The following is a 42126-nucleotide window of genomic DNA, read 5'->3' on the forward strand; positions in this document are numbered from 1 at the left end:
GGGGTGCGCTGGTGCTGCGCACCGGCGGAAACGGCGGCCGCGCGCGCGTGCCCGTTCTCACCGACCATGACGTGCTCGCCGGAGCGGCACCCTCCGGGACGCTCCCGGAGAGCGACGAGGAGGCCGTGCTGACCGAGCCGGGCGACGTCGTCGTACCGGTGCTCGGGGGTGGTTCGGTGGCGCGCGTGATCGACGAGGCGACGGGGGGCGCCGCCCTGGGGCGCAGTCTCGTGCTGCTGCGCCCCGATCCCACGGCGCTCGACCCCTGGTTCCTCGCCGGCTTCCTGCGCGGTACGGCCAACCACCGCCAGGCCAGCAGCTACGCGTCCACGGCCACCCGCCTGGACGTGCGCCGCCTGCAGCTGCCCCGGCTCCCGCTCGACGAACAACGGCGCTACGGCGCGCGTTTCCGCGCACTCGACGAGTTCGAACGCACGCTGCGCCACGCGAGCCGGCTCGGCGAGCAGCTCGTGCGCGGGATGTACGACGGGCTCACGGACGGTACCGTCGCGCCGGATTGACCGCGATGCCCGGACAACGGTTCGGTACAACACAGGCCGGTTGTCCGCGCCGGGCCATATGCTCGAAGCGACCATCGCACGAGTGGTGTCGTCCGCCCGGCCGAGCGCATCGGGCGGGCTCGTACACCCATGTCAGGCATCAGGAGCAGTCATGCAAGGCCACGGCTACGCACGGCCGGTGAAGCAGCCGCCCCACACCGGGTGGCTGGTCTTCATGCGGGTGCTGTTCGTGGCGATCGGGATCTTCAGCCTCGGCTTCCTGACCTGGGCGATGCTGCTGCGGCTGGCCGCCGTCACGCGCAAGCCGCTGGACTGGGGCCTGTTCGTGGCGGTGCTGGCGGCCGACTTCCTCGCCATCGTGCTGCTGGGCAGCGAGCCCGGCGACGAGGTCCACACCTCGGGCGGCTACCTGGGGATGTTCCTGATCCTCGGCGTCCTGCCAGTCGCGCTCGTGTACTACCTGGTCGCGGAGATCCGGCACTTCCAGAAGCTCCAGAAGGCGTACGAGGCGAGCCGGGCGCTGTCCGGGTACGGCTATCCGCAGCCTGCGTCGCCGTTCTCGGCGACGATCGGGGCGCAGACCCCGGCGCCCGCGCCGTCCCCGCTCGCCACGCCCCCGATGGCGCACACGCCCGTCCCGCGGCCCCCGTTGACGACTCCGCCGCCCCAGCGTCCGGCGCCCGCCCGGATCGAGCAGGTGCGTGCCGAACTGGACGAGCTGAGCGACTACCTGCGCAAGCACGACGGCCACCAGGACGGCCGTGACGAGGGCAGGCAGGACGCCGGCCACGAGGGCGGACGGTGACCGTGGCGACAGGACGTGTCGTCGCCGGCCGGTACGAACTGTCCACGCTCATCGGGCAGGGCGGCATGGGCCAGGTCTGGACGGCGTACGACCAGCGGCTCGACCGGCGCGTGGCGGTGAAGCTGCTGCGCCCCGACAAGGTGGCCGGGCAGGAGGCGGACGAGCTGCGCCGCCGCTTCGTGCGCGAGTGCCGGGTCACCGCGCAGGTGGACCACCCGGGCCTGGTCACCGTGCACGACGCGGGCAGCGAGGGCGAGGAGCTGTTCCTCGTCATGCAGTACGTCGACGGCGCCGACCTCTCCGACCACCTCGCCGAGCACGACCCGTACCCGTGGCAGTGGGCGGTCGCGGTGGCCGCGCAGCTGTGCGCCGTGCTGAGCGCCGTGCACGCCGTGCCGATCGTGCACCGCGACCTCAAGCCGCGGAACGTGATGGTGAAGCAGGACGGCACGGTCACGGTGCTCGACCTGGGCGTGGCCTCGGTCATGGACACCGACACCACCCGCCTCACCCACACCGGCTCGCCGATCGGCTCACCCGCCTACATGGCGCCCGAGCAGGCGATGGGAGGTGCGGTCGGCCCGTACACCGACCTGTACGCGCTCGGTGTGCTGATGCACGAACTGCTCAGCGGAGACGTGCCGTTCGCCGGATCCACGGCGCTCGGCGTGCTGCACCGGCACCTGTACGAGCCCCCGCTGCCCGTGCGCCGTATCCGCCCCGAGGTCCCCGAGGCGCTCGAAGCGCTGGTCCTGCGCCTGCTCGCCAAGGACCCGCAGCACCGGCCGGCCTCCGCACAGGAGGTGTACGAGCACCTGGCGCTGCTCCTGCCCGCGCGCGGGATGCCCACCGGGGCGCCTCTGGACCCCACGCGCCCGTTCCTGCGCCCGCACGCCCCGTGGCCGGACCGCGCGCGGACGCCCGCGCCCCAGCCCGCCCCCGTGACACCGGTGCCGAACACGGCCGAGAAGCCCGACGTCGCCGCCGCCGTCGACGAGGTCAAGCGGCTCCTCGGAGAGGGCCGCATCACCCAGGCCGTCGACATACTCGGTGCGATCCTGCCCACCGCGGCCGAACAGCACGGCGAGCACTCCCCGGTCGTGCGCACCCTGCGCAAGCAGTACGCGGCCACCCTCATGGACGACGGCCAGTACCGGCGCGCACTGCCCGAACTGCGCCGCCTCGGCGACGAGCGCGCCGCCGAGGCCGGCCAGGCCGACCCGCAGTCCCTGCGCTTCCGCTACGAGGCCGCCCAGTGCCTGGAGCAGCTCGGCGAACCGGCGGCGGCGCTCGCCGAGTACCGCGCGCTGCTGCCGTACTACGAGAACCAGTACGTCTCCGGCGACCCGCAGCTCGCCCACGACGTGCGGCGCCGCATCGGCCACCTGCTGCTCGCACTCGGCGACCGCCCGGCCGCCCACGACACGCTCGCGCGGCTGCTGATGGATGTCGAACGCTTCCAGGGCCCGGGACACCCGCTGGCCGCGGAGATCCGCCGCACCCTGCAGTGGCTGGGACAGGTGCGCGGCTAGATTTTGCCGTTCCCCGGGGGAATCTTGTGATCTTCGGGAGACTGCGTTTCCCGAAAGCAGGGGCGGCGCCGTATAGGTTGCGCTTCGTTTTTCGCCAGGCACGTACGAGCAGGGGTGGGGTTTCATGGCCGGCCATCGGCAGTCGAAGAAGCGCAGGTACGTCACGTGGGCGGCGGTCGGAGCGGCGGTCGTCGCCGGTGCCGGCATCGCCGCCCAGACCTCCATGGCCGCCACCACCTGGCCCGCGCAGAAGACGTTCACCGGCCGCGCCTTCGACACCTGCACCGCGCCCTCCGAAGCCACGATGAAGGCCTGGCACACCGGCTTCTACGGCGCCGCCGCCGTCTACGTGGGCGGCAAGAACCGCGGCTGCAGTCAGCCCAACCTCACGTCCAAGTGGGTCACGGACGTCACCGCCATGGGCTGGAAGCTCATCCCCCTCTACGTCGGCGCCCAGCCGTCCTGCGGGTCCGGCGGCTCCGAGAAGATCAGCGCCGCCACCGCCGCGTCCGTCGGCAAGTCCGAGGCGGACGACGCGGTGGCCAAGGCCTCGGCGCTCGGCATCAAGGCCGGCAGCCCGATCTACCTGGACATGGAGGCGTACGACACCACGAACACGTCGTGCAACACCGCCGTGCTGACGTACGTCCGCGCCTTCGACAAGGAACTGCACGCCAAGACGTACCGCGCCGGCTACTACGGCTTCACCAGCTCCAGCGCCAAGGCGATCGCCACCGCCACCGACAAGACGGACCTGCCGGGCAACCTCTGGTACGCGCTGTGGGACAAGCAGAACACCACCACAGCGGACTGGCCGTGGGGCTCCACCCAGTTCACGAACCACAGCCGCGCCCACCAGTACATGGTCAACAGCAAGGAGTCGCACGGCGGCGTCACGCTCACCGTCGACCGTGACGCGTGGGACGCGCCGGTGGCCATCACCGGCTGACGAGGGGACCGCCGGTGCGCGCGGCGGTGCCTGAAGTCGTGGTGAATCGTTGGTCGAATGGGTTGGCCAGAGCTGGACCTCTGCCTACCATCGATCACCGCAAGACTTTGTGCACCGTCGCACAATCTCCTCGGGAGGTTTCCTTGCACCGCCGCCGTCGCACCGCGCTCGTCCTCTCCGCCGCGATCGCCGCCGCGGCCCCCCTCCTTGCCGCCTGCGGGAACGATGTGCACCCCGGTGCGGCGGCCGTCGTGGGAGGGCAGCGGATCACCGTCGCCCAGCTGGAGAACCGGGTCAACGAGGTACGCAAGGCGCAGCGGGCCGCGGTGCCGGACGAGACCCAGTACCAGCAGGTCCTCTCCTCCACCAGCAGCCTCACCCGCGACACCCTGCACAACATGGTCCTCGACCGGGTGCTGCACCGCGCCGCGCAGGACGCGGGGATCACGGTCACCCGCAACGACGTCGTGCAGATGCGCACCGGCCTGGAGCAGCAGGCCGGCGGCGCCAAGGGGCTGGAGACGGCCTGGCTGCAGAAGTACGGCATCGCGCCCGAGCGCCTCGACGACAACCTCCGCCTCCAGCTCGAGGCACAGAAGCTCGCCGCGAAGCTCGGCACCGACACCTCCCAGCCCGCTTTCTGGAAGGCCCTGTCCAACGCCTCCGAGGAACTCCACGTCGACCTCAACCCGCGCTACGGCTCCTGGGACGTGCAGAAGAGCAGCCGGGTGGACGCCAAGACGCCGTGGGTGCGGGAGGTCACGGCGGGAGAGCAGCAGCAGACGGCGTAGCGGGCGGTTTCCCGGTTTCCGGGGGTGCCGTAACGGTACGGCAGGCTGCCTGTGGACGACCGTCGGTCATACGATCACACGACACCCCTGCCCCTGTGGACAACCGATCCCGTCCCTCTTCACCGTGGGTTAGGTTCGGATCGTGAACGCAACCAGCCCCGAAGCCGCCCCCGGCCGCATCGTCCTGCTCACCACCAGCCACCGTGTCGCGCCCGGCCTGCTGTCCTGGCCCGCCTGGCAGGCGCTGCGCACCGCCGACGCGGTGCTGTGTGCGGACGGTGCGCACCCGCAGCTGCCATATCTGCGGGAAGCCGGGATATCCGTGGCGGACGCGTCCCCCACCGCCCAGGAGCTGGTCGACGCCTGCGCCGGCGGGCGGACGGTGGTGGTCGTGGCCACCGGCGAGGGAGAGCCCGCCCTCACCGACGGCCTGGCCCGCCTGGCCGGCTCCGGCCGGGTGCGGATGCCGGAGCTGGAGCTGCTGCCCGCCTCCTACGACCTGCCCGGCGCCCGCCTCCTCGACCTCGTCCAGGTCATGGACCGCATCCGCGCCGAATGCCCCTGGTCGTCCCGGCAGACCCACAAGGGCCTGGCGAAGTACGGCATCGAGGAGGCGTACGAACTGGTCGAGGCGATCGAGGCCGGCGACCGCGAGGAACTGCGGGAGGAGCTGGGCGACGTCCTGCTCCAGGTCGTCTTCCACTCCCGCATCGCCGAGGAGGACGCGGACGCGCCGTTCTCGATCGACGACGTGGCCGGCGGCATCGTCGCCAAGCTGATCCACCGCCACCCGCACGTCTTCGGCGACGAGAAGGCCGAGACCCCGGAGGACGTCAAGGAGCACTGGCTGCGCACCAAGGCCGTGGAGAAGCGGCGCACCTCGGTCACCGAGGGCGTCCCCCTCGGCCAGCCCGGCCTCGCCCTCACCGCCAAACTCGCCTCCCGCGCCCACACGGCAGGTCTGGACGTCCCCCTGCCGCAGGGGGAGGGCATCGGCTACGAGCTGCTGGCCATGGCGGTACGGGCCGAGGCACAGGGCGTGGACCCGGAGGCGGCGCTGCGGGCGGCGGCGCGGGTGTACCGGGACGCGATCAAGGAGACGGAAGACCAGGGGAAGAGGGATGCGGAGGACGGAGGCGAAGGACTGGCGGTGAGCTGACTGCTTACAGGGCGTCAGAGCCCGTACACCTCAGTACCGTTGACCTGAACGTGGTGGTGAGGTGTGGGGGCGTGCGTGAGGCTGGAGTCGGAGCTGGCGAGCGTTGGGGCCGAGGTCCTCGTGGCGAGGCGGGACCCGGTGGAGTGGGCCCGGGTGCGGAAGGCGTTCGCGGCCTGGTTCAAGGGCAACGGCGCTCCCGGCTACGAGACCGAACTCCGCGTCGACCCGTGGCCGGCGGCAGGTCTCACGGAGCTGGAGCAGAAGGTCTGGTTCACGCGCGTGCGCATGACGCTCGACCATGCACCCTCCAGAGATGTCGCGGCCGATCAACTGCGCCGCCTGATAACGGAGTTCGCCCTCACCCAGGATGCGGGACGAGACCCGGACCCCGGCCCGCAGTCGGAGCAGGCCCCGCCCCTTTCCGCAGACCACGTCGACTTCCGGCGCGGCACCTTCCACGACCGGGTCGTGGGGGTGCAGCACAACCACTACGGCGCCGTTCCCGCACCGGCGCAGTGGCGGCCCGTCGGTCAGGTGGGGCCGCGGGAGTTCGGCGTACACCCGACCGGGCCCGTGCCGGGGCTGCCCGACGTACCGCCGTATGTGCCGCGCGACTGCGACGAGGACCTGCGCGCCAAGCTCGCCCGCACCAGCCTGGTGCTGATCCTGGGCGAGCCGTACGCGGGCAAGTCGTACACCGCCTGGCACGGTGTGCGCGCACTGGAGGACCATCGTCTGTACGCTCCGGACCCGGGCGAGGACCTGCGTCCGCTGGTGGCCACACTGCGGAGCGAACCCGGCAGGTACGTCGTCTGGCTGGACGAGCTGACCGACCACCTCGGCCCGGGCCGGCTGGACCTTCGGCTGCTGGGGCGGCTCAACGAACAAGGTGCCGTCGTGCTCGGGACGATGCGCCCCGCCGAGTACTACAGGCGCCGCGCCGGGAGCGCCCCCGGCGACCGTGTCGTCGCCGCGGCGCGCACGGTGGAGCTGGCGCGCGAGTGGAGTGAGGACGAGCTGGCACGGCTGTCGGCGCACGACGACCCACGTGCCTACCCGGCGTACATGTGGAGCGGCAGAGAGGGGGCGGCCTCGTACTTCGCGGTCGGGCATCTGCTGTTCGACGAGTGGCGCCGGGTGGGCACACAACTGGAGCATCCGGGCGGGCAGTTACTGGTGCGGGCGGCGGTCGATCTCGCCCGGTGCGGGGTCACGGGCGCGGTACCGGCCGAGCTGCTCAGGAGCGTTCAGGAGCAGTACGGGGCGCAGGAGGGGGAGTCCTTCGAGGACGCGCTCGCCTGGGCGACGGCGCCGATGTTCGGGGTCTCGGGGCTGATCGTGGCGGGCGAAGGGGAAGGCACCTGGCGGGCGTACGGGGCACTGGTCGCGGAGGCGCTGCGGTCGGGGGACCTGGAGCCGGTGCCGGACACGGTGTGGTGGACGCTGCTGGACGCGGCGGAGAACGGGGCACCGCTGGACCGCGGCGTGATTCTCGGGGCGGCCCGCGCGGCGCTGCGCCCGCGTGTCGAGGCGGGGGACGCGGAGGTGCTGTTCAGCCTTGCCCTCCGCACCGAGGGCGAGGAGGGCACGTCCCTGCTGCACCGGGCGGCCGACGCGGGACACGCGCAGGCGGCGGGAGAGGTGGCGAGGCATTTCCTGCTGATCGACGGGGACGAGCAGGCCGCACTCCCGTATCTGGAGGTTGCCGCGGAGAGCGGGGACTCCTGGGCCGCGCTCCAGCTCGGCCGGATCCACCGCGACCACGCCGAGCGCTGGCTGCGTACGGCCGCGGAGGCGGGAGAGGGCGCGGCGGCACACGAGCTGGGCGACATGCTGGTGGGGCCCGGACGCGAGGACGAGGCGCTGCGCTGGTACCGCAAGGCCGCCGCAGCGGGCCACCGTGAGGTGGCGGGGAGCCTCGGCAACCTCCTGTACTACTGGCACGATCAGGAGGCGGAGGACTGGCTCCGGTACGCCGCCGCATGGGGTGACGTCCGCGCCGTGAACAGCCTCGGCGTCTATCTCGACGCCGAGAAGGACGCCGACGACACCGAGAAGGAACTCCTCTACCGGCAGGCCGCCGAGGGCGGAGACCCGTCCGCGGCGGTCAACCTCGGCCTAACGCTGGAGAACCTCGGCCGGGACGAGGAGGCGCTGTCGTGGTACCTCAAGGGTCATGAACGGGGAGCCGCGTACGCCGAGCTGCACATGGCCGAGCTGCTGAGGAAGCAGGGGAAGGACACGGAGGCCGAGGAGTGGTTCCGCAAGGCGGCCGCCCTGGACCCGGAAGGCGTCCCCGCATCGCTCCCGGAACCACCCGGCCACACCTCCACCAGCGATCTGGATATCGTCCAGGAGTGACCAGCCGGCCCAGCCACCCCCACCCCCCGACCGCCCCCGACCTCTTCACCTGGGAGTTCGCCAGCAACCCCTACCCCGCCTACGCCTGGCTCCGCGGGCACGCCCCCGTGCACCGGACCCGGCTGCCCAGCGGGGTCGAGGCCTGGTTGGTCACGCGGTATGCCGATGCCAAGCAGGCCCTCGCCGACCAGCGGCTGAGCAAGAACCCGGCGCATCACGACGAGCCCGCGCATGCCAAGGGGAAGACCGGCATCCCGGGCGAGCGCAAGGCCGAGCTGATGACGCACCTGCTGAACATCGACCCGCCGGACCACACCCGCCTGCGCCGGCTGGTCAGCAAGGCGTTCACGCCCCGCAGGGTCGCCGAGTTCGCGCCCCGGGTGCAGGAGCTGACCGACCACCTCATCGACCAGTTCGCGAAGCAGGGCTCGGCCGACCTCATCCACGAGTTCGCGTTCCCGCTCCCCATCTACGCCATCTGCGATCTGCTCGGCGTCCCGCGCGAGGACCAGGACGACTTCCGGGACTGGGCGGGGATGATGATCCGGCACGGGGGAGGGCCGCGGGGCGGGGTCGCGCGGTCGGTGAAGAAGATGCGGGGCTATCTCGCCGAGCTCATCCACAAGAAGCGCGAGGCCCTGCCCGACGACCCCACCCCCGGCGAGGACCTGATCTCCGGCCTCATCCGCGCCTCCGACCACGGTGAGCACCTCACCGAGAACGAGGCCGCGGCGATGGCCTTCATCCTGCTGTTCGCCGGGTTCGAGACGACCGTGAACCTGATCGGCAACGGCACCTACGCCCTGCTCACCCACCCCGAGCAGCGCCACAGCCTGCAGCGGTCCCTGGCCGCGGGGGAGCGGGACCTCCTGGAGACCGGGGTCGAGGAACTCCTGCGCTACGACGGCCCGGTGGAGCTGGCCACCTGGCGGTTCGCCACCCGGCCGCTCACCATCGGCGGGCAGGACATCGCCGCCGGGGACCCGGTGCTCGTCGTCCTCGCCGCCGCCGACCGGGATCCGGAGCGGTTCGCCGACCCGGACGTCCTGGACCTGTCCCGCCGGGACAACCAGCACCTCGGCTACGGCCACGGCATCCACTACTGCCTCGGTGCCCCGCTCGCCCGTCTGGAGGGCCAGGCCGCGCTCGCCACCCTCCTCACCCGCCTCCCCGACCTGCGGCTCGGGGCGGACCCGGCCGAGCTGCGCTGGCGCGGCGGGCTCATCATGCGCGGCCTGCGCACCCTCCCCGTGGAGTTCACGCCCGCCCCCTGAGCGCGGCTCGAACAGGCCGGACACGGGCAGACGTTCGCACAGCCGAACATGACAGGCACTTTCTTCTGTGATCTTCACGTGATCTGCGCGGCATTAACTTGTGACAAGTGATCGTCTGCCGATACGTTCACTCATCAGCGTGGCCCCCGAGTTCCATCGGCCACGCCGGCCCCGCTGTCGCACGAAAGGCTTCCGCATGCTCTCCGGGAACGGTCGTCACCGTCGCCCCCGTCAGGCTCCGGCCCTCCTCGTCGCGGCCGGCGTGACCGGCTCCGCCATCGCCATCCCGCTGCTCGGCGCGGCGAGCGCCAACGCGGCCGACGGCACCACATGGGACAAGGTGGCCGAGTGCGAGAGCGGCGGCTCCTGGAGCGCCGACACCGGCAACGGTTACTACGGCGGCCTGCAGATATCCCAGGACGACTGGGACAAGTACGGCGGCACGAAGTACGCCTCCACCGCCGACCAGGCCAGCCGTTCGCAGCAGATCGCCGTCGCCGAGAGGATCCTCGACGACCAGGGCACCACCCCCTGGGCCACCTGCGCCCTGCTCTCCGGCATGACCTCGAAGTCCGACTCCGTGGACGTCGACACGGGCGTCTCGGACTCGGGCTCGGACTCCGACTCGGGCTCGGCGCACTCCGGGAACTCCTCCAAGTCCTCGGACTCGTCCAAGTCGGACGGCAGTTCCGATTCCGACGAGAATTCCGACTCTTCCGACCTGTCGGATTCATCCTCCTCGTCACCCTCATCCGACTCCTCCTCGGATGCGAAGGGCAGGCCGTCCCCGAGCGCTGACCAGGACGCCGACTCCAAGGGCTCCGGCAAGAGCACAGACACTCCCAAGTCCGACAAATCCGCATCGCCCGACTCCGGAGACGTTCAGGGGGACGAGTCCGTCACCACGGATCCCGCAACGGAGGGCTCGGACAATTCGTGGCAGACCAGCGGCTCTTCGAGCCTGGTCGACACCGGCGCCCTCGGCAGTGGCGGACGTCACCGTGGTGCAAGTGCGGACGAAAGCGCGACAAACGGTCAGAACGACACCCCGTCGGGTCGCCATGCCGGCCGCGACGCGGGCACCTACACCGTCCGCGAGGGTGACACCCTCTGCTCCATCGCCGACTCCCTTGACCTCGACGGCGGATGGCACGCGCTCTATGCCGGGAACAAGAAGGCCATCGGCGCCGACCCGAACCACATCAGTGCCGGTCAGACCCTGAAAGTCGGTGCCGAAGAGGGCGATAAGTAGCGGGAGTTGACGCCCCGCTTCGCTCCCTAATGTCCCTTTTGGTGAAAGTGTGGGATGAGTCTCAGAAGCCCTGATCGTCTTTGAAATTCCGCCCATCGCCTGTCTACGGTCAAGGCCGCTCGTCACCACGAGCCCCGGCATCCGCAACGCCGAGTCCTGCCAGCGGCCGCCCGGGAACAGTCGTCGCGTCATGCGCCGTAGGCAGGAGCGGGGGACCCAAGGTAAGTGCCGGGACCGGCAGTTGATGTCGGTACCGGCTTGGGGTGAAGCCGCGTCCCGTAAGGGCCGCGGCCGGGCAACTCAACCGGCCCGAACCCGACAGCTCACCTCGCAGGCGTCGGTGAGGGGATCGATCCATGCTGTTCTCCGGCAAGGGCACGCACCGTCGTCCGTTCAAGGCCACCCGTGTCATCGCGCTCGCCGGTGTCACCGGCGCCGCCATCGCCGCCCCGCTGATGGCGGCCGGCAACGCCTCCGCCGCCACCGCCTCCGAGTGGGACAAGGTCGCCCAGTGCGAGTCCGGCGGCAACTGGTCGATCAACACCGGCAACGGCTACTACGGCGGCCTGCAGTTCTCCGCCTCCACCTGGGCCGCCTACGGCGGTACCGCCTACGCCGCCCGCGCCGACCTGGCCACCAAGCAGCAGCAGATCACCGTCGCCGAGAAGGTCCTCGCCTCCCAGGGCAAGGGCGCCTGGCCGGTCTGCGGCACGGGCCTGTCGAGCACCCCGTACAGCGGCACCGCGGCGGCCCCGTCGAGCAGCAGCGCCTCGAAGACCACCACGACCACCACCCGCGCCACCGAGCAGCAGGCCGCCTCCCGGTCCGCCGAGCGCCAGACCGTCACCACCCCGACCGGCAAGAAGGTCAAGAAGGGCGACGGCGAGTACAAGGTGGTCAAGGGCGACACCCTCGGCACGATCGCCGAGAAGCACAAGGTCAAGGGCGGCTGGCAGAAGCTGTTCGAGCTGAACAAGGGCATCGTCGAGGACGCCGACCTCATCTACCCGGGCCAGCAGCTGCACCTGAAGTGACACCTGGCTCCCACCGGAACCACAGCGCTCTCACAAGGCCTGCCCCCACTCTGAAGGCCTCGTGAGGGTCTTCCCCCCGTCCCCACGGGCTCCCCGTCCCGGCGCGTGTTCCCCCGTACGCGCCGGGGCGGGGTTGTTTGTGCCCCCACCCTGTGTCCCCGCCTCGCTCCCCGCCCCGTTTCCCCTCTGTCTCCCCGCCTGTTTCCCCACTCTTCGGCCGGGCCTCATCCACAAGCCTCTTTGTTCCGAGCGTGAACAATAGGTACGGTCTCCCTGTCCCTCTCCGTCCACGGGTCGGTCGGTCGGTGGCCGACGCCCCCAGGACGGTTAGGCTCTAGGCGCAAGGCACACAAGCCCCGCACAACCAGCGTCACATCCACGAAGGAGATGCTCGTGCCGTCCATCGACGTCGTCGTAGCCCGGGAAATCCTGGACTCCCGAGGCAACCCCACGGTCGAGGTCGAGGTCGGCCTCGACGACGGCAGCACGGGTCGTGCCGCCGTCCCGTCCGGCGCCTCCACCGGCGCCTTCGAGGCCATCGAGCTGCGCGACGGTGACCCGAACCGCTACCAGGGCAAGGGTGTCGAGAAGGCCGTCCTCGCCGTCATCGAGCAGATCGGCCCGGAGCTGGTCGGCTACGACGCCACCGAGCAGCGCCTGATCGACCAGGCCATGTTCGACCTGGACGCCACCGACAACAAGGGCTCCCTCGGCGCCAACGCCATCCTCGGCGTCTCCCTCGCCGTCGCCCACGCCGCCTCCGAGGCCAGCGACCTCCCGCTCTTCCGCTACCTGGGCGGCCCGAACGCGCACCTGCTGCCGGTGCCGATGATGAACATCCTGAACGGCGGCTCGCACGCCGACTCCAACGTGGACATCCAGGAGTTCATGATCGCCCCGATCGGCGCGGAGTCCTTCTCCGAGGCCCTGCGCTGGGGCACCGAGGTCTACCACACCCTCAAGAAGGTCCTGAAGGGCAAGGGCCTGTCCACCGGCCTCGGCGACGAGGGCGGCTTCGCCCCGAACCTCGGCTCCAACCGCGAGGCCCTCGACCTCATCCTCGAGGCCATCAAGCAGGCCGGCTACGTCCCCGGTGAGCAGATCGCGCTCGCGCTCGACGTCGCCGCGTCCGAGTTCTACAAGGACGGCAAGTACGAGTTCGAGGGCAAGTCCCGCTCGGCCGCCGAGATGACCGAGTACTACGAGGAGCTCGTGGCGGCCTACCCGCTCGTCTCCATCGAGGACCCGCTGTTCGAGGACGACTGGGCCGGCTGGAAGGTCATCACCGACAAGCTCGGCGACAAGGTCCAGCTGGTCGGCGACGACCTGTTCGTCACCAACCCGGAGCGCCTGGCCCGCGGCATCGAGGAGGGCACCGCCAACGCCCTGCTCGTGAAGGTGAACCAGATCGGTTCGCTGACCGAGACCCTGGACGCCGTCGAGCTGGCCCAGCGCAACGGCTTCAAGTGCATGATGTCCCACCGCTCCGGCGAGACCGAGGACGTCACCATCGCCGACCTGGCCGTCGCCACCAACTGCGGCCAGATCAAGACCGGCGCCCCGGCCCGCTCCGAGCGCGTCGCCAAGTACAACCAGCTGCTGCGTATCGAGGAGATCCTCGACGACGCCGCGGTGTACGCCGGCCGCTCGGCCTTCCCCCGTTTCAAGGGCTGACCCCTCTCGGGCCAATCCTCAGCCAGTCGTACGTACGTCCCCGTACTCGGTCCCGTACCGTGTGCGGGGACGTACGCGCGTGTGAAGGGGAGGCGGGGACATGGCCGTGAAGGACCGGGACCGGTTCTCCACCGCGACCAGGCTCAAGCTGCTCGGCGAGCAGACGGCGGCCCGCGTCTACCGCTCCCAGACCAAGCGGCAGGCCCGCCGCTCCCGCCTCACCGGCCGCGCGGCGCTGCTGGCGCTCGTGCTGTGCTCGCTGATCGTCGCGCTCGCCTATCCGATGCGGCAGTACGTTTCCCAGCGCGCCGAGATCGCCGACCAGCAGCGGCAGCAGGAGCAGGCCCGGGGGCGCGTGGAACAGCTGCGCGACCTCAAGGCGCGCTGGCAGGACGACGCCTATGCCGAGCAGCAGATCCGGCGCAGGCTGCACTATGTGATGCCCGGCGAGACCGGGTACGTCGTGATCGACCCGGGCACGGCCAAGCAGTCCCGCGCCGACCTCAGGGCCGCCCACCGGCCCTGGTACGCGAACGTCTGGGACGGGGTCGACAAGTCCGACGCCTCCGACCAGTGAACCGACAGAAAGACAGCTGAACACAGTCATGGAAACGCCTCCGCCGCCCACTCCGCGTACCGAGCCGACCGACGCGGACGTCGAGGCCTTCAAGCAGCAGCTCGGGCGTCCGCCGCGCGGGCTGAGGGCGATCGCGCACCGGTGCCCGTGCGGGCAGCCGGACGTCGTGGAGACCGCCCCGCGGCTGCCGGACGGCACGCCCTTCCCGACGACGTACTACCTGACGTGCCCGCGCGCCGCCTCGGCGATCGGCACGCTGGAGGCGGACGGCGTCATGAAGGAGATGACGGAGCGGCTGCAGAACGACCCCGAGCTGGCCGCCGCGTACCGGGCCGCGCACGAGGACTACATCCGGCGCCGGGACGAGATCGAGGTCCTGGCGGGCTTCCCGAGCGCGGGCGGCATGCCCGACCGGGTGAAGTGCCTGCACGTCCTCGTGGCCCACTCGCTGGCCGCCGGCCCGGGCGTGAACCCGCTCGGCGACGAGGCGATCGCCATGCTCCCGGAGTGGTGGCGCAAGGGGCCGTGCGTGCAGCCGCTGGAGGCGCCCGACCCGGCGGACGAGCACCCGGGCGAGGAGGGCGCGGTCCTCGACCCCGCCGAGGCCCGCAGCGGCTTCTTCGCCGGCAAGCCGCTGGTCGCCGAGGGTTTCTCGCGGGTCGCGGCCGTCGACTGCGGTACGAACTCGATCCGGTTGCTCGTGGCCGACGTCAATCCGGCCACCGGCGAGCTGCTGGAGCTGGACCGGCGCATGACGATCGTGCGGCTCGGCCAGGACGTGGACCGCACCGGCCGGCTGGCGCCCGAGGCGCTGGAGCGCACCTTCGCGGCCTGCCGCGAGTACGCGGACGTCATCCGTGAACTCGGCGCCGCCAAGGTGCGGTTCGTCGCCACCTCCGCCTCCCGGGACGCGGAGAACCGGGACGACTTCGTGCGCGGTGTCGTCGGCATCCTCGGTGTCGAGCCCGAGGTCATCAGCGGCGACCAGGAGGCCGAGTTCTCCTTCACCGGCGCCACGAAGGAACTGAGGGGCCGCGAGGACCTCGCCAAGCCCTACCTGGTGGTCGACATCGGCGGCGGCTCCACCGAGTTCGTCGTGGGCGAGGACCACGTACGGGCCGCGCGGTCCGTCGACGTCGGCTGCGTGCGGATGACCGAGCGGCATCTGGTGCAGGACGGCAAGGTGAGCGACCCGCCAACCGCGGAGCAGATCGCCGCGATGCGGGCCGACATCGAGGCCGCCCTGGACCTGGCCGAGGAGTCGGTCCCGCTGCGCGAGGCGCGCACCCTGGTCGGCCTGGCCGGCTCGGTGACCACCGTGTCCGCGATCGCCCAGGACCTGCCCGAGTACGACTCCGCGCGCATCCACCACTCCCGTATCTCCCGCGACCGGGTCCGCGAGATCACCGAGTGGCTGCTGCGCTCCACGCATGCCGAGCGCGCCGCGATCCCGTCCATGCACCCGGGCCGGGTCGACGTCATCGGCGCGGGCGCCCTCGTGCTGCTCGCGATCATGGAGCGGACCGGGGCCGAGGAGGTCGTCGTCAGCGAGCACGACATCCTCGACGGCATCGCGTGGTCGGTGGCGTAGCTCTCTTTTGTTACTCGTTGGTAGCTGCCGACTGAGCAGGTCGGATAACGTCTGAGCGGGACTGGGGGGCCCTCGCGGGCCCCTCGGTGACGGTCGGTCGGAAAAGTTCGTGAAGTTCTTCACAAGGAATTTCGCCTCGTGGAACCGTAAAAAGGGGCCGGTTGGCCCTTCCGTGGATGCCCAGGCCGTTTGAACATGTTCAGACGGTGGATGCAACAGGGGCTCGGAAGGGGGTGCTCCAGGGGTGTTGCGAGGTGCTCACAGCCACCCCGGTCGCACAGAGAGGCAGCTCACGCGGCCTTGACAACGGGTCAGACCGCCCAGGGGTTCGCCCTCGGCGCCATGACCTGCGTCACGCGGGTCGCGGAGTTTAGCACAGGGCCTGTCGGAGCTTGTGAAGGGGCGCACGAGCACCCCTCCTGGGGCGGGTGGATACTCGATGGCATGAGCACCACGGAGCGTCCCAGGATCCTCGTAGTAGGCGGTGGGTACGTAGGCCTGTACGCAGCTCGGCGCATCCTCAAGAAGATGCGCTACGGCGAGGCGACCGTCACGGTCGTCGACCCCCGGTCGTACATGACCTACCAGCCCTTCCTCCCCGAAGCCGCCGCCGGCAGCATCTCCCCTCGGCACGTCGTCGTCCCGCTGCGACGCGTGCTGCCGAAGGCGGAGGTCCTCACCGGCCGGGTCACCACCATCGACCAGGACCGCAAGGTCGCCACGATCGCCCCGCTGGTGGGCGAGGCGTACGAGCTGCCCTTCGACTACCTCGTCATCGCGATGGGCGCGGTCTCCCGCACCTTCCCGATCCCCGGCCTCGCCGAGCAGGGCATCGGCATGAAGGGCATCGAGGAGTCCATCGGCCTGCGCAACCACGTCCTCGAGCAGCTGGACAAGGCCGACTCCACGACCGACGAGGAGATCCGCCGCAAGGCGCTCACCTTCGTCTTCATCGGTGGTGGCTTCGCGGGTGCGGAGACCATCGGCGAGGTCGAGGACATGGCCCGGGACGCGGCCAAGTACTACAAGAACGTCTCCCGCGAGGACATGCGCTTCGTCCTCGTCGACGCCGCCGACAAGATCCTTCCCGAGGTCGGCCCCAAGCTCGGCCAGTACGGCAGGGAGCACCTGGAGAGCCGGGGCGTGGAGATCTACCTCTCCACCTCCATGGACTCCTGCGTCGACGGCCACGTGGTGCTGAAGAACGGCCTCGAGGTCGACTCCAACACCATCGTCTGGACCGCCGGCGTCAAGCCGAACCCGGCCCTGGCCCGCTTCGGCCTGCCCCTCGGCCCCCGCGGTCACGTCGACTGCGAGCCGACCCTCCAGGTCGCCGGCACCGACTACATCTGGGCCGCGGGCGACAACGCCCAGGTGCCCGACCTCGTCGGCCGCAAGGCGGGCAACGAGAACGCCTGGTGCCCGCCGAACGCCCAGCACGCGCTGCGTCAGGCGCGCGTCCTCGGCGACAACGTGATCTCCGGTATGCGGGGCTTCCCGCAGAAGGAGTACGAGCACGCCAACAAGGGTGCGGTGGCCGGTCTCGGCCTGCACAAGGGCGTGGCGATGATCGTCATGGGCAAGATGAAGATCAAGCTCAAGGGCCGCCTCGCCTGGTACATGCACCGTGGCTACCACGGTCTGGCGATGCCGACCTGGAACCGCAAGATCCGCGTCTTCGCCGACTGGACCCTCGCCATGTTCCTCAAGCGCGAGGTCGTCTCCCTCGGCGCCATGGAGAACCCGCGCGAGGAGTTCTACGAGGCTGCCAAGCCGGCGCCGGTCGCCGCCGCCAAGACCGGCGAGAAGGCCAAGGCCTCCTGACCTCCGGTCGTCCGACAGCCCGAAGGGGCCGCCCGCCATCCGTGGTGCGGGCGGCCCCTTCGTCGTGTGCGCCGTACCGTCCCAGGGAGCCGATCGGGCCGTCAGTGGGGTGATCTCTGCACACGCCGCCCCGGCATCCCGGGCGCGGGTGGTACAGGAGCCACGTGAGCACGCAACCGCCGCTCGGCCCGCCACCCGGCCCCCTGTTCGGGGTCCCCGGCTCCGGTCAGCCGCCTCCTCGGCGCCCCTGGTGGCTCAGGCCGCCCGCGCTCATCGGCGCTGCCGCCGCCGTGGTGGCGATCGTGGTGGGGCTCGTGATCCTGCTCGGCGGCGGCGAGCCGGCACACGAACGTGTCGAGACCGCCGCACAGGCCCGGGACCTCGCCGGACGCGTGGCCCTGAAGCCCGCGGACTGGGGGTCCGGCTATGTGCGCAGCACCCCCTACGAAACCGGCGACGTCACGGAGTCGTTCGCCGACGCCAGCTGCTACCTCGCGGTGCAGACACCGGTGAAGATGCTGGCCGCTCTGGAGCGCAACGCCCAGAGCCCGGACCGGAGGGTGGTCAACACGTCGACGGTCATCGTCCATCGGGACACCGCTTCCGCCGCGGCGGGCATCGCCCGGTTCCGCACGGACGCGCGGCGATGCAGGACGGAGTACGACTCCGCGAGCAAGCAGAAGTGGGTGGACGTCCGCGCGGTCGACGTTCCGGGTCTGAAGGGCTTCGACGAGGTGGCGGGCGAGGAGGGCCACCAGGTCGTCGACGAGACGGGCCTGAAGCTGGACCAGTACTACACGCAGCTCACCGGCCGCAAAGGGCAGGTCCTGATGCAGGCGACCGTCGCCCGCTCGGGCGGCCAGGGGCGCAACCGTGAGGAGGCGGTGCACGCCCTCACGCTCATGCTGAGCCGCCTGTAGCGGGCGTCGGGTCACGAGGACCGGGTGGTGGTGCCGCTCGGCAGCTGGAGGCTGCTGAGGGACTGCCGATAGTCCGCGTCCATGGTCTTCTGCGCGTCCTTGGTGCCCAGGACCTCGATCTGGACCAAGTGGTCGCCGAGATCGATGAAGCGGGTGTGGCCGGCCGTGCCGTCACCGGCGGAGAGGGCCGCGTCGAGCACGGGCTGGCCGCCGTCCGTGGTGCTTTCCCGGACGTCATGACTGGTGAGCCGGTCGTCGGCGGACCGGGAGTCCTTGTTGTAGTTGTCCAGCGCGTTCTTGAGGCTGCCCTTCAGGTCCCACTGGCCACCGCCGCGCGGCGCGTCGTAGACCACGAAGCCGATGACTCCGTAGTCGGTGCCCACCTGGTAGGTGCGGGCCTGGAAGCCGTTCACGGTGTCCTTCTGCACCTGGACGTCCCCGGGCAGCTCCGCCGTGACGCCGCTCGGGTCGTCGGTGCTCTGCGTCCACCGCGTGGCGGCGTCGGCGACGGCCGCCGCAGCGGCGGCCGGGGGCGTCGCCGGAGCGGCGAAGGCACTGGTGGGCAGCAGCACGCCGCCGGTGATCACGGTGGTCGAAGCGGCGAGCAGGGCAAGGCGCCGGAACCTGGCGAGAGGGGTCATGGGAGTTCACATCCAGAAGTAGTGAGGAAGGGGTGAACGAGATGTTCTGCCTCTATTAAGGACCTTCTGGTTCAATCGGGGCATGACCCTGGATCTCGGGACTTGACCGAACACGGTCCCCAGCGCTAACGCGGGAGTGTGACGGTTCGGCCATCGTGTCGGCAGGAGCGTGCGGAGGGGAATGACGTCGGCGTGCCGGGTCGTTTCCCTGCCAGCCGGATGGAGACGATCCAGCGGGCAGCCGATTCCTTTCACCGGAGGTGCGCCATGGCCGAAGCCGCGTCGCGGCTGAGGAGTCTTGCCGAGCAGATGCTGGGAGCCCCGCTCCCGGTGCGGCTACGAGCCTGGGACGGGTCGCAGGCGGGACCGGCGGACGCGCCGACGCTCGTCGTCCGCAACCGCCGCGCCCTGCGCCACATGTTGTTCAAACCGGGCGAGCTGGGCCTCGCCCGCGCCTGGGTCGCCGGAGACCTGGGCATCGAGGGCGACCTGTACGCCGCACTCGACGCCATGGCCGCACTGGTGTGGGAGCGCGGGGAGGACTCCCGCAGCCTCGCCCAGGCACTGCGCGACCCCGAGGTACGGGCCGCCGGGCGCGAGCTGCTCAAGCTCGTCGGGCCGCCGATCCCGCCCGCCCCGCCGCGCGAGGAGGTCCGCCGGCGCCGTCATCTGCACACGCGGCGCAGCGACAAGGAGGCCATCAGCCACCACTACGACGTCGGCAACGACTTCTACGAGATCGTCCTCGGACCGTCGATGGTCTACTCGTGCGCGTACTGGGAGGACGGCGGCACCTTGGAGTCCGCCCAGCGCGACAAGCTCGAACTCGTCTGCGCCAAGCTCGGCCTGAAGGAGGGTCAGCGGCTGCTGGACGTCGGCTGCGGCTGGGGCTCGATGGCCATCCACGCGGCCCGTGAGCACGGCGTGAGCGTCGTCGGGGTCACGCTGTCGCAGGAACAGGCCGCGTACGCCCGTAAGCGCGTCGCGGACGAGGGTCTGACCGACCGGGTGGAGATCAGGGTCCAGGACTACCGGGACGTCCTGGACGGCCCCTACGACGCCATCTCCTCCATCGGCATGGCCGAACACGTCGGCGCCGAACGCTACCTGGCGTACGCGCGCAGCCTGTACGCCCTGCTGAAGCCCGGCGGACGGCTGCTCAACCACCAGATCGCCCGTCGCCCGCAGCACGACGAATCCGCTTACGAGACCGACCGGTTCATCGACGCCTACGTCTTCCCGGACGGCGAACTCGCCCCGATCGGCACCACCGTCACCCAGCTGGAGCACGCCGGCTTCGAGGTCCGGGACGTGGAGTCGATCCGCGAGCACTACGCCCGCACCCTGCGCCGGTGGGTCGCCAACCTGGAGGCCGACTGGGACCGTGCGGTCCGCCTCACCAGCCCCGGTCGCGCCCGCGTCTGGCTGCTGTACATGGCCGCCTGCGCGCTCGCCTTCGAACGCAACCGCATCGGCGTCAACCAGGTTCTGGCGGTCCGCACCCCGGAGCCCGGCGGGTCCGGCCTGCCACTGCGCACCCGCACGTGGAACTCCTGACCGGGCATGCCAAGGGCCCCGCTCCGTCCCGGAGTGGGGCCCTCGGTCCGTCGTACGGCTACTCGGCCTTGATCGCCGTCAGCATGTTCAGCCGGGCCGCGCGCCGGGCCGGCCACAGCGCGGCCAGGATGCCGACCACCGCCGCCAGCAGCAGGAAGACCGTCATCCGGCCCCAGGGCAGGACCAGTTCGTACGTCGCCATCTTCGTGCCCAGCAGCTCACCGGCCGCCCAGCCGAAGAAGACGCCCAGACCGATGCCCAGTACACCGCCGAACAGGGAGATCACCAGGGACTCCAGGCGGACCATCCGCTTGACGGCGGCCCGGTCCAGGCCGATCGCGCGGAGCATGCCGATCTCCTGCGAGCGCTCGAAGACCGACATGGCCAGGGTGTTGATGACACCGAGGACCGCGACGATCACCGCCATGCCGAGCAGGCCGTAGAGCATGTTCAGCATCGTCGTGAACATCTTCGCGATGTCGTTGGAGATGTCCTGCTTGTCCTGGACCTTGATCGCCGGGTTGGAGCCGAGTGCCTTCTCCAGCCGGTCCTTGACCGAATCGGAGGCGCCGTCCGCCGTCTTGACCATGACCTGCATGTCCGAGGCGTCACTCAGGTGCGGGGTGAGGACACGGTTGTCGATCATGATCCCGTTGAGCATGTCGTTGCCCTCGTAGACCCCGGCGACGGTCAGCTTCTGCGCCTTGCCGTCCTCGTAGTGCACCGTGAACCGCGAACCGGCCTTCCAGCCGTAGTCCTTGGCCCGGTCCTGGTCCACGACCACCTGCGTGCCGCCGACCTTGAAGGCTCCGTCGGCCACCTTGAGGTCCGTCAGCTCGGCGATGGCCGAACCGTTGACGCCGGTCAGGAACTCGGTCTGGCCGTCGACGCGGGACACGGCGTTGCGCAGCGGGCTGCTGGCGGTGACGTCGGAGTCGGCGGCGATCTTCTTCGCCACGTCGGGGGAGAGCGGGCCGCGGTTGGCCATCGAGACGACGTAGTCGGCACGGATCGCCGAGCTGGCCATCTTGTCGATCGACGTCTGCAGGCTGCCCGCCATCACCGTCATACCGGTGATCAGGGTCAGGCCGATCATCAGCGCGGACGCCGTGGCCGCCGTACGGCGCGGGTTGCGCACCGAGTTCTGGCGGGCCAGCTTGCCCGAGACGCCGAACACGCGCAGCACCGGGGCGGCGGCCGCGATCAGCGGGCGGGACAGCAGCGGGGTCAGGATGAACACGCCGATGATGAGCAGGACCGCGCCGAGACCCATCGGACCCTCGGCGGCGTCGGCGTCCATCGTGGTGGCCGCGAGGACCACCGCGACACCGGCCGCCGAGAACAGCGCGCCGAGCGTGTTGCGCAGCACCAGCGACCTGGTGGTCGCCTTGGCGTGCACGCTGCTCATCGCCGCCACCGGCGGGATCTTCGCGGCCCGGCGGCCCGGCAGCCAGGCGGCGAGCACGGTGATGACGATGCCGACCGCCAGGGCGGCCACCACGGTGCCCGGCGTGATCACCAGCGGCCCGTCCGGCACACTCGCGCCGAAGGAGCCCAGCAGGCTCCGCAGCCCCGCGCCGATGCCGACGCCGGCGACCAGACCGGTCACACCGGCGACCGTGCCGACCGCGAACGCCTCGATCAGCACCGACCGGGTGATCTGCCGGCGAGAGGCGCCGACCGCCCGCAGCAGGGCCAGTTCCCGGGTGCGCTGGGCGACCAGCATGGTGAAGGTGTTGGCGATGATGAACGTGCCGACGAACAGGGCGATACCGGCGAAGACCAGCAGCGCTTGCTTCAGGCCGCTCATCGAGGAGGAGATCTGCTGCGCCTGGTCGTCGGCGAGCTGCTTGCCGGTGCTGGTCTCCACCAGCTTCGACGGCAGCGCCCGGTCCAGCGCTGCCCGCAGCGCGGTCTGGCTGGTTCCCGCCGCCGCCTTCACGTCGATCTCGTCGTACGCGCCCCTCTTGCCGAACAGCGCCTGGGCGGTCGGCGTGTCGAACAGGGCGAGGCTGCCGCCCGCGGCCACGTTGCCGTCGTCGGTGGTGAAGACGCCGCTGATGCGCGGGGTGAGCACCGGGCCGTCGACCGAGATGCGCACGGTGTCGCCGACCTTGTAGCCGGCGCGCTCGGCGGTCTTGGAGTCGATCAGGACCTCGCCCCTGCCGCTGGGGGCGTGACCGCTGACCAGCGGGTAGCGGGCGTCCTTGGTGCCCCAGTAGTTGCCGCCCTCGGACTGCCAGCCGCCGCCGAGCAGCTTGCCGTCCTTGTCGGCGATCGCGGTGAAGCCGGTGACGACACCGGTGGCGGAGGCGGCGCCCGGGACCTTGCCGGCCTTGTCGAGCAGCGCCTGGGTCAGCTCGGGGGTCTTGCCGACCTTGTCGCCCTCGGAGTCCTGGTACTTGGCCGTGACGGCGACGTCGACCTGGTCGAAGCCCTTGGCGGAGCTCTTCTGGTAGGCCTCGGAGATGGTGTTGGTGAAGACCAGCGTCCCGGACACGAACGCCACGCCGAGCATGACGGCGAGCACGGTCATCAGGAGCCGGGCCTTGTGCGCGAGTACGTTGCGCAGGGCGGTGCGGAACATCAGCTGGTACGGCCCTTCGCGTCGAACTGCTTCATCAGGTCGAGCACGGAGTCGGCCGTGGGGCCGTAGATCTCGTCGACGATGCGCCCGTCGGCGAGGAAGACCACGCGGTCCGCGTAGGCCGCGGCGACCGGGTCGTGGGTCACCATGACCACCGTCTGGCCCAGTTCGCGCACGGAGTTGCGCAGGAAGCCCAGCACCTCGGCGCCGGAGCGCGAGTCGAGGTTTCCGGTCGGCTCGTCACCGAAGATGATCTCGGGCTTGGAGGCGAGCGCACGGGCGACGGCGACGCGCTGCTGCTGGCCGCCGGACAGCTGCGAGGGCCGGTGGCTGAGCCGACCGGAGAGGCCGACCATCTGGATGACCTGGTCCAGCCACGCCTTGTCGGCCTTACGGCCCGCGATGTCCATCGGGAGGGTGATGTTCTCCAGCGCGGTCAGCGTGGGCAGCAGGTTGAAGGCCTGGAAGATGAAGCCGATCTTGTCCCGGCGCAACTTGGTGAGCTGCTTGTCCTTCAGGGAGCCCAGCTCGGTGTCGCCGATCCGCACGGAGCCCGAGGAGAAGTTGTCCAGGCCCGCCACGCAGTGCATCAGCGTGGACTTGCCGGAGCCGGACGGGCCCATGATCGCGGTGAACTCGGCCTGCCGGAAGTCGACGGAGACCCGGTCCAGGGCGACCACCCGGGTCTCGCCCTGCCCATAGATCTTCGACAGCTCCGTGGCGCGTGCGGCCACGGCCGTGGTCCGGCCGGCGGTGGGTGTGGTGGTCACGGGAAGGTGCTCCTGTCGGGACGACGTCGGTTCGTGGGGACGGATCCATCGTCTCGGCCGCCGGCGCCCGTGTAGTCAGTCGCTGATCCGGTTCCGAGGGGCGACTCCGGTCGGACGGAGCGGGCCCGAGTCATACCTGGGGAGGACGGTCGACCCTGACACCCGCGGGGTCCAGAACCGGACGACCGCCCTCGTTCGGTAGGTGAAATTCCGTCATTCCGTGTACGCACGCGCCCACGCCACGTCACGCTATTGGCAAGTGCGGATGGCGCGTTCCGTGGGCTGATGCACCCTCAGACGTCAATAAAATAAGACAACATCGGGCTGTCCCCTCCGCTGTTCGAGGGATGCGCACCGATAGGCTCGGAACCTCGAAGCGGAGCCCATGGCCTGCCCGGATGGTGGAATGCAGACACGGCGAGCTTAAACCTCGCTGCCCCTTCGCGGGCGTGCCGGTTCAAGTCCGGCTCCGGGCACTTTCCGTCTTCGCACCCACCTCTCACATGACAGCACAACCGTTGACAGCGGTGTGCCCACAGTCGGAGACTCACACTCGCAACTCAGTGAAGAAAATTTCACCAGACGAACAAACTGTGTGTCAGAGGACTGTGTGTCAGAGGGAAGGGAACGGCCGATGCGTACCACCGTCGGGATCATCGGAGCCGGTCCGGCCGGGCTGCTGCTGGCGCGGCTGCTGCACCGCGCCGGCATCGACTCGGTCGCCCTGGAGAGCCGCGACCGCGCCTACGTGGAGCGCCGGCAGCGCGCCGGGATCCTGGAGCAGGGCACGGTGGACGTGCTGCGCGAGGCCGGAGCCGGGCAGCGGATGGACCGCGAGGGGCTCAGGCACGACGGCATCGAGCTGCGCTTCGACCGGCGCCGCCATCGCGTCGACTTCCCCGGACTCACCGGCGGGCGGTCCGTGATGGTCTACGCCCAGACGGAGGTCTGCAAGGACCTCATAGCCCTCCAACTGGAGGAGGGCGGCCCGCTGCTGTTCGAGGCGGAGGCGCTCGCCGTCGAGGGCGCGGAGGGCGACCGGCCGCGGATCCCCTTCCGGCATCAGGGGCGCGAGGACGTGCTGGAATGCGACTACGTCGTCGGCTGCGACGGCTTCTGGGGCGTGGCCAGAAAGGCCTTCCCGGCCGCCGTCTCCCAGGTGTTCGAACGGTCGTACCCCTACGCCTGGCTGGGCATCCTCGCCGACGTCGCCCCCTCGCACGACGAACTGGTCTACGCCCGCCACGACCGAGGCTTCGCCCTGCTGTCCATGCGCTCCCCGTCGGTATCCCGCCTCTACCTCCAGGTTCCGGCGGACACGAAGGCCGAGGAGTGGGGCGACGAGGAGATCTGGGCCGAACTGGAGCGGCGCTTCGCGACCGACGACGGCTGGACGCTGAAACGCGGGCCCATCACCCAGAAGTCCGTCACCCCCATGCGCTCCTTCGTGCACGAACCGATGCGTCACGGCCGGCTCTTCCTCGCCGGCGACGCCGCCCACATCGTGCCGCCCACGGGCGCGAAGGGGCTGAACCTGGCCGTCGGGGACGTGATGACCCTCGTCCGGGCACTCGTCCACGAGAGGGAGACCGGCTCCCCCGGCCTCCTCGACGCCTACTCGGCGACCTGCCTGCGCCGCGTCTGGCAGGCCGAACGGTTCTCCTACGACATGACGACCCTGCTCCATCGCGCCCCGGACGCCACCGACTTCGGCGCCCGCCTCCAGCTGGCCCGGCTGGAACGCATCGCCTCCTCCCGCGCGGCCGAGACCGATCTGGCCGAGGCCTACACCGGCTTCCCCCTGGACTGAGCCGCCCATGGCCGGGAATGAGCCTTCCGGTTAGCGTGTTGCGCAGCACGGCAGGGGAAAGATCCTCCCCAGGTATCACGGTCGATCCTTTGCCAATCCATTACCCTTGAGGCCAAGGCCGCGCACGGTGGCCATGGAGGAGTGAAATGAGGAGCAGTAACCCGGTCTTCTCGCGACGGGGGTTCAGCCGCGACAACGGCTACGCCGGCTTCAACACCGCAGCGCAGGCCGGGTACGCACAGGGCAACCCGTACGCGCAGAACCCCTACGCCCAGAACCCGTACGGCCAGCAGAGCGTGCAGTACGGCGCCCCGCCGCAGGCCCCGGCCACCACCGGGCGGATGACGATGGACGACGTCGTCACGCGTTCGGCCCTCACGCTGGGCACGGTCGTCGTCGGCGCCGTCCTCGCCTGGGTGCTGCTGCCGGTCTCGGCGACCAGCTACGGCCTCGCCTTCGGCGCCGGCATCATCGCGATGGTCCTGGGACTGGTGCAGAGCTTCAAGCGCACCCCGTCGCCCGCGCTCATCCTGGGCTACGCCGCCTTCGAGGGTGTCTTCCTCGGCGTCATCAGCGAGATGTACAACAGCCGCTGGAGCGGCGCACCCTTCCAGGCGGTGCTCGGCACCATGGCGGTCTCGGCCGCGACCCTGCTGATCTACAAGGCCGGCTGGATCCGCGTCACGGCCCGCTACGCCCGCATCGGCACGGCCATCGCCATCGCCTTCGTCCTCGTCATGGCGGTCAACCTGCTGCTGGTCGCGTTCGGCGTCGCCGAGAACGGCGGCCTGCGCAGCATGGGCCCGCTCGGCGCGATCGTCGGCATCATCGCCATCGTGCTCGGCGCGTTCTTCCTGACCCTCGACTTCAAGCAGATCGAGGACGGCATCGCCTACGGCGCCCCGCGCAGCGAGTCCTGGCTCGCCGCGTTCGGCCTCACCATGACCCTGGTGTGGATCTACGTGGAGATGCTGCGGCTGGTGGCGATCTTCAGCAACAACGACTAAGACTTGATCCGCAGTTCACCAAAGGGTGAGCCGGGGACTGCACGCGGGGCGGGGTCCGGGCTTTCCGGCGTGGTCGCGCACGGGGCGCGGCTCATCCGGGGTCGCTCGATCCCGCCTTCCGGCGATTCGGTGAGCAGAGGTCACCCGCTGGCGGGGGACTGCCACGCGACCAGCACTTGGAAGGGTGTTCTGGCACGGTGTGGTTGACTCACGCAGGGCCTCTTCCAGCCCTTCGGAGAAGATGATCTGTGCGTGCCGCGACCGGGCGCTGTCCAGCCGGGCAGTGCTCGGGTCGGCGGCGGCCGGGTCCACGAAGGCGGCCAGAGCTGCGGACACGAGATCGCGCTTGCCGACCAGCCCGCACGCGATGCACTTGTGCTCCCGGTCCTGCAGGGCCTTGGTGACGCGCTCACCACAGAGACAGTGCTGGGACAGGGCTGTTGACCACGTGGAGGCCCGCATGAGGCGGCCACCGGCGGCTTTGCACCCGGTCTCCAGGGCGGAGATCAGCATGCCGGGTGTGGTCTGAGAGAGGCGCTTGCCCCATAGCCGGTACCAGGTGCGGATGTCGCAGTCCTCCACCGTGAGGTGGGGGCCGTGGACGGCGATGATGTCGCGGGCCACGGCGCGGGCGCGATGGCGCCGGTACTCGGCAGTGCTTGCGGCGGCTTCGGCCTGGTGGGCGCGCAGCCCCTGGTAGCCGTTGGACAGCCGGTCGCGGTGGAACGCCTGCTTCGGCACCCCGTTCGACCGGGCATCGCGGGCACCACCCGGCACCGTCACCGCCTTGGGCTTGAGGCCCTTGGCAGTCCGGCGCTCGGCGCGCTTGGCCTGCCGCTTGGAAAGGCCGTACTGGGCGGTGTTCGTGGCCCGGCGGGAGCGCTCCAACGCCCTGGCCCGGCCTCGCTGCTTCTTCGCCTCCTTCTCCAGCCGCGCCCGCTCCTCGTTCATGAGCACGATCTCTGACGACTCCGGGGCGCCCTCGACAGGGTCCAAGGAGGCGGGGAAGGAGACCACCGACAGGTTGGAGACGTTGCCGTCCACACCGCCGATCCGCTCCAGCATCGCGGAACGCTGCCGCATCTCCCGCACTGCCGGGGAAGAGTAGCCGGGGCCGAGGACCATCAGGTGCGCCTCATACACCCAGCCGCCCGGCGCGGAGGCCTTGCGGCGGCGCACGAGGTCCACTTTGTGCCAGCGGCGAGGGTCGGAAAGGAATTGTTCCACGCGCGCCCACTGCCCCGGCCCCTGCGGGATGCGCACAGGGAGCACAAGGTCACCGAGCTTGCTGTCCGGTCCCCCGGCGAACATCACGGCAAGGGGTCCGGTGTGGTCCCACCAGGACGCCTTGCGCGTACTCGGTTTCCCGGACGCGCTGAGCTTGCCGGTGGGACCTTGCCGTCCGGCACGGTCGGCTTCGGCATCCGGCGTGGCTGCATCAGGTCGTGCCGGCCGCCGTCGGTGTAGGCCATGGCGTGCCCGTGGAGGGTGCCGATCAGACGGAAGGTCTCCCACTTGTTGGCGATGGTGTGGGAGCGGGCGCGGCCCGGAATCCGGGTGAAGTCGTGCCACTTGCCGACCCTCGGGCGACCGAATCGCTCACCGGTGGCGTCCGGGAACAGATGACGGGAGACACCGTTCCACACTTCGTCAGCAATGTGCACAGCCAACGCTTTGGTGGCGTGGTGCTTGAGGTGCCCAGCGTCCTCCAGGTGTCGGTAGGCGCAGCGCTCCAGGGCCTCACGGGACAGGCCGAGGCGCTGCCGCACGGCTTTCGCCCCGTCGCGGTGGCGCTCGTGTTCGGCGGCCCAGTAGGCATCGACCTTGGCGCGGGCGTCGCGTTGGACGGCCCGCTTGATCGACCACATCACGCCGAACAGCTTCTCCAGCCGGGTGAGGTCGGCAGGGTCGGTGACGGCCAGCGGCAGCACCATCACTGACACCGTCCCGTCGTCGGGCTTGGTCCACTTCGGGGCCTTGTTCTTCCCCCGGAGCCGCCGCGTCTGGGCAGCCTGCATGACCGCCCCCTTCCCGAAGCAACAGTCAGCCTGCGCAGCACCGCGTTCCTGCTCGCGGTGCCATCACCCGATCAACGACACCCCGATGAAAAGGTCACACATTCGAGCCTCGCGTCGCTGTGCGGACGCCCAACTCGATCTCAACGGTGGCAGCGGCTGATTTCCCCGCTGTCCCGTCTCAAACGATCTGGCCCCGGCCCAGAGCTGTGACCTGGGGCGACCAGATTGGTTGAGACGTGAGGATGGCGAGGATCTCGGCTGGAGGCAAGGTTCAGGCGTCAGTGGGATCGGGGAGCCAGCCGGTGTCCTGAGCCCAGGCGTCAGCGCGTCGGATGATGTCCCACACGAAGGGATCCTTCGCTCGGACGTAGCTGGGCCGGTCGTAGCGGAACTTGGCCGCGCAGCGCCTTTTGGCTGCTGCATACTCGGTCGCGGCAGACGTGTGGCAGCGGAGATAGTCGCGAAACAGCAGCGGGAACTGCTGGGAGAAACTACCCAGCTGGCGCACGTGCACGTGTGTGCGGTGCTGACCTGGAGGTTCCCGGAAGTACCGCTTGGTTTGTTCGGGATTGTCCGCCCGGTACAAGAAGCCCATGCCTGTGAGCGGGCCCAGGAACGTGTCCGTCGGCTCCAGCGATGCCACTGAGATCTGGATGTCGATCACCGGCTTGGCCGCCAGTCCTGGCACCGAGGTGGACCCGATGTGGTCGATACGAGCTACAGCATCCCCGAGAGCCGCACGTAAGTGCTCACCCCACCTGGCGAATATCGCTGGCCAAGCTGGGTCGTATGGCACGATTTCGACTGGCTCTCCCATATCGAAAAGTGTTCCACGGCTCCCACCAGCCGTGACCTGAGGCCGTTGGCCCAGAGTGGGAAGATCTTGTGCTGCAGCTGCTGCGATCACGGCGATCCGGTCGTACGAGAGGGCTCCGGGCTCGCCCCGGGGCCCTCTCGGTGTCTCGGGGGCTTACGGGTCTCAGAGCAGCTTGCGGGCTGCCCTCCTCAGGTCGTACTCGTGGACGATCGCCTTCGCGTGGCCGTACGCGAGGTCGTACTCGTGCCGGAGCCAGCTGACCTTCTCCTCGAAGCGGAACAGTGCGGGGCCTTCTTCGACGGTGCGCAGCCAGTCGGAAACCTCACGACCGGTGCAGTGGGGGATGCGGGCGAGCAGATTGCGGTGGGTCTCCTCGGAGAAGAGCTGGGACATCGGCGCCTCCGAACGCAAAGGGGATGTAAGCCGGTCCTTCACGTCACCGTGCCTGAGCGTTCGCGTATTGGCAACAGTGCGGCGCGTTACGCTCGGCGCGTGGTTGATACGACGCCCTTGACCCGAGCAGTGGATCACTTCGCCGACCGGTTGCGGGCGGCCCCGCAGAGCCGGCTCCAACGCGGCGCCGCGGCCGAGGCCTTGGCCGTGGCCAGGGAACTTTCCCGGCGGGCGCAGCTGCTGGAGGAGCCCGCTGCGGAGCCCCGGGAGATGCCGGACGCCGGGATGTTCGCGGCCGCCGACCAAATCATGGTGGCCGGGCACGACTTGGCGGTGCTGCTGGAGAACGCGGACCAGGTCACCGAGGCCGTGGAGCTGGTGGAGGAGGCCCGCAAAAGAGCCGGAGTCTGACGTCAGAGCGACGCGATGACCCGGTCGGCCAGGATGTAGACCGTGTCCTTGCCGCAGGCGAAGGTCAGGGTGTAGGCGCCCGAGATGCCCGAGCCGCCGAGGAGGTACGGGGTCTCGCCCTCGCGGAGAGCCGCCGCCAGGCGCTCGGCCGTCTCACGGTGGCCGGGGGTCATGCACAGGGTCGTGCCGTCGGCGAAGACGTAGACGTCGAGGGTGCCGAGGGGGCCCGGGCGGACGTCGGACAGCTCGACCTGGTCGGCGGCCAGCTGCTCCAGCGTGGTCACCGTACGCTCGTGGTCGTTCACGGCCGGCGACTGCACCGGGACGAAGTCGGGGTGCGAGGGGTGACGGCGGCGGGCCGCGGCCAGCTCGGGGGAGTCCGTGGAGGTGCCTCCCTGGACAAAGTCCTTGGGGGAGAACTCGTCGGCCTCGGTGGACGGCTCGGACACCGGCTCCAGCGGCTCCAGACCCGCGAAGTCGGCCTGCCGGGGCAGGAACAGGTCGCTCTCGGGCAGGCCCAGCAGGGAGGGCGCGTCGGAGGCGTCACGAGCCTCCTGGGCGGCCCAGAACGCACGGGCCTCGGCCAGCTCGCGCTCACGCTCCTCGGCGAGCGCCTCGGCCACGGCCGCGCGTATCTCGTCCGTGTCGGCGGCGGTGCGGGCCGCGGGCAGCAGCGCGCCCAGGGCTGCGGCCTGGTTCTCGGCGAGCTGGGCCTGCAGCTCCGTGAGCTGGCGGCGCAGCTTCAGGACCGTGCGCAGGACGGCGACGCCCACGGCGCCCGTGGCGACCGTGGTGAGCAGCAGGGCGATCGGCATGGCGCTCACTGACGTACTCCCAGGTTCAAAGTCGACCCCCGACTTCCTACATCAGCTTGAAGGGCGGACTAAGCAGCTGTCAGTGCGTAACGTCACGAAACGGACAGGACTTTGGGCTTGAGGTTTCGCCCGTCACCGCGCTGACCTGCGCTGACCTGCAGTGATACCCCCAGCGAGGGAGATAGGTCACATCCTGGGGGAGATTGGATCACAAAAAGACCCAGAACCCGGGTGTTTTCCGGGTTCTGGGTCGTTTCCTGACCTTCCGTACCGGCTCGGCTACCGAGGGTGGATCAGATCAGCTGAGGCGCTCGATGACCATGGCCATGCCCTGGCCGCCGCCGACGCACATCGTCTCCAGGCCGAACTGCTTGTCGTGCCACTGCAGCGAGTTGATGAGCGTGCCGGTGATGCGGGCGCCGGTCATGCCGAAGGGGTGGCCGACGGCGATGGCGCCGCCGTTGACGTTCAGCTTGTCGAGGTCGATGCCGAGGTCGCGGTAGGAGGGGATCACCTGGGCGGCGAAGGCCTCGTTGATCTCGAACAGGTCGATGTCGTCGACGGTCAGGCCGGCGCGCTGCAGGGCCTGCTTGCTCGCCTCGACCGGGCCGAGGCCCATGATCTCGGGGGAGAGGCCGGAGACGCCGGTCGACACGATGCGGGCGAGCGGGGTCAGGCCCAGCTCGCGGGCCTTGGTGTCGCTCATGATGACCAGCGCGGCCGCGCCGTCGTTCAGCGGGCAGCAGTTGGCGGCCGTGACCAGGCCGTCCGGGCGGAAGACCGGCTTGAGGCCCGACACGCCCTCCAGGGTGACGCCGGCGCGCGGGCCGTCGTCCTTGCTGACGACCGTGCCGTCGGGGAGGGTCACCGGGGTGATCTCGCGCTCCCAGAAGCCGTTCTTGATGGCTTCCTCGGCGAGGTTCTGCGAGCGGACGCCGAACTCGTCCATCTCCTGGCGGGTGACGCCCTTCCAGCGGGCCAGGTTCTCGGCGGTCTGGCCCATCGAGATGTACGCGTCCGGGACCAGCCCGTCCTCACGCGGGTCGTGCCACGTGGTGCCCTCCTGCTCGGCGACGGCGGCGGTACGGGCCTCGGCCTCGGCGAAGAAGGGGTTGTGCGTGTCCGGGAGGCCGTCGGAGCTGCCCTTGAAGAAACGGGACACCGTCTCGACACCGGCCGAGATGAAGACGTCGCCCTCGCCGGCCTTGATGGCGTGCAGGGCCATGCGGGAGGTCTGCAGCGAGGAGGAGCAGTAACGGGTGATCGTGCAGCCCGGCAGGTGGTCCATGCCCATCTGTACGGCGACGATGCGGCCGAGGTTGTGGCCCTGCTCGCCGCCGGGGAGGCCGCAGCCGAGCATCAGGTCGTCGATGTCCCGCGGGTCCAGCTCGGGGATCTTGGCGAGCGCCGCCTGGATGATGGTGGCGGTCAGGTCGTCGGGGCGCAGGTCCTTGAGGGAACCCTTGCCGGCGCGGCCGATGGGGGAGCGGGCGGTCGAGACGATGACGGCTTCGGGCATCACGGCTCCAGTGGGCTTACGGATGTTTGGCAGGGCCGGTTGGGAAGTTACCCGTACGTATGGCCCAGGTCACCGGTGTCGCGGTGTGACACTGGCCGCAATTTACTAAGCGCTTGCTTGGCGCAACGGGGGTCTGGGGCGGAGCCCCCAGGCGGTCACGGGGACGGAGTTGCAGGCTCGGCCTCGGGTACGCGGCGCCGCCGCCTGCGCTTGAGCAGTGCCCACGGCCCCCGCGGACCAGTAGGCATCGCCGCCGTGACCTCCGTGCCCGCCTCCGACGCCGCCTCGGCCGCAGCCCGTGCAACCGGCAGGAAGCCCTCGCGACGGAACGCGTCGGGCCGTTCCTCCTCCGCCGGCCACAGCCCCAGCGCCGCACACACCGTGGGCAGTATCGCCATCGCCGCCGTCGCGTACCCCTCCGCCGAGGGGTGGTAGTTGTCCGGCCCGAACAGCTCCCGCGGATTCGCCTCGAACTCGGGCCCGAGCAGATCACCGAGCGACACGGTCCGCCCGCCCTGCTCCACCACCCCGATCGTCTGCGCCGCCGCCAGCTGCCGCGAGGCCCGCCGGGCCAGCCACCGCAGCGGCTGCTGCACCGGCTCGATGGTGCCGAGGTCGGGACACGTGCCGACCACCACCTCCGCGCCGGCCGTGCGCAGCCGTCGTACCGCCGCCGACAGGTGCCGTACCGAACGCGTCGGCGGCATCCGGTGCGTGACGTCGTTCGCGCCGATCATGATCACGCAGATGTCGGGGAGTGGATAAGGGGACGAGAGCACCAGCGCCACCTGGCGGTCCAGGTCGTCCGACTGCGCCCCCGGCAAGGCCACGTTCCGCAGCTCCACCGCGCGCTCGGCCACCGCGGACAATCCCGACGCCAGCAGCGCCCCCGGTGTCTGTCCCGCCCGGTGCACACCCTGCCCGGCCGCCGTCGAGTCGCCGAGCATGCTCAGCCTGAGCGGCGGTTCACCGGGGAGGTCGTACGAGGTGCCGTACACGCCTTCGGCCACCGGCACCCGTCCGCCGCTGCCGTTGCCCACGTGGCGCCGGGCCAGCCGCACCTCCGCCAGTAACAGGCCGACGGCGGCCGCCCCGACCAGCCCGACCCCGCCACCGCCGTACGCCGCTCCGGCCGCGATACGCCGGGCCACTCTCGCCCTCGACATGCTCGTCATGCGTCGCCGCCACCTCCTCGTAGCCGTACATCCACTCCTTGCCCCGTACAGCCCGTGCGTCAATCTCAACGGGGAGTGAACGCCCGCCCCACGTCACCCAGGGGCTTTAGGCTGGCGGAACCACAGACGACCACTGTTTTTTGCAAGCAACCGGAGACAACGGTGCAATTCCACGACTCGATGATCAGCCTCGTCGGCAACACCCCGCTGGTGAAGCTCAACAGCGTGACCAAGGGCATCCAGGCAACCGTCCTGGCCAAGGTGGAGTACTTCAACCCCGGCGGCTCCGTGAAGGACCGCATCGCCCTGCGCATGATCGAGGCCGCCGAGCAGAGCGGCGAGCTCAAGCCGGGCGGCACCATCGTGGAGCCGACCAGTGGGAACACCGGCGTCGGGCTCGCCATCGTGGCCCAGCAGAAGGGCTACAAGTGCATCTTCGTGTGCCCCGACAAGGTGAGCACCGACAAGATCAACGTGCTGCGGGCGTACGGCGCGGAGGTCGTGGTCTGCCCGACCGCCGTCGCCCCTGAGCACCCGGACTCGTACTACAACGTCTCCGACCGGCTGGTCCGCGAGACGCCGGGCGCCTGGAAGCCCGACCAGTACTCCAACCCCAACAACCCGCTCTCGCACTATCACTCGACCGGCCCCGAGCTGTGGGAGCAGACCGAGGGGAAGATCACCCACTTCGTGGCGGGCGTGGGCACCGGCGGCACCATCTCCGGCACCGGCCGCTACCTGAAGGACGTCAGCGACGGCAAGGTCAAGGTCATCGGCGCCGACCCCGAGGGCTCGGTCTACTCCGGCGGCTCCGGCCGGCCGTACCTGGTCGAGGGCGTGGGCGAGGACTTCTGGCCCACCGCCTACGACCGGACCGTGGCCGACGAGATCGTCGCCGTGTCCGACAAGGACTCCTTCCAGATGACCCGGCGCCTCGCCAAGGAGGAGGGACTGCTGGTGGGCGGCTCCTGCGGCATGGCCGTCGTGGCCGCGCTGGAGGTAGCCGAGCGGCTGGGCCCGGACGACGTCGTCGTCGTGCTGCTCCCCGACAGCGGGCGCGGCTACCTCAGCAAGATCTTCAACGACGAGTGGATGGCCGACTACGGCTTCCTGGAGGACGAGGGCCCCAGCGCCCGCGTCGCCGACGTCCTCAGCGACAAGGAGGCCGGCTCCATCCCGTCCCTGGTGCACATGCACCCGGAGGAGACCGTCGGCCAGGCCATCGAGGTGCTGCGTGAGTACGGCGTCTCGCAGATGCCGGTCGTCAAGCCGGGCGCCGGCCACCCGGACGTGATGGCCGCCGAGGTCGTCGGGTCGGTCGTGGAACGGGAGCTGCTGGACGCCCTGTTCAACAAGCGGGCCTCGCTCGACGACCCGCTGGAGAAGCACATGTCCTCCCCGCTGCCCCAGGTCGGCTCCGGCGAGCCGGTCGGCGACCTGATGTCGGTGCTGGGTTCGGCGGACGCGGCGATCGTCCTGGTCGAGGGCAAGCCGACCGGAGTGGTCAGCCGGCAGGACCTGCTGGCCTTCCTGGCCAAGGGCGGGAACAAGTAGCAAACCTGCGGTGAACTGCCCGTGGCGGCGGCGAACTTGCGGTGACCGTTCCCGATCGAGCGGCTTCGGAAGTGGTACGAGCGTGTCACGTGCGCGCAGCACCCGCTTAACACGGGTCAGGCAGATTAGTGGGTGTCGGCAGGGCGGGAGCGGCTCCCCGCCCCGGCCGGCGCCGAACGGCGCCAAGGACCTCCGGAGCGGCTCCCGGACCTCCATGGACGCCTAGGACGCGCAAGCCCGGCCCTGACCCGGCCCGCGTCCCTCGCGGGGACCGCCGTCGTCCCGCCCCCCGGTAACGGGGGTGCGGCGGTCCCCGCATTATTTTCTTCAGCATTTTCCTCAGCGGGCGTGGGCCGATTCCCAACTGCCCAGCAGCGCCAGGCGTTCCGCCGTCTCCGACCCCGGCTCGGGGGTGTACACCACGATCGTCTGCTCCGGGTCCGCCGGGACGGTCAGCGTCTCGTACGGGAGGGTGAGCAGGCCCGCCACGGGGTGCCGGACACGCTTCACGCCGTACGCGCACTCCTTGACCTCGTGGTCGGCCCACAGCCGGCGGAAGTCCTCGCTCTTGAGGGAGAGTTCGCCGACCAGGGCGCACAGCGCGGCGTCGTCGGCGTACCGGCCCGCGCCGATGCGCAGGTTGGCCACGGTCTGGGCGGCCACCGCGGCCCACTCGGGGTAGAGGTCCCGGGCGGCGGGGTCGAGGAAGACCTGGCGCGGCATGTTGCGTTCGTCCGGTGCCATGCGGCTGAAGCCGCCCACCGCGTCGCCGAGCGCGTTCCAGGCGAGCACGTCCATGCGGCGGCCCAGCACGAACGCGGGCGTCCGCTCCATGCTGTCCAACAGCAGCTGCACGCCCGGCCGTACCCGGGGCGCGGCCGGTCGGCGCTCGCGGCGCCCGCGCGGCCGGGCCACCGTACGCAGGTACGCGTGCTCGGTCTCGTCCATGCGCAGCACCCGCGCGATCGCGTCCAGCACGGCGTCCGAGACGCTCGGACCGCGGCCCTGCTCCAGGCGGATGTAGTAGTCCACGCTCACGCCCGCGAGCTGCGCCACCTCCTCGCGGCGCAGGCCCGGTACGCGGCGCCGCCCGTGCACGGGCAGCCCCACCTCCTCGGGCTGGATGCGGGCGCGGCGCGAGCGCAGGAAGTCTCCGAGGTCCCCGTCCATGGGTTCGATCGTAGGGGAGCGGCGGTCTCCCAACCTGGTACTGGCAGACCCAGGAAGAGCGCATCCCTGGGTACGGCCGCCGGACCCGGCGAGGGTGGTGTCAGCCGCCGGGGAGACGCCCCGGCACCCGACCGGGGAGAACACCCATGTCGTACGAGAACCTGTCCGGCCGTACCGCCGTCGTCACCGGAGCCGCCAGCGGCATCGGCGAGGCCGTCGCCCGGCAACTGGCCGCGCAGGGCGCCCGGGTGGCGCTGTTCGCCCGGCGCGCGGACCGGCTGGAGACCGTCGCCGGAAAGATCCGGGCCGAGGGCGGCGAGGCGCTGGTGGTGGCCGCCGACGTCACCGACGACGCGTCCGTCGAGGCCGCCCGGGACCTGGTCCACGAGACCTACGGGCCCGTCGACCTCGTCGTCAACAACGCCGGGGTGATGCTGCCGAACCCCGTCGACGACGGCCGGCTCGACGAGTGGCAGCGCATGCTCGACACCAACGTGACCGGGGTGCTGCGGGTCATCCGCGCCTTCACCGCCGACCTGGTCGCCGCGGCCGCCGAGGGCCGCACCGCCGACCTGGTGAACGTGTCGTCCATCGGCGCCCACGTCACCTTCCCCAACTACGCGGTGTACGGCGCCACGAAGGCCGCCGTCACCTACCTCTCGCAGTCCCTGCGCACCGAGTTGGGGCCGCGCGACGTACGGGTCACCAACATCGAGCCGGGGCTCACGCAGACCGAGCTGAAGGCGCACGTCGGCAACGCGGAGCTGTCCGGGCAGCTGGACGGCATGCTCCAGGCGATCGGGAGCCTCGCGGCGACGGAGGTCGCGGACGTCGTCGCCTACGCCACCAGCCGCCCCCGGCACGTCAACCTGCGCCAGATCATGGTGCTGCCGACCCGGCAGGCGTGACTCCCTCAGTCCTCCCGGGAGGCCCGGCGCCCGGTGAGGATCTCCGGGTTGTGCCGGACCGCCTGGACCGCGTTGACGCCGACGATGCCGACCCAGGTGGTCACCATCCCGGTCATCCCCGCGAAGACGCCGCCGATCGCGGACAGCGGGATCGCCAGCACCAGCGAGACGATCGCGAAGCCGAAGCGCTCGGCCCAGTTGTCGCCGCCCTTGGGCCGCCGGGCACCGCGCGCGTCCGCCATCCGCTGCTCGGCCAGGTGCCGCCGCACCCGGCGGTCCACCACGTCGTCGATCCGCTGGTCGACCTTCTCCAGGAAGGACTCGACGAGTGCGGAGTCGTACTCCTCGCCCAGTTCCCTGCGTGCCCGCACGGTGGCGTCCAGGTCCTTCTTGAGGTCCACGTCCCGTGAGTCCAGTGCGCTCATGCGCTCCACCCTAGGGAGCGGTCATGCCCGCCGCACTGGGGACAACCCCCCTCTTCGCACCGGCGCCGCCGGCCGTGAGCACCCCGCAGGACTCCAGGACCCTGAGGTGGTCCAGGTCCACCCCGCTGATCCGGACGTCGACGCCCCGCCCGCGCAGCTCGGCGACCGCCTCCTTCAGCGCCAGCGCGCCGGTCGCGTCCACCGCCGTGAGACCGGACAGACGCAGGTCGACCGCCGAGACCCCGTCGTGCAGGTCGGCGAGCCCGGACCGGAAGCGGTGGGCGGCGGCGAACAGCAGCGGGCCGTCGAACCGGTAGGTCACCGTGCCTGCCTCGCCCGGCAGTTCGTCGGCGGCGGCCGGGGTGAGCCGGGTGCCGCGCATCGCCGCGCGCAGCGCCAGCAGCACCGAGACGCCGAGGCCGATCAGCATCGCCCGCACCAGGTCCAGGGCGAGCGTGGCACCGGCGGTGAGGACCAGCACCAGCGCGTCGCCGCGGGTGGCCCGGGCCATCGCCCGTACCGCGTCCCGCTCCACCATGCGTACGGCCGTCGCCAGCAGCACCCCGGCCAGCGCGGCCAGCGGGATGCGGCCCACCAGCGGGGCGGCGACCGCCGCGATCCCGGCGAGGATCACCGCGTGCGCGAGCGCGGCCAGCCGGGAGGCGGCACCGGTGCGGACGTTGACCGCCGTGCGGGCGATGGCGCCGGTGGCCGGGACCCCGCCGAACAGCGGGGCGACGAGGTTGGCGATTCCCTGCCCGAACAGTTCCTTGGACGGGTCGTGCCGTTCGCCGGGCCGCATCCCGTCGGCGACCGACGCCGACAGCAGGGACTCCAGTGCGGCCAGTGCGGCCACCGCGGCGGCCGGGGCGAGCAGGGAGGGGAGACGGGAGAGGTCCAGGAAGGAGAGGGAGGGCGCCGGCAGGGACGCGGGGAGGGTTCCGATGCGGGTGACGGACAGGTGCAGCGCCTCGGCCGCGCCGGTGGCCGCGGCCACCGCGACGAGGGAGAAGGGCACGGCCGGCCTCCAGCGGGCGCCGGTCAGCACGATCGCCGCCGCGCCGGCCGCGAGCAGCAGCGCCAGCCAGTGCGGGACGCGCCCGAACTCCCGCGCCGCCCGGGCGGCGACCACGGCGACCTGCTCGCCGTGCGGGGCGGGCACGCCGAGCGCGGCCGGCACCTGCTGGAGGGCGATCACACAGGCGATGCCGAGGGTGAAACCGGCGGTCACCGGCGCGGGGACGTACGCCATCGCCGCGCCCGCCCGGGCGAAGGCGAGGAGCAGCAGCAGGACGCCCGCCATCAGGCCGACGGTGAGGACGCCGTCGGCGCCGTAGCGGTGCACGATCGGCACGAGGACGACGGTCATCGCGCCGGTCGGGCCGCTGACCTGGCGGGCGCTGCCGCCGCACAGCGCGGCCAGCGCACCGGCGACGACCGCCGTGGTCAGCCCGGCGGCGGCACCGAGTCCGGAGGTGACGCCGAAGCCGAGGGCCAGGGGCAGGGCGACGACGGAGACGGTCAGCCCGCACAGCAGGTCGCGGCGCGGGGACCGGGTCATGGAGCGGAGGTCGGCGGGGGAGGGCAGGACGGACAGGGCTCGGTTCAGGTTCATGGCTTCTTCGGGGGGTGGGTTCAGGGCAGCGGGGACACGAGCCCCGTGTCGAGGTCGGAGCGGGCGGCCACGACGTGGGCCGAGGCGAAGGCCGGGTCGGCGCGGATCGCGTCCCGGACCCAGACCGTGTGGGCGCGCATGGTGTGCTCGGCCCAGTCGCCGGGCAGCGCCCGGGTGCGGCGGGCGGCGGGGGCGATCTCGTCCACCAGCAGTTCCAGGTGGCCCGGCACCGGCGCCCCCGTGCGCAGATGGTCCAGCGTGGCGGCGACGGCCCCGCAGCGCTCGTGCCCGAGCACCAGCACCAGCGGGACGCCCAGCTCCTGGACGCCGTACTGGATGGAGCCGAGCACGGCCTCGTCCAGCACCTGGCCGGCGGTCCTTATGCACAGCACGTCGCCGAGCCCGAGGTCGAAGACCAGCTCCGGCGGCACCCGGGAGTCGATGCAGCCCACGATCACCGCGAACGGGTGCTGTGCGGCGGCCAGCAGGTGGCGCCGGCCGGGGCTGTCGTGCGGGTGGCGGGGGTGGCCGGCGGCGTGGCGGCGGTTGCCCGCGAGGAGTTCGTCGAGGGCGGTGTGCGCGGTGTGCTTGGTGTGCGCGGTGCTCGGAGGGAGGGGACGGGGACGGGGGGCGGCCGTCGCCGGGGCGGCGGTCAGGGCGGTGACGGCGGCGGCCGTCAGGAAGGCCCTGCGGTTGGAGGTCATGACGCTTCCTCAGGAGTCTTGCCAGTAGCGCACGTTCACCGTAAGCAGCCGTACCGTCACCCTGAGTGTCGGTTTAACGACACTTGGCTGTTTCGTCGTCGGATCATCGCCACGGCGATACCGCCCCTTGCCCGGCTGCATAACGTCATGCAGAGTTCTTGGTGTGTGAATAGCCGAGGGGAGTGCAGCCTTGCTGCCGTACGCTCGCAGCGTCGGTCTGGAGGGGGAGCACGGCATGAGCGTGGACAGGAGTACCGGTGTGACGTCCGAGGCGACGACCGAGGTGGCTTCCGAGGTCATGTCCGCTGTGGCGGACAGCCCGGCCGCCCGGCTGCAGGTGCTCTTCGAGGGGCGCCGGCTCACGCCCACCCAGCGCCGCATCGCGCACAGCATGGTGCGCCGGGCCGCCGACGTGCCCTTCCTGTCCAGCGTGGAGCTGGCCGAGCTGGCCGGGGTCAGCCAGCCATCGGTGACCCGGTTCGCGGTAGCCCTCGGCTTCGACGGCTACCCCGCGCTGCGCAAGCACCTGCGCGAGGTCGTGCCCGCCGAACCGGCCCCGGAGGCGGGCTCCTACAACGAGTACCAGCAGGCCGTCGAGGCCGAGATCGAGAACCTGAAGCACCTCGCGGAACTGCTCGCCGACCCCCGCCCGGTGCAGCGGGCCGGCCGGGTCCTGGCCGCCTCCCGCCCGCTGCCGGTGCTCGGGCTGCGCGCCGCCGCCTCCCAGGCGTACGGCTTCGCGTACTTCGCCGCCAAGGTCCACCCGGACGTCCGGCTGCTCAACGAGGGCGGCACGATGATCCACGACCGCATCGACGCGGCCGTCCGCGCGGGCGCCTCCGCCCTGCTGTGCTTCGCGCTGCCCCGGCATCCGCGCGAGGTCGTCGACACCCTCGCCTACGCCAAGGAGGCGGGCCTGACCGTCGTCACGGTCGCCGACTCCGCCTTCGCACCCGTCGCCAAGTACTCCGACCTGCTGCTGCCCGCCGCCGTCGGCACCGGGCTCGCCTTCGACACCGCGTGCGGGCCCATGCTGCTCGGGCGGGTGTTGCTGGAGGCGATCTGCGACGACCTGCCGGAGGCCCAGGCCCGGCTGGAGGAGTTCGACACGCACGCGGCGGCCCGCGGACTGTTCGTCGAATAGGCCGAAGAGGCCGAAGAGATCGAGGAGGCCGAAGAGGCTGAACGGTCAGGCGCGCTCTCAGACTCGTCTCACCTTCGCTCGTTACCGTGCCCGGCCGACAGCACTGTGCCGGGACGACGAGGAGGCGGATCGTGGCGCGTGGAGGACAGGGGCTGGCCCGGGTGGCCGTCGTCGTACGGGCCGGGGCCGCACCGCTGTGGTGGTTCGGGGTGTTCGCCGCGGGGATCGGGGTCCTGTTGCCCGGGGTGACCGGGCGCCGGATCGGTGTGCTCGCGGGGGCCGCGCTGTTCCTGATCACCGCCGCCGTCGTGGCGCTGGTCCGGCGCAGGCGGTACGCCGCCCTCGCCCGCGGGGCCGCCCGTGCGGGCAAGTTCGACGTCCTTCAGGACCGGGCGGTGACCGTGCGCACCTGGCGCCGGGGACACCGCTGGTGGCTGCTGCTCGCCTTCGCCGTCGCGTTCGGCAGCTCCTTCGCCGTGCCCGCGGCCGGGGGCATGCTGCTCGCGGGGGCCGGCACCGGGCTGCGGCTGAAGGCCGCCTGGCTCGGGCGGCGCGAGCGGGCCGAGGACACCCTGCTGTGGGTGCGGGTCGACTGGCTCGACCGGCGGGGCGGAAGCCCGGCGGGCACAGCCGTGAAGGGCCTGCGCGGCACGGGCCTCGCGGCCGGCGACGCGGCCCCGGGCGGGGCCCGCCGCCGCGCCGCAGCGCTCGTCTGACAGGGCCTAGATGTATTGATCACGAGCGTTGTTAACGCGGGCCGGTCTTGATCGTGGCGAAGGCCTCCGTGTGTGGTGGAGGTGTCGAATCTTCACCGCACGGAGG

37 protein-coding genes, 1 tRNA gene, 1 pseudogene and 1 riboswitch (1 of these 40 running past the window's edge) are annotated in these 42126 nt (G+C 70.9%); of the genes and pseudogenes, 25 read left to right on the forward strand and 14 right to left on the reverse strand.

Annotation, left to right across the window (positions count from 1 at the left end; genetic code table 11):
• The 16 genes and pseudogenes from ACFY3C_RS35250 to ACFY3C_RS35325 form a co-directional block, all read left to right on the forward strand.
• Nucleotides 1–521 carry the 3' end of an N-6 DNA methylase gene (locus tag ACFY3C_RS35250; RefSeq protein WP_390773693.1) on the forward strand. The gene continues 1762 nt to the left of window position 1, outside the view, so the window shows 521 of its 2283 coding nt (coding positions 1763–2283); its start codon lies beyond the left edge, outside the window; it ends in the stop codon at nucleotides 519–521.
• Nucleotides 522–672: 151 nt separating this feature from the next.
• A complete protein-coding gene (locus ACFY3C_RS35255; protein ID WP_390773694.1) occupies nucleotides 673–1326 on the forward strand; it encodes a hypothetical protein in 654 nt (217 codons plus the stop codon).
• A 38-nt stretch (nucleotides 1327–1364) separates the two neighbouring features.
• Nucleotides 1365–2858: a protein kinase gene (locus ACFY3C_RS35260; RefSeq protein ID WP_386573852.1), complete on the forward strand. Its 1494-nt coding sequence runs from the start codon at nucleotides 1365–1367 to the stop codon at nucleotides 2856–2858.
• Between the two features lie 124 nt (nucleotides 2859–2982).
• On the forward strand, nucleotides 2983–3807 hold the full coding sequence (locus ACFY3C_RS35265; protein WP_390773695.1) for a glycoside hydrolase domain-containing protein: 825 nt from the start codon (nucleotides 2983–2985) through the stop codon (nucleotides 3805–3807).
• 143 nt (nucleotides 3808–3950) lie between these two features.
• Nucleotides 3951–4598, forward strand: coding sequence for a SurA N-terminal domain-containing protein (locus ACFY3C_RS35270; protein ID WP_386573193.1), 648 nt, complete (start codon nucleotides 3951–3953; stop codon nucleotides 4596–4598).
• 142 nt (nucleotides 4599–4740) lie between these two features.
• Nucleotides 4741–5757: a nucleoside triphosphate pyrophosphohydrolase gene (locus tag ACFY3C_RS35275; protein ID WP_390773696.1), complete on the forward strand. Its 1017-nt coding sequence runs from the start codon at nucleotides 4741–4743 to the stop codon at nucleotides 5755–5757.
• Nucleotides 5758–5832: 75 nt separating this feature from the next.
• On the forward strand, nucleotides 5833–8118 hold the full coding sequence (locus tag ACFY3C_RS35280; RefSeq protein ID WP_390773697.1) for a tetratricopeptide repeat protein: 2286 nt from the start codon (nucleotides 5833–5835) through the stop codon (nucleotides 8116–8118).
• Nucleotides 8115–9392 (forward strand): cytochrome P450, encoded by a 1278-nt coding sequence (locus tag ACFY3C_RS35285; protein WP_390773698.1) that lies wholly within the window; start codon nucleotides 8115–8117, stop codon nucleotides 9390–9392. The genes ACFY3C_RS35280 and ACFY3C_RS35285 overlap by 4 nt, the downstream gene beginning before the upstream one ends.
• 196 nt (nucleotides 9393–9588) lie before the next feature.
• Nucleotides 9589–10644: a transglycosylase family protein gene (locus tag ACFY3C_RS35290; RefSeq protein ID WP_390773699.1), complete on the forward strand. Its 1056-nt coding sequence runs from the start codon at nucleotides 9589–9591 to the stop codon at nucleotides 10642–10644.
• 183 nt (nucleotides 10645–10827) lie between these two features.
• A riboswitch (cyclic di-AMP (ydaO/yuaA leader) is annotated at nucleotides 10828–10996 on the forward strand.
• 4 nt (nucleotides 10997–11000) lie between these two features.
• A complete protein-coding gene (locus ACFY3C_RS35295) occupies nucleotides 11001–11678 on the forward strand; it encodes a transglycosylase family protein (RefSeq protein ID WP_390773700.1) in 678 nt (225 codons plus the stop codon).
• Nucleotides 11679–12065: 387 nt separating this feature from the next.
• Nucleotides 12066–13352, forward strand: a complete 1287-nt coding sequence (gene eno / locus ACFY3C_RS35300) for a phosphopyruvate hydratase (protein ID WP_386573185.1) — start codon at nucleotides 12066–12068, stop codon at nucleotides 13350–13352.
• A gap of 100 nt (nucleotides 13353–13452) precedes the next feature.
• Nucleotides 13453–13929 (forward strand): septum formation initiator family protein, encoded by a 477-nt coding sequence (locus tag ACFY3C_RS35305; protein ID WP_386573184.1) that lies wholly within the window; start codon nucleotides 13453–13455, stop codon nucleotides 13927–13929.
• Between the two features lie 28 nt (nucleotides 13930–13957).
• Nucleotides 13958–14359, forward strand: a pseudogene (locus ACFY3C_RS35310) (DUF501 domain-containing protein); the annotation flags it as partial.
• A gap of 204 nt (nucleotides 14360–14563) precedes the next feature.
• Nucleotides 14564–15520, forward strand: a complete 957-nt coding sequence (locus tag ACFY3C_RS35315; RefSeq protein ID WP_390773719.1) for an exopolyphosphatase — start codon at nucleotides 14564–14566, stop codon at nucleotides 15518–15520.
• Between the two features lie 444 nt (nucleotides 15521–15964).
• A complete protein-coding gene (locus tag ACFY3C_RS35320) occupies nucleotides 15965–17344 on the forward strand; it encodes an NAD(P)/FAD-dependent oxidoreductase (RefSeq protein WP_386573183.1) in 1380 nt (459 codons plus the stop codon).
• A gap of 164 nt (nucleotides 17345–17508) precedes the next feature.
• Nucleotides 17509–18264, forward strand: a complete 756-nt coding sequence (locus ACFY3C_RS35325; protein ID WP_386573182.1) for a hypothetical protein — start codon at nucleotides 17509–17511, stop codon at nucleotides 18262–18264.
• Nucleotides 18265–18275: 11 nt separating this feature from the next.
• Here ACFY3C_RS35325 and ACFY3C_RS35330 read toward each other — a convergent pair whose 3' ends face one another.
• On the reverse strand, nucleotides 18276–18905 hold the full coding sequence (locus ACFY3C_RS35330) for a hypothetical protein (RefSeq protein ID WP_390773701.1): 630 nt from the start codon (nucleotides 18903–18905) through the stop codon (nucleotides 18276–18278).
• 267 nt (nucleotides 18906–19172) lie between these two features.
• Here ACFY3C_RS35330 and ACFY3C_RS35335 point away from each other — a divergent pair, with 267 nt between their 5' ends.
• On the forward strand, nucleotides 19173–20462 hold the full coding sequence (locus ACFY3C_RS35335) for a class I SAM-dependent methyltransferase (protein ID WP_390773702.1): 1290 nt from the start codon (nucleotides 19173–19175) through the stop codon (nucleotides 20460–20462).
• Nucleotides 20463–20520: 58 nt separating this feature from the next.
• Here ACFY3C_RS35335 and ACFY3C_RS35340 read toward each other — a convergent pair whose 3' ends face one another.
• Complete coding sequence (locus tag ACFY3C_RS35340; protein WP_390773703.1) at nucleotides 20521–23049, reverse strand: ABC transporter permease; 2529 nt, start codon at nucleotides 23047–23049, stop codon at nucleotides 20521–20523.
• Nucleotides 23049–23819 (reverse strand): ABC transporter ATP-binding protein, encoded by a 771-nt coding sequence (locus ACFY3C_RS35345; protein WP_386573177.1) that lies wholly within the window; start codon nucleotides 23817–23819, stop codon nucleotides 23049–23051. Before ACFY3C_RS35345 ends, ACFY3C_RS35340 begins: the two co-directional genes overlap by 1 nt.
• A 392-nt stretch (nucleotides 23820–24211) precedes the next feature.
• On the opposite strand from ACFY3C_RS35345, the gene ACFY3C_RS35350 reads away from it, so the two are divergent.
• From ACFY3C_RS35350 to ACFY3C_RS35360, 3 genes are all read left to right on the forward strand, one after another.
• Nucleotides 24212–24295 (forward strand) — tRNA-Leu (locus tag ACFY3C_RS35350).
• A gap of 158 nt (nucleotides 24296–24453) precedes the next feature.
• Nucleotides 24454–25629, forward strand: a complete 1176-nt coding sequence (locus ACFY3C_RS35355; protein WP_390773704.1) for a 4-hydroxybenzoate 3-monooxygenase — start codon at nucleotides 24454–24456, stop codon at nucleotides 25627–25629.
• A 146-nt stretch (nucleotides 25630–25775) separates the two neighbouring features.
• Nucleotides 25776–26636, forward strand: a complete 861-nt coding sequence (locus tag ACFY3C_RS35360) for a Bax inhibitor-1/YccA family protein (protein ID WP_386573175.1) — start codon at nucleotides 25776–25778, stop codon at nucleotides 26634–26636.
• Nucleotides 26637–26651: 15 nt separating this feature from the next.
• Here the strand turns inward: ACFY3C_RS35360 and ACFY3C_RS35365 are convergent, their stop codons facing one another.
• From ACFY3C_RS35365 to ACFY3C_RS35380, 4 genes are all read right to left on the reverse strand, one after another.
• The gene (locus ACFY3C_RS35365; RefSeq protein ID WP_390773705.1) at nucleotides 26652–27815 is read right to left on the reverse strand and encodes a hypothetical protein; all 1164 of its coding nucleotides are present in this window, start codon (nucleotides 27813–27815) and stop codon (nucleotides 26652–26654) included.
• A 131-nt stretch (nucleotides 27816–27946) separates the two neighbouring features.
• Nucleotides 27947–28654: a hypothetical protein gene (locus ACFY3C_RS35370; protein WP_390773706.1), complete on the reverse strand. Its 708-nt coding sequence runs from the start codon at nucleotides 28652–28654 to the stop codon at nucleotides 27947–27949.
• 271 nt (nucleotides 28655–28925) lie between these two features.
• A complete protein-coding gene (locus ACFY3C_RS35375) occupies nucleotides 28926–29471 on the reverse strand; it encodes a GrpB family protein (RefSeq protein ID WP_390773707.1) in 546 nt (181 codons plus the stop codon).
• Nucleotides 29472–29633: 162 nt separating this feature from the next.
• Nucleotides 29634–29864 carry a DUF4287 domain-containing protein gene (locus tag ACFY3C_RS35380; protein WP_020940491.1) on the reverse strand — a complete coding sequence of 77 codons (231 nt, stop codon included), beginning with the start codon at nucleotides 29862–29864 and terminating at the stop codon, nucleotides 29634–29636.
• Between the two features lie 99 nt (nucleotides 29865–29963).
• Here ACFY3C_RS35380 and ACFY3C_RS35385 point away from each other — a divergent pair, with 99 nt between their 5' ends.
• Complete coding sequence (locus tag ACFY3C_RS35385; RefSeq protein ID WP_186581361.1) at nucleotides 29964–30275, forward strand: hypothetical protein; 312 nt, start codon at nucleotides 29964–29966, stop codon at nucleotides 30273–30275.
• Between the two features lie 2 nt (nucleotides 30276–30277).
• Here ACFY3C_RS35385 and ACFY3C_RS35390 read toward each other — a convergent pair whose 3' ends face one another.
• The 3 genes from ACFY3C_RS35390 to ACFY3C_RS35400 form a co-directional block, all read right to left on the reverse strand.
• The gene (locus ACFY3C_RS35390; RefSeq protein WP_390773720.1) at nucleotides 30278–31090 is read right to left on the reverse strand and encodes a hypothetical protein; all 813 of its coding nucleotides are present in this window, start codon (nucleotides 31088–31090) and stop codon (nucleotides 30278–30280) included.
• A gap of 298 nt (nucleotides 31091–31388) precedes the next feature.
• Nucleotides 31389–32609, reverse strand: coding sequence for an acetyl-CoA C-acetyltransferase (locus ACFY3C_RS35395; protein WP_390773708.1), 1221 nt, complete (start codon nucleotides 32607–32609; stop codon nucleotides 31389–31391).
• 155 nt (nucleotides 32610–32764) lie between these two features.
• Nucleotides 32765–33784, reverse strand: a complete 1020-nt coding sequence (locus ACFY3C_RS35400) for an SGNH/GDSL hydrolase family protein (protein ID WP_390773709.1) — start codon at nucleotides 33782–33784, stop codon at nucleotides 32765–32767.
• A 162-nt stretch (nucleotides 33785–33946) separates the two neighbouring features.
• Between ACFY3C_RS35400 and ACFY3C_RS35405 the strand changes: the two genes are divergently transcribed.
• Nucleotides 33947–35338: a cystathionine beta-synthase gene (locus ACFY3C_RS35405; protein WP_389175901.1), complete on the forward strand. Its 1392-nt coding sequence runs from the start codon at nucleotides 33947–33949 to the stop codon at nucleotides 35336–35338.
• A 339-nt stretch (nucleotides 35339–35677) separates the two neighbouring features.
• On the opposite strand, the gene ACFY3C_RS35410 is transcribed toward ACFY3C_RS35405, so the two are convergent.
• Nucleotides 35678–36508 (reverse strand): helix-turn-helix transcriptional regulator, encoded by an 831-nt coding sequence (locus ACFY3C_RS35410; protein WP_386573170.1) that lies wholly within the window; start codon nucleotides 36506–36508, stop codon nucleotides 35678–35680.
• Between the two features lie 146 nt (nucleotides 36509–36654).
• Here ACFY3C_RS35410 and ACFY3C_RS35415 point away from each other — a divergent pair, with 146 nt between their 5' ends.
• Nucleotides 36655–37416 (forward strand): SDR family oxidoreductase, encoded by a 762-nt coding sequence (locus ACFY3C_RS35415; protein ID WP_386573169.1) that lies wholly within the window; start codon nucleotides 36655–36657, stop codon nucleotides 37414–37416.
• A gap of 5 nt (nucleotides 37417–37421) precedes the next feature.
• Here ACFY3C_RS35415 and ACFY3C_RS35420 read toward each other — a convergent pair whose 3' ends face one another.
• The 3 genes from ACFY3C_RS35420 to ACFY3C_RS35430 are packed head-to-tail and all read right to left on the reverse strand — an operon-like array spanning nucleotide 37422 to nucleotide 40160.
• Complete coding sequence (locus tag ACFY3C_RS35420; RefSeq protein WP_390773710.1) at nucleotides 37422–37841, reverse strand: hypothetical protein; 420 nt, start codon at nucleotides 37839–37841, stop codon at nucleotides 37422–37424.
• Nucleotides 37842–37851: 10 nt separating this feature from the next.
• Nucleotides 37852–39456, reverse strand: a complete 1605-nt coding sequence (locus tag ACFY3C_RS35425; protein ID WP_390773711.1) for a SulP family inorganic anion transporter — start codon at nucleotides 39454–39456, stop codon at nucleotides 37852–37854.
• 20 nt (nucleotides 39457–39476) lie between these two features.
• Complete coding sequence (locus tag ACFY3C_RS35430; RefSeq protein WP_390773712.1) at nucleotides 39477–40160, reverse strand: carbonic anhydrase; 684 nt, start codon at nucleotides 40158–40160, stop codon at nucleotides 39477–39479.
• A gap of 235 nt (nucleotides 40161–40395) precedes the next feature.
• Here ACFY3C_RS35430 and ACFY3C_RS35435 point away from each other — a divergent pair, with 235 nt between their 5' ends.
• Nucleotides 40396–41304: a MurR/RpiR family transcriptional regulator gene (locus ACFY3C_RS35435; protein ID WP_386573165.1), complete on the forward strand. Its 909-nt coding sequence runs from the start codon at nucleotides 40396–40398 to the stop codon at nucleotides 41302–41304.
• A 131-nt stretch (nucleotides 41305–41435) separates the two neighbouring features.
• Entirely contained in the window at nucleotides 41436–42020 is a 585-nt protein-coding gene (locus ACFY3C_RS35440; RefSeq protein WP_390773713.1) for a hypothetical protein, read from the forward strand.
• The last annotated feature ends 106 nt before the right edge of the window (nucleotides 42021–42126 follow it).

Origin of the sequence: Streptomyces sp. NPDC001410 (assembly GCF_042895235.1) — a bacterium.
Classification (GTDB): Bacteria; Actinomycetota; Actinomycetes; order Streptomycetales; family Streptomycetaceae; genus Streptomyces.

Bases quoted from the DNA above. Each gene is read 5' to 3' on its own strand.
- ACFY3C_RS35255 (WP_390773694.1), top strand. From the start codon at position 673: ATGCAAGGCCACGGCTACGCACGGCCGGTGAAGCAGCCGCCCCACACC.
- ACFY3C_RS35430 (WP_390773712.1), bottom strand. From the start codon at position 40,160: ATGACCTCCAACCGCAGGGCCTTCCTGACGGCCGCCGCCGTCACCGCC.
- ACFY3C_RS35265 (WP_390773695.1), top strand. From the start codon at position 2,983: ATGGCCGGCCATCGGCAGTCGAAGAAGCGCAGGTACGTCACGTGGGCG.
- ACFY3C_RS35425 (WP_390773711.1), bottom strand. From the start codon at position 39,456: ATGAACCTGAACCGAGCCCTGTCCGTCCTGCCCTCCCCCGCCGACCTC.
- ACFY3C_RS35380 (WP_020940491.1), bottom strand. From the start codon at position 29,864: ATGTCCCAGCTCTTCTCCGAGGAGACCCACCGCAATCTGCTCGCCCGC.
- ACFY3C_RS35415 (WP_386573169.1), top strand. From the start codon at position 36,655: ATGTCGTACGAGAACCTGTCCGGCCGTACCGCCGTCGTCACCGGAGCC.
- ACFY3C_RS35420 (WP_390773710.1), bottom strand. From the start codon at position 37,841: ATGAGCGCACTGGACTCACGGGACGTGGACCTCAAGAAGGACCTGGAC.
- ACFY3C_RS35410 (WP_386573170.1), bottom strand. From the start codon at position 36,508: ATGGACGGGGACCTCGGAGACTTCCTGCGCTCGCGCCGCGCCCGCATC.
- ACFY3C_RS35320 (WP_386573183.1), top strand. From the start codon at position 15,965: ATGAGCACCACGGAGCGTCCCAGGATCCTCGTAGTAGGCGGTGGGTAC.
- ACFY3C_RS35295 (WP_390773700.1), top strand. From the start codon at position 11,001: ATGCTGTTCTCCGGCAAGGGCACGCACCGTCGTCCGTTCAAGGCCACC.
- ACFY3C_RS35370 (WP_390773706.1), bottom strand. From the start codon at position 28,654: ATGCAGGCTGCCCAGACGCGGCGGCTCCGGGGGAAGAACAAGGCCCCG.
- ACFY3C_RS35360 (WP_386573175.1), top strand. From the start codon at position 25,776: ATGAGGAGCAGTAACCCGGTCTTCTCGCGACGGGGGTTCAGCCGCGAC.
- ACFY3C_RS35390 (WP_390773720.1), bottom strand. From the start codon at position 31,090: ATGCCGATCGCCCTGCTGCTCACCACGGTCGCCACGGGCGCCGTGGGC.
- ACFY3C_RS35335 (WP_390773702.1), top strand. From the start codon at position 19,173: ATGGCCGAAGCCGCGTCGCGGCTGAGGAGTCTTGCCGAGCAGATGCTG.
- ACFY3C_RS35330 (WP_390773701.1), bottom strand. From the start codon at position 18,905: ATGACCCCTCTCGCCAGGTTCCGGCGCCTTGCCCTGCTCGCCGCTTCG.
- eno (WP_386573185.1), top strand. From the start codon at position 12,066: ATGCTCGTGCCGTCCATCGACGTCGTCGTAGCCCGGGAAATCCTGGAC.
- ACFY3C_RS35375 (WP_390773707.1), bottom strand. From the start codon at position 29,471: ATGGGAGAGCCAGTCGAAATCGTGCCATACGACCCAGCTTGGCCAGCG.
- ACFY3C_RS35305 (WP_386573184.1), top strand. From the start codon at position 13,453: ATGGCCGTGAAGGACCGGGACCGGTTCTCCACCGCGACCAGGCTCAAG.
- ACFY3C_RS35395 (WP_390773708.1), bottom strand. From the start codon at position 32,609: ATGCCCGAAGCCGTCATCGTCTCGACCGCCCGCTCCCCCATCGGCCGC.
- ACFY3C_RS35340 (WP_390773703.1), bottom strand. From the start codon at position 23,049: ATGTTCCGCACCGCCCTGCGCAACGTACTCGCGCACAAGGCCCGGCTC.
- ACFY3C_RS35400 (WP_390773709.1), bottom strand. From the start codon at position 33,784: ATGACGAGCATGTCGAGGGCGAGAGTGGCCCGGCGTATCGCGGCCGGA.
- ACFY3C_RS35355 (WP_390773704.1), top strand. From the start codon at position 24,454: ATGCGTACCACCGTCGGGATCATCGGAGCCGGTCCGGCCGGGCTGCTG.
- ACFY3C_RS35435 (WP_386573165.1), top strand. From the start codon at position 40,396: ATGAGCGTGGACAGGAGTACCGGTGTGACGTCCGAGGCGACGACCGAG.
- ACFY3C_RS35290 (WP_390773699.1), top strand. From the start codon at position 9,589: ATGCTCTCCGGGAACGGTCGTCACCGTCGCCCCCGTCAGGCTCCGGCC.